Origin of the sequence: Streptomyces sp. NPDC096079, from assembly GCF_040303145.1 — a bacterium.
Taxonomy (GTDB): domain Bacteria; phylum Actinomycetota; class Actinomycetes; order Streptomycetales; family Streptomycetaceae; genus Streptomyces.
Genome location: NZ_JBEOST010000005.1, coordinates 341,904 through 397,913, shown reverse-complemented (window position 1 = coordinate 397,913; position 56,010 = coordinate 341,904). Strand labels below are relative to the sequence as shown.

Here is a 56,010-nt window from a genome sequence, read left to right as displayed (position 1 = left end):
CAGCCGACGACGCCGCCCGGGTCCACGGCCACGACGAGCAGCACCAGCGAGGCCACGAGCCCCGCCACGTACCAGCCCTTGCGCCGCCGGGGCCGCGCGGGCGGGTGCGCGCGCCAGGGCGCCGGCTCCTCGGGCCGGTCCCGCAGCCGGCCCGCGACCTCGCGGGCCCGCGCGGACGGCTCCTTCGGCGCGTCGGCCCCGCCCTCGCCCGCGGTCCTCAGGAACTCCGCCCACACCTCGTCCGGCGCGGACGAACCGTCCTTCTCCCCGCTCGTGCTCACGCCGGCTCCTCCCCCGTGTGTCCCGGCCCCTCCCCAGGACCTGCGCATGATCGTCGCACAGGCCTCGGACATGAAGGTTCGCTGAGAAACCGGCCACATCCGGAACGTCCCGCACCGGGCCGTTCGTCCCCAGAAGTGCGATGAACAAGACGATCAGGCACACGTCGGTCTTCGTCCTGGTCCTGGTGCTCGCCCTGCTCGGGCGGGCCACCTGGGTGCAGGCGTACGAAGGCAAGGCGCTCGCGGACGACTCGAAGAACCGGCGGAAGACCATCGCGCAGTACGCGCAGCCGCTCGGGAACATCGTCGTGGCCGGCTCGCCGGTCACCGGCTCGAAGAGGACGGAGGGATCGGACCTGGCGTACAAGCGCACCTACGAGGACGGCGAACTGTACGCGGCGGTCACCGGCTACAGCTCCCAGGCGTACGGCGCCACACAGCTGGAGGGCATCTACTCCGCTGTCCTCGACGGCACCGACGACCGGCTGAAGAACCCCCTGGACGCCGTCACCCGCGAGCAGCAGCAGCCGGGCACGGTCGTCACCACGATCGACCCGGCCGTGCAGAAGGCCGCCTACGAGGCCCTCGGGAGCAAGAAGGGAGCGGCCGTCGCCGTGGACCCGGCGACCGGCCGGATCCTCGCCATGGTCTCCACCCCGTCCTACGACCCGTCGAAGATCTCCGGGACGAACGACGGCGAGGCCTGGCAGCAGCTGACCGCCGACGAGGACAAGCCGCTGGTGAACCGCGCGCTCCGGCAGCCGCTCCCGCCCGGCTCCACCTTCAAGCTGGTCGTCGCGGCCGCCGCCCTGGAGGACGGCCTGTACGGCTCCGTGGACACGGCGACGAAGAGCCCCGACCCGTACACGCTGCCCGGCACCCGGACCGTGCTGAGGAACGAGAACTCCTCCGCGCCCTGCGAGAACGCCACGATCCGCACCGCGCTCCGCTACTCCTGCAACAACGTCTTCGCCAAGATGGCCGCCGACCTCGGGCAGGACAAGGTGAAGGCGATGGCGGAGAAGTTCGGCTTCAACGACGCCGAGCTGGACGTCCCGGTCCGCGCCTACGCGAGCGTGTACCCCTCCGGCATGGACGAGGCGCAGACCGCGCTCACCGGCATCGGCCAGTTCGACGTGACCGCCACGCCGCTCCAGATGGCGATGGTGTCGGCCGCGATCGCCAACGACGGACTGCTCGCCGCCCCGCACATGGTCTCGGACGTCGTCGACTCCGACGGCGACGCGCTCACCTCGTACGAGGACGGCGACACCGAGCGGATCGTCTCCTCCTCGACGGCCGCGCAGCTGCGGAGCGCGATGGTGACCGTCGTCGAGGAGGGCACCGGCACCAACGCGGCCGTGGACGGCGCCGAGGTCGGCGGCAAGACGGGCACCGCGCAGCACGGCGAGAACAACAGCAAGACGCCGTACGCCTGGTTCACCTCCTACGCCAAGGACCCCTCGACCGGGAAGCAGGTCGCCGTGGCGGTGATGATCGAGGACTCGGGCGCGGCCCGCTCCGAGGTCAGCGGCAACGGCCTGGCGGCCCCCGTGGCGCGGAAGATGATGGAGGCCGCGCTGAAGTGACGTGACGCGCGGGCCGATTGGCCGTCGTGACCCCTCGCACGATATGCAGGGGCACACCCGTGATCCGAACGCGTGCTCGCATCACGGGCGTGCCCCTGCTCCCGTCCCACGGAGGACCGTCGTGCGCCTGCCCCGTTCCCTGTCCGGCTGGACCATGGCGGTCTTCGGCGTGCTCGCCGCCGCCCTGGGCGTGGTGGGCCTGGTCGCCCCGGACGCCCTGCTCACCGTCATGGGCTTCGAGCCGGTGCCCGACGGCGGGCGCGCGGACGGGGACCACACCCTGGTCTTCCTGACGGCCTCCTCGATGGCCGCGCTCAACATGGGCGTCTACTACGTCCTGGCCGCCCTCGCCGACTGGAAGCCCTTCTTCCGCTGGACGGTCCCCTTCCGGCTGCTGACCTGCGCCGTCTTCACCCTGGCGGTCGTCACCGGCCGCGCCCCGGCCGGCTTCGTCGGCGTGGGCCTGTGGGAGGGGCTCGGCGCGGTGGTGACGGGGCTCGCGCTGCGGTACGAGAAGCGGGCGGGGACGACGGACCCCGAGCCGGCGGCCGCGACCTGAGGTTCTCCGTCCGTCTTCCCCGGGGCGTCCTGCCGATCACGCCGCGAGCCGGGCCCGACCGGCAGGGCGCGCCCTAGGGCATCCGACCGATCCGCGGTGACCACCTCAGACGACAGCCTTCGGCCATGCGTTGGTATCTGACAGGAATCGTCGTGTCCGGATTCGGCACGACGGCGATGTGGCTGGTCTCCGGCATCTGGGTCAAGTCCCTCACGGGTTCGGACAGCCTGGCGGCCCTGGCCGCCTTCGCCCTCTGGGCCCCCGTGCTCCTCGGGCCGCTGCTCGGCACGCTCGCCGACCGGGTGCGGCGCAGACCGCTGCTCGTCGTCCTGAACCTGGCGATGGCGGGCCTCCTGCCCCTGCTGCTGTGGGTGGGCTCGGCGGACCGGGTGTGGCTGCTCTTCGCGGTCCTCGTGCTGTACGGGGCGCAGGGCGCCGTCCACGAAGCGGCCGAGCAGGCCCTGGTGGCCTCCGTGGTCGACGAGGGGCGGCTCGGCACGTTCAACGGGCTGCGGATGACCGCGAACGAGTCGATGAAGCTGATCGCCCCGCTGGTCGCGGCGGGCCTCTTCGCCGCGTACGGCGGCGGGCCCGTCGCCCTCCTCGACGCGGCGAGCTTCGCCATCGCCGCGGCCGTGTTCGCCCTCATGCCGGTCCGGGAGGCACGCCCCGAGCGGCCGGAGGCGCGGAACTGGTGGCGGGAGACCGCCGAGGGCGTGCGGCTGCTGCGGGACTCGCGGGAGCTGCGGCCGCTGGTGGCGACCGGTGCGTTCACGATGCTGCTGGCCGGGGTGAACGGGGCCGCGATCTACGCCGTGGTCGACCGGGGGCTCGGGCACGGGCCCGAGTACGCCGGGGTCCTGTACGCGGTGCAGGGCGTGGGCTCGGTCCTCGCCGGCCTGCTCACCGGGCCGCTGCTCCGCCGGCTCCCGGAGCGCACCCTCGCCACCGCCGGTCTCGCCCTGTTCGCCCTCGCCATGGGCGTGCGCGGGGCGCTGCCGTACGACGCGACGGCGCTCGCGGCGAGCGCGGTCATCGGCCTGGGCATGCCCTGGGTCCTGGTCGCGGTGATGACGGCGGTCCAGCGCGAGACGCCGGCCTCGGCGGTCGGCCGGGTGGCGGCCACCGCGAACACGCTGGTCATGGCCCCGAACGCACTGGCCATCGCCGTCGGCGCGGGCCTGATCGCCGTGACCGACGTCCGTGTCCTGCTCCCGCTGCTGGCCATGGCGGGCCTCGTGTGGGCGGCCGTCCTCACGCCGCGGCGGCGCGCGGTGCCCGTGCGCACGGACTGACCCCGCGCGGGGGTGCTCACCACGAGGCCACAACGGGCGCCGGGGCGGCGGGGCGGGGAGCATGGAGACAGGCGCGTGGTCGGCGGGAGGAGGGCAGTGTGACGGCCGGTTCCTTCCCGGGGACGGGGACGGCGGGGCGCGTCGGCGTGCCCCTGGACGGCAAGGGCCTCCTGGACGTGCTCGGCGTCGCGGCCATCGTCATCGACGACCAGGGCCGCATCGTGCTGTGGAGCCCCCAGGCGGAGACCCTCCTGGGCTTCCGCGCCGACGAGGCCCTCGGCCGGTACATCGCCCGGCTGATCGTGGACGAGGAGCACCGGGAGGAGGCGGCGCGCCTCTTCGGCGAGGTGCTGCGCGGCGGCCCGACCTGGGCGGGCACCTTCCCCGTACGGCACAAGGACGGCTCGGTCCGGCGCGTGGAGTTCCGCAACATGCGGCTCACCGACGACCTGGGGGATCTGTACGCCCTGGGGATCGCCGCCGACGCCGCCGCCGTGGAGCGGGTCGAGACCGAGCTCGCGCTGTCCGACCGGCTGGTCTCCCAGTCGCCGATCGGCCTGGCGGTCCTCGACACCGAGCTGCGCTACGTCCTGGTGAACCCGGCGCTGGAACGGATCAACGGCATCCCGGCGGCGGAACACCTCGGCCGGCGGATCGGCGACATGCTCTCGCAGGTCGACGCCGAGGCCCTGGAGGAGGCGCTGCGCGCGGTGATGGCCACCGGGCGGCCGCTGCTGGACCATTCCGTGGCGGGCCGGACCCCGGCGGACCCGGAGCACGAGCACGCCTGGTCGCTCTCCTTCTACCGCCTGGAGGGAGCGGACGGCCGGGTCCAGGGCGTCGCGGCCTCGGTGATCGACGTGACCGAGCGGCACCGGGCGGACGCGGACGCGGACCGGTCCCGGCGGCGGCTGGCGCTGATCGCGGACGCCTCGGCCCGGGTCGGCACCACCCTGGAGGTGGAGCGGACGGCCGACGAGCTGGCCTCGGTGGTGGTGCCGGCGCTCGCGGACATCGCCGCGGTCGACGTCCTCGACTCCGTCCTCGCCCTGCGCAGGCCCGGCGCGCCCGAGGACGGTCCCGAGCTGTTCCGGGCGCTCGCGGTGAAGGCCGAGGGCCGCACGGCGGCCCTCCCGGCGGCGGACCCGCCGGGGGAGGTCGCGATGTACGGGGCGGACCGGCTCGTCACCCGGTGCGTGCACACGGGTCTGCCGGTCCTGGTGGAGCACGTGGGTCCCGGTGACCTGGCGCGGATCGCCCGGAACCCGGAGGCCGCCGAGCTGCTCGCGCGGGCGGGGGTCCACTCGTACCTGGCGGTGCCGCTGATCGCGCGCGGCGAGGTGCTGGGCGCGCTGGACCTCAAGCGGGACCGCAACGCGCTGCCGTTCGACGGCGACGACGTCCTGCTGGCGACGGAGCTGGCGGCCCGCGCGGCCGTCAGCATCGACAACGCGCGCTGGTACCAGAGCGTGCGGAACTCGGCGGTGACGCTCCAGCGGAGCCTGCTCCCGGGAGCTCCCCCGGACCGGGCGGGTCTGGAGGTCGCCGCCCGCTACCAGCCGGCGCACGCGTCGAGCGAGGTCGGCGGCGACTGGTACGACGTGATCGCGCTGCCCGACGACAAGACGGCGCTGGTCGTCGGGGACGTGATGGGCAGCGGGATCGACGCGGCGGCGACGATGGGCCGGCTGCGGACGGCGACCTGCGCGTTCGCGGACCTCGACCTGTCCCCGGCGCAGGTCCTGCGCCATCTGGACCGGATCACGGAGGGCCTGGAGCACTACATCGCGACCTGCCTCTTCGCCGTGCACGACCCGCTGCGGCAGCGGTGCCGGATCGCGAACGCGGGCCATCTGCCGCCGGTGCGGGTCCCGTCGGACGGGCCGGCCGAGCTGGTGCGGCTGTCCACCGGGGTGCCGCTGGGCGTCGGCGGCGGGACCTTCAGGACCGCCCGGGTGCCGTTCCACCCCGGTGACCTGCTGGTCCTCTACACGGACGGCCTGATCGAGACCCGGACGGAGCCCATCGACGACCGGCTCGCCCTCCTCGTACGGCTCCTCGACGAGCAGCGCGGGCCGCTGGAGGAGACCTGCGACCGGCTGCTCAGGGCCCTGCGCCGGCCGGGCGCTCCGGACGACGTGGCGCTCCTCATCGCACGGAGCACGGGATGACCCGGGACCGCGGGCAGGGCCGCGAGAAGGGGAAGGGCCGCGGCTCGGGGCTGCGGAGCGTCGCCGGGCAGGTGTTCGCGCTGGAGGCGCTGATCGCGCTCCTGGTGATCGCGGCGGCCGTGTTCGTGACGTTCCACCAGGCCCGCAGCGATACCGAGCGGGACGCCCGGGTCCGCTCGCTGGCCGTCGCGGAGGCCTTCGCGCACGCGCCGGGCATCGACTCCGCGCTGACCTCGGCCGATCCGACGGCGCAGCTCCAGGAACGGGCGGAGGCGACCCGGCGGGCCACGGGCGTGGACTTCATCGCGGTCCTGAGCCCGACCGGGGTGCGGTACACCGACTCGGACCCGGCGCTGATCGGCCAGCGGGCGACGGGTGACCTGTCGCAGGCGACACGGGACAAGGAGCCGTTCACGGAGCTGTTCCACGGCGCGCCGAACGACGCGGTGCGGGCCGTGGTCCCGGTCCTGGACGAGCGGGGCACGCTCGTCGGCCTGGTCAGCAGCGGCATCGAGGTGGAGAGCATCTCGCACGCGGTGCAGGGGCGGCTGCCGCTGCTCATCGGCGTCGCGGGCGGCGCCCTCGCGGCGGCCGTGGGCGGGGCGGCGCTGGTGAGCCGGCGGCTGCGGCGGCAGACGCACGGTCTGGGTCCCGCGGAGATGACCCGGATGAAGGAGCACCACGAGGCGGTGCTGCACGCGGTCCGGGAGGGCGTCCTGATCGTGGGCCCCGACCACCGGCTGCTGCTCGCCAACGACGAGGCGCGCCGCCTGCTGGGCCTGACGGCGGACGCGGAGCGGCGGCACGTCGCGGAGCTCGGCCTCGATCCGCGGACGGTGGAGCTCCTGGAGTCGGGCCGGGCGGCGACGGACGAGGTGCACCGGGCGGGCGACCGGCTGCTCGCGGTGAGCGTGCGGCCCACGCTCACGCGCGGCTCGGAGTCGGGGTGCGTGATGACGATGCGGGACACCACCGAGCTGGCCGCCGTGACCGGCCGGGCGGCGGTGGCCCGGGGCCGTCTGCAGCTGCTGTACGAGGCGGGGGTGCGGATCGGGACGACGCTTGAGGTGGTCAGGACGGCGGAGGAGCTGGCGGAGGTGGCGGTGCCCCGGTTCGCGGACTTCGCGACCGTGGAGCTCCTGGAGCCGGTGCTGCGCGGGGAGGAGCCCCCGGGCTCGTCGACGTCGACGGAGATGCGGCGGACGGCGCTGAGCGGGCTGCGGCCCGACCAGCCGCTCCAGCCGGTCGGGGACACCATCCACTTCGACGTGACCAGCACCCCGATGGCGACGGCCCTGCACGCGGGGCACGCGGTGGTGCAGGCGGAGCTGGCCTCGGCGGAGGGCTGGCGGGCGCAGGATCCGGAGGGGGCGGCGCAGGCCCTCGCGTACGGGATGCACTCGCTGCTCACGGTGCCGCTGCTGGCCCGCGGGGTGGTCCTCGGGATGGCCAACTTCTGGCGTGCGGACACCCCGGAACCGTTCGGGGACGAGGACCTGTCGTTCGCGGAGGAGCTGGCGGCGCGGGCGGCGGTCGCGATCGACAACGCGCGCCGGTTCACCCGGGAGCACGCGATGGCGGTGACGCTGCAGCGGAGCCTGCTGCCGCGGGTGCTGCCCGACCAGAGCGCGGTGGAGGTGTCGTACCGCTACCTCCCGGCGAAGGCCGGGGTGGGCGGCGACTGGTTCGACGTGATCCCGCTGCCGGGGGCGCGGGTGGCGCTGGTGGTGGGGGACGTGGTGGGACACGGGCTGCACGCGGCGGCGACGATGGGGCGGCTGCGGACGGCGGTGCACAACTTCTCGACCCTGGACGTGCCGCCGGACGAACTCCTCGGCCACCTCGACGAGCTGACGGGCCGGATCGAGGAGCGGGACGCGGAGGGCGCGGACGCGGCGGCGCCGCGGCGGGAGGAGGGCATCACCGGCGCGACCTGTCTTTACGCGATCTACGATCCGGCGTCCGGGCGGTGCCAGGTGGCGAGCGCGGGACATCCCGGTCCCGCGCTCGTGAGTCCGGACGGGCGGGTCGAGTTCCCCGAGCTGTCGCCGGGGCTTCCGCTGGGCCTGGGCCTGGGCGACGTGCCGTTCGAGTCGACGGAGCTGGTGCTGCCGGAGGGCAGCAAGCTGGTGCTGTTCACGGACGGGCTCCTGGAGGACCACGGACGGGACCTGGACACGGGGCTCGGGCTGCTGCGCTCGACGCTCTCCCGGCCGGACCGGAGTCCCGAGCAGACCTGTGCGGACGTGCTCGCGACGCTGCTGTCGCCGACGCCGCGCGACGACATCGCGCTGCTCGTGGCGCGGACCCGGCTGCTCGACCGGGACCGGATCGCCGAGTGGGAGGTGCCCCGGGATCCGTCGGCGGTGTCGCCGGTGCGGAACGCGGCGGCGGAGAAGCTCACGGAGTGGGGGCTGGACGGGCTCGCGTTCACGGCGGAGCTGATCCTCAGCGAGTTGATCACGAACGCGGTGCGGTACGGGGCGGACCCGGTGCGCGTACGGCTCCTGCACGACCGGACGCTGATCTGCGAGGTCTCGGACGGCAGCAGCACCTCACCGCACCTGCGGCACGCGGCGACGACGGACGAGGGCGGGCGAGGGCTGTACCTGGTCGCCCAGTACGCGGAGCGGTGGGGCACGCGGTACGCGCGGCGGGGCAAGACGATCTGGGCGGAACTGCGGGTGAGCGGGGACGGCTCCGAGCCGGTGGCGATGGTCGTCCCGGACCTGGACGCGCTGGAGGACCTGGCGTGGTGAGGGGGCCCCGGCTCGGCGGGACTCCCCGACCGTTTCTGGTATACCAAATGGAGTCCCGTTCTCATGACCCGAGGAGACCCCGTGCCCCGGCCGCCCCGCACCGCCACCCTGTTCCACGACGTCCGGCCCTTCGGCGGCCCGGCCCGTGACCTGGTCTCCGTGGACGGACTGCTCGTCGACGAGGTCCCCCGGGACGCCGTCGTCGAGCGGGTCGACGGCGGCGGCAGGATGGCGCTCCCGACCCTGGTCGACGCGCACATCCACCCCGACAAGACCTCCTGGGGCGAGCCCTGGCACAGCCGCCGCCCCGCGCACGGCATCGCCGAGTACGTCGCCGGCGACGTGGAACTGGCCCGCGCCCTGCCGACCCCGGTGGCCGAGCGGGCGCTGCGGCTGATGGCGCACGCCGCCGCGCAGGGCACCCGGGCGATGCGCGCCCACGCGGACGTGGCCCCCGCCTACGGGCTCTCCGGGATCGAGGGGGTCGCCGAGGCGGCCCGGAAGCTCGCCGGGATCGTCGACGTGGAGCTCGTCGCCTTCCCGCAGCACGGGGTGGTGCGGACGCCGGGCGTGGCCGGACTCCTCGCCGAGGCCGCCGCGAGCGGGCTCGTCACGCACATCGGCGGCATCGACCCGGCCGGTTTCGACGCGGACGGCGGGCACGACGGCGATCAGCTCGGCACGGTGTTCGCGCTGGCCGAGAAGCACGGGCTGGGTCTTGACATCCATCTGCACGACCGGGGCGAGCAGGGTCTCGCCCCGCTGCGGGACATCGCCGCCCGCACCCGGGCCCTCGGGCTCCAGGGCCGGGTGAGCGTGGCGCACGCCTTCGCGGTCGCCGGGCTGTCGGGCGCCGAGCTGGACGGCACGGCGGACCTGCTCGCGGAGGCGGGGGTGTCGCTCACCACGGTCGCGCTGTCCGTGACCACGATCCTGCCGTTCCGGCGGCTCGCCGAGCGCGGGGTGACGGTCGGCCTCGGTTCGGACGGGGTCCGGGACAGCTGGAGCCCGTTCGGGAACGCGGACATGCTGCACCGCGCCTGGCTCGCCGCCTGGGCCCTGGACGCGCGGCTCGACGAGGAGCTGGAGGGCTGCTTCCGGCTCGCCGCCGACGGGGGCGCCCGGCTCCTCGGCCTGCCGTCGGCGGAACTGCGTCCCGGCTCCCCCGCCGACTTCATGCTCGTCGACGGCGAGTGCCTGCCGCAGGCGGTGGTGGACCTGCCCCGCCGCGAGCTCGTGGTCCGCGCGGGCCGGGTGGTGGCGCGGGACGGCCGCCTGGTGTGAGGGCCGCACGGGGGCGGGGCGCCGTGCCCCGCCCCCGTGCGGGCCGGTCTCAGTCCCGCTCCACGTCCACCGTCGTGAGCGAGGCGTACCGCTCGGGGTCCCGGCGCCTGATCCGGCGGGCCACGAGCAGACCGGCCGCCAGGACCACGGGCAGCGGCACCAGGAGGGCCGTGTTCACGGCGCCGGTGCGGCCGGTGAGCAGGTCGAAGTGGACCACGGCGAGCACGGTGAGCAGGGCGAGGCCGGCGCAGGAGACCAGCGGCGCCCAGACCACCCGGGCGGCCGACAGGCCCATCCGGTCGCGCCGGAAGTAGGCCCACACGGCGAGGGCGGCGAGCGCCTGCATGCCCATGATGCCGAGGACGCCGACGCTGTTGGTCCACAGGAAGACCTCGCCGTACGGGTCGGCGGCGAGGAGCGCCCCGGCGGCGACGACGGCCAGGTTGAAGCCGGTCTGGGCGAGGACGGCGCCGCCGGGCGAGCCGTGCTTCCCGGAGACCGCGCCGAGGCGGCGGGGCAGCAGGCCCTCGCGGCCGAGGGCGTACAGGTAGCGGGCCCCGGCGTTGTGGAAGGCGAGGGTGGCGGCGAAGGCGCTGACGACGATGAGTCCGTGCATGGCGTCCGCCAGCCAGGGTCCCGCGTACAGCTCGGCGGCCCGGAAGGTGAGTTCGGGCCCGTCGGCGGCGCGGGCCAGCTCCACGGCCTCGTCGGTGCCGAAGGCGCCCATGATCAGCCAGCAGCCGAGGGAGTAGAAGACAGCGAGGAAGCCGATCGCGATGAAGGTGGCCCGGGGGACGGTCCTGCGCGGTTCGCGCACCTCCTCGGCGAAGATCGCGGTGGCTTCGAAGCCGGTGAAGGCGCCGATGACCAGGACGAACATGCCCGCGACGCCGCCTGCGGCGAGCGTGGAGGGGGCGAAGGAGGCGGTGTCGAGGGCGGCGGTGCCGCGCTCGCCGAGGATGCCGCCGTCCATGACGACGAGCGAGAGGACCTCCAGGACCAGGGCGATGCCGAGGACCTTGGCGCTGAGCGTGACCTTCAGCCAGCCGAGGACGCCGACGGCGAGGACGCAGAGCGCGGAGAGAGACCACCAGGGCAGGTCGGCGCCGGTGGCGTCGCGGATCGATCCGGCGGCGAAGTAGCCGAAGGCGGCGGCGACTCCGGGGGTGACGAGGTTGTAGGAGACGACGGCGACGTAGGCGGTGCCGACGCCGAGGGTGCGGCCGAGACCGCGGGCGACGTACGCGTAGAAGGCGCCGGCGTTGCGGACGTGCAGGCTCATCGCGGTGAACCCGGCGGCGAAGAGGGCGAGCAGGGCGCCGGAGACGAGGTAGGCGAGCGGGGCGCCGGATCCGCCGATGCCGATGGCGAAGGGGGCGACGCCGGCGAGGACGGTGAGCGGCGCGGCGGCGGCCACGACGAAGAAGACCAGGTCGAAGGTGCCGATGCGGCCGGCGGCGAGCTTCCCCGCCGCTTCCTCGGCCCGCGGAGCCGTACGGGAGGTGGTGTCGGTGGTCACGCGGTGCCTCCGGCGGACGAGGGGAGCGCGGACGCGGCGGGCGCGGACGAGGGGAGCGCGGACGGGAGGGGCGCCGGCGGGACGAGCGTCGGGTGGCCGTCGTCTCCGAAGGGGCCGACGACCCGTCCGGCGTGCAGGACGAGCAGCCGGCGGGGGTGGGCGGCGACGGCCTCGGGGACGGATCCCGCGGCGACCGCGACGAGGTCGGCGCGGGCGCCGGGGGCGATGCCGTAGTCGTCGAGGCCGAGCGCGGCGGCGGCCTCGCCGGTGACGAGGGAGGCGGCGAAGGACAGTTCGGGGTCGGTCATGAGCCCGGTCCTCAGGCCGATGATCGTGGCGCGTTCGAGCATGTCGGCGGTGCCGTAGGGCCACCACGTGTCACGGATGTTGTCGGAGCCGGCGAAGACCCGGACACCGTGTTCGCGCAGCCGGAGGACGGGCGGCACGGGTCCGCTCGGACCGTTGGTCATGATCGCGACCCCGGCGACGGCGAGGGCCTCGCAGGTGCGGTCGAGTTCGGCGTCGTCGACGTCGCCGAGGGCGTAGGCGTGGCTGACGGCGACCTTGCCGCCGAGGCCGAGGGCGGCGGTGCGGGCGGCGATGTCCCGCAGCTGGGCGGTGCCGGTCTCGCCGCCGTCGTGGAGGTGCAGGTCGATGCCCTTGCCGTGGCGCTCGGCGAGGCCGAAGACGGTGTCGAGCTGGCCGGCGGCGTCGCCGTCGAAGCCGACGGGGTCGAGGCCGCCGACGAGGTCGGCGCCGTCGGCGAGCGCGGCGTCGAGGAGCTCGGCGACGCCGGGCGCGGTGACGACCCCGGACTGGGGGAAGGCGACGAGCTGGATGCCGAGCCGGTCGCGGAACGCCTCGCGGACGCCGAGGAGGGCGTGCAGGTGGTCGAGGCCGGCGTCGGGGTCGACGTCGACGTGGGAGCGGACGTGCCCGGTGCCGAGGGACACCATCCGGCGGGCGAGGGCGGCGGCCCGCTCGGCCACGGGGACGTCCTCGGTGCGGCGGGAGGCGCGCTCGGCGGCGATCTGCTCGCGCAGGGTCCCGGTGGTCCGGTGCGGGCGCCAGGGGGCGCCGAGGAGGGTCTTGTCGAGGTGGGCGTGGCCGTCGACCAGGGCGGGCAGCAGCAGCGCGCCGCCGAGGCGGAGCGCGCCGGCCGGGGCGGGGCGGGCCGGGTCGTGCTCCTCGACGGCTCTCACCCGGCCGCCGTGGAGGTGGACGTCGGCGGTGCGGCCGTCGGGGAGGGTGGCTCCGAGGAGGGCGGTGGGCCCGGGCGGGGCGGACGCCTCGCTCATGGTGTCTCCTTGGCGAAATGTGGACGGGGGTGGCGGGGCGCGCGGAACGCCCCTGGTGACCGCGGTGTGGCGCCACGGTAATTGGTATACCGAATACCAGGCAATGCCTGGGAGGCCCTCAGTTCGGAACCCTCGCGAACAGGTCTGCGAAGATCGGGGAGCCACGCCGCCCACTCCCCCGCCGACTGGAGCCCGCCCGATGACGACCCCCCGCCCCGGCCGCAGCACCGCCATCGGGGACACCCACCCGTCCCTGCGCGAGCGGGTGTACGTGGAGCTGCGCGAGCGGATCATCGAGGGCGACTACCCGGCGGGGCTCCGGCTCGTGGAGCGGGAGATCGCCGACGAGCTGCGGGTCTCCCGGGTGCCGGTGCGGGAGGCGATGCAGCGCCTGGAGTCGGAGGGCTTCCTCTCGGTGCAGCCGCGCCGGGGGTCCGTGGTGGCGGAGTTCGGCCCCGAGGACGCCGCGTACCTCTTCGACGTACGGGAGAACCTGGAGGGCCTCGCCGCGCGGCTGGCGGCCCGGCACGCGGGCGCCGAGCGCCTGCGGGACCTGGAGAAGCTCCTCGCGCGGGCCCGGCGGGCGGCGGAGTCGGGCCGGCTGCGCGAGGCGGTCTCGCTCAACGCCGACTTCCACCGCCGGATCGTCGAGTTCTCCGGGAACCCGCTCCTGGTGGACCTGATGGCCCCGCTCGACTCCCGGCTGCGCCGGCTCTTCCGGCTCACCTCGGCCCAGTCGGACGGCGAGCCGATGTGCGGGGCGCACGAGCGGCTCTTCGAGGCGCTCCGGGACCGCGACGAGGACGCCGCGGAGGCCCTGGCCCGCGCCCATGTCGCCGACACCCGCGCGTCGACCCTGCGGCTGCTCGCGGAGCTTCCGGACACCCCCTAGGGGTGCGTCCGGCACCGGTTGGGGTGCCGGGAGGCGAAGGACACCCCGCAGGGGCCGTCCTGTCGACCGGGCCGGGGCTCAGCCGACCGCCCGCAGCTCCTTCCGTACGGCGTCCAGGTCGGCGTCCGAGGCCAGTCCCGCGTGGTACAGCCGCAGTTCGGTCGCGCCCTCCTCGCGTGCCTGCCCGGCGTCCCGGGCCAGCCGTCCGGGCGCGCCGCCCAGGCCCGTGACGATCGGGAGGTTGGCGGCGAGGACGGTCTCCGCGCGGGCGTGCGCCGCGAAGCCGGCGAGCTTCGGCGGCCGGGCGACGACGCCGTCCGCGAGGCCGAGGACGTGGGCCGGGTCCGTACCGGCGTCGGCGCCGCAGCGGTACGGGTCGGGGTCGGCGTGCAGCAGGACGCGGAAGCCCGGCGGGGCGGCGGCGCGCACGGCGGCGACGGCGGCATCCTGGAAGGCGCGGGCGGTCCGCGCGCGCCAGGCGAGGGCCGGGGTCTCCAGGGCGCCGAGCCCGCCCGCCGGTCCGGCGCCGTTCCACGCGGGCACGAGGGCGGCGCGCACGGCGGCGGCCAGCTCGTCGGGGTCGGCGCCCTCGTCCGCGTACCCCTGGCGGCAGGAGGGGCAGAAGCAGAGCGACATCAGGAGCTGCTCGCGCTCCCCCAGGGGGATGCCTGCGGTCTTGTCGTGGGCGTGCAGATGGGCGAGGCCGTACCAGCCGCAGGACTCCAGCTCCGTGCCGGCCGCGCCGGGCCGTACGGCGGCCTCGGCGGCGAGCCCGACGAGGAGGGCGCGGACCTCGGGGCGGGCGATGCAGGGCGCCCACGGATAGCGGTCGCCGTGGGCGTTGACGACGGAGGTCCCGGGGTGTTCGGCGCCGAGGCGGGAGTTGTGCGCGAGGACGACCCAGCTGTGCACGTCGAGGCCGGTGGCGGCGAGGGCCTCGGCGGCCCGTCCGTAGGCGTCGCCGGGGGCCCACTCCCCCGCCGGGTACGGGCGGAGCGCGCGGCCCGCCCAGCGGCCGGGGTCCGGCGGGTAGAGCACGGCGGCGTGCTCGGCGGTGACGATCCTGCGGACCGGGTGACGGGGGGTCAGGGCCCGGGTGGAGTGGTAGGCGGCGGCGAGGGTGACCTGTGTGAGGCCGAGTCCGGCGAGGAGCTCGGGGGCGGCGGGGTCGCCGTCGACGTCCCAGGGGTAGAGGAAGGCTCCGGTCCTCACGCCCCGGCCTCCTGGAGGCGGGCCCTGGCGTGCTCGACGAGCCGCATGAGCGCGTCGACGTGCGCGGCGGCGGGCTCGCTCAGCGGGGGCCGCACCTCGCCGACGTCCGGGCCGGTCCGGCGGACGGCCGCCTTGACGAGGGAGACGGCGTATCCCCGGCCCTGGGCGCGGAGTTCGACGAGCGGCCGGTAGAAGCCGTCGACGAGCAGGTCGACGGTGGCGTCGTCGCCGGTGGCCAGGGCGCGGTGGTAGGCGAGGGCGAGGTCGGGGGCGAAGCAGAAGACGGCGGAGGAGTAGAGGGTGACGCCGATGCCCCGGTAGGCGGCGCCGGTGAGTTCGGCGGTCGGCAGGCCGTTGAAGTAGAGCAGGTCGAGGCCCTCGGCGCGGACGGCGCTGACGATCCGCTGCATGAGGCCGAGGTCGCCGAGGCCGTCCTTGAGGCCGATGACGCCGTCGGTGCGGGCGAGGGCGACGGCGGTCTCGGGGGTGAGGACCGCGTTGTCCCGCTGGTAGACGATGACGTCGAGCGCGGTGGCGGCGGCGATGTCGGCGTAGTGGCGGAGCAGCCCGGCCTGGTCGGCGACGACGAGGTACGGGGGCATGGCGAGGAGCCCGTCGGCGCCGGCCTCCTCGGCGAGGCGCGCGTACCGGATCGCGAGGGCGGTGCCGTAGCCGGTGCCCGCGACGACGGGGACGCGGCCGGCAGTCTCCTCGACGGCGGCGGCGACGCAGTCCCGGAACTCCTCGGGGGTGAGGGCGTGGAACTCGCCGGTGCCGCAGCAGGCGAAGACGGCCCCGGCACCCGCCTCGACCCCGGCGCGGACGTGGGCGCGGAAGGCGCCGAGGTCGACGGAGCCGTCGGGCGCGAAGGCGGTGACGGGGAAGAACAGCAGGCCGTCGAGGCGGGCGGCGAGCGGGGCAGTGGTCACGGGTGCTCCCCAGGAGGTCCGTCGTGCACAGTCATGACTGTCATCCATATGCGTGAACGCTGACCTCACGCACGCTAGAGCAGCGCCGATCGGCCGGTCAAGGCGATTGCGCCGCTGCGTCAAGGATCTTGACGCTCCGTCGGGCGCCTCCCTAGCGTGTCCACGGTTGTGAATGTCACTCATGTCCATGCCACTCGACGGAGGAGACCCACCCCATGTCCGGACCCCGCACCGTCCTGCTCACCGGCGCCGCCGGAGGCGTCGGCACGCTCATGCGGGAGCTGCTGCCCGCGTACGGCTACGCGCTCCGCCTCCTGGACGCCGCTCCCGTGCCGGGGGCACCGGACGCGATCGTCGCCGACCTCGCCGACCGCGCGGCGCTGCGCGAGGCCGTCCGGGACGTCGACGCGATCGTGCACCTGGCGGGCATCTCCCTGGAGGCCGACTTCGACGCGATCCTGGCGGCCAACATCGCCGGCACCCAGCACCTCTACGAGGCCGCCCGCGAGGAGGGCGTCCGGCGCGTCGTCCTCGCCTCCAGCAACCACGCCGTCGGCTTCACCCGGCGCCCGCGCGACGGCGAGGCACCGATCCCGGTCGACACCCCGCACCGGCCCGACACCTTCTACGGCCTCTCCAAGTGCTTCGGCGAGGACCTGGCCCAGCTCTACTGGGACCTGCACGGCATCGAGACGGTCTCCCTGCGCATCGGCTCCTGCTTCCCGGAGCCCACCTCGGTGCGGATGCTCTCGCTGTGGCTCAGCCCCGCCGACTGCGCCCGCCTCCTGCACGCCGCACTCAGCGCCCGGGACGTGGCCCACACGGTCGCGTACGGCTCGTCCGCCAACACGCGCGCGTACTGGGACCTCTCCACGGCCAGGGCACTCGGCTACGCGCCGGAGGACGACTCGGAGACGTACGCGGAGAAGCTGATCGCCGAGAAGGGCCTGCCGCCGGAGGGCAGCCCGGACGACCTCTACCTGGGCGGCCACTTCTGCGTGGACCCGCCCCGATGGCCGCACTGAACGGGCCGCGACGGGCCCGGATACTCAGGACCCGGCCGGACTGATACGGGGGAGCCGGCCGGGGCCCGGGCCTCGGTGCGCCTCGGCGCACCAGACCAGCTCACCGTAGGCGCGGCCGAAGATCATCGCGAGCCGCGGAACGCGGCACCTGTCCGGATTGCGCGGTGGGTTGGCGCAAAGAAGCACACACCCGCCCCTGGACGCGCCCCCGCACCCCCGGCGAACCCTCCGGCGCCCCGCCCACGGCACCCTCAGCGGCCCGCCCTGAGCGTGCGGGACGGCGACTCGCCGAACCGCTCCCGGTAGCGGGCCGCGAACCGGCCCTGGTGGGCGAAGCCCCAGCGCCAGGCCACCTCGCTCACGCTCACCTCGTCCGGCGCGGCCGCCCGCAGCTCCTCGCGGACCCGGTCGAGCCGGACCTCCCGCACGTACGCCATCGGCGACATCCCCACGTACTCCCGGAAGGACTCCTGGAGCCGGCGCACGCTCACCCGGGCCAGGGCGGCGAGCTCGGTGGTCGTGAAGGGGTGCTCCGGGCGCTCCCGCACCGCGTCCATCACGCGCTTGACCGGCGCCGGGCGCCGCGCCTCCCCCGGATGCGCGAGCGCCTCGCGCCAGGGGTGCTCGGCGGCCAGCAGCAGCCCGTTGAGGAGCGCCTCCTGGAGGGGCCCGGCGACCAGCTCGTGCGTGGCGAGGCCCTCACCGGCGAGCGCCTCCGCGGCGACCTGGCGGGCGAAGCGCACCCAGCTCAGACCGGGGCCGCGCGTGATGTCCAGGTTCGGTGTGAAGACGAGCGGACCGCGCGGCGCGCGGCCCGTCAGCTGTTCCAGGCGGTCGCGCAGCGCGGCCGCGCCGACCTTCACGGAGAGCGTCCGGCAGTCCCCGGTCCAGCGGTCGAGGTAGGTGTCCCCCGCCGGGTCGAGGAGCAGCGCCTCGGCGGGGGTGGCGACGATCCGGGAGCCGCCGCCCTGCCGCATCTCCATGGTGCCGCTCAGCGGCGCGTTCAGGTGGTACGCGCCGAGCTCGCCGAAGCTCATCCGCACATCGGCGCCGCAGCTGAGGTCGCCGATGACCAGCGGCCCGAGCGCCACGGTGTCGAAGCGGGCCGCGAAGGGGCGCCGTTCCCGGTCGACGACGGCCATCCGGTTCGCGTAGTAGCGCGCGTCGAGCTCCTCGCGCGCCTCGTCCACGTCGCCGGTCCGGAACGAGCTCCCGCCCACAGCACCCGCGCCCCGCGCGGCCCCCACACTTCCCATGAACCGAAAGAATATTCATATGACGGATCTGACCGGGAACGGCAGGATGCGCGGCATGCCACGACCCCATGGATTCAGCTACGAGCAGCGCCGTGACGGCTCCGTCGTCCTCACCCACCAGGGCCGCGCCGCGGGCGTGCTGCGCGGCGCCCGCGCCGCGAAGTTCCTCGCCGAGGTGGAGGCGGGCGACGCCCAGCTGGTCATGGCCCGCTGGACGGGGGCGTACCGCTTCGGCAACGAACGCCAGGCCAGGAACCACCCGCGTAACCGGTCCGGCCGAACCGGGCGCGGGTAAGGGAACGGCAAAGGGACCCGGATCGTTAGCCCTGGCATGACCGCAATGACCCCCGGCTCGAACATCCCTCTCACCGCCGCGCGCGTGGCGGTGGACGTGGCCGCCCCCGTGCGGCTCGACGTCTCGGGCCTGCTGCTCGGCGCCAACGGCAAGGTGCGCTCGGACGACGACTTCATCTTCTACAACCAGCCCGCCGGGCCCGGCGTCACCTACCGCTCCGGCGGCGGGGCCGCGCCCGACGCGATCGTGGTGGACACCGGCGCCCTCCCCGCCGGCATCGAGCGGATCGTCGTCACCGCCAGCCCGGACGCCGCGGGCCAGACCTTCCAGGGCGTCGAGCCCACGGCCACCATCCGGAACGCGGACGACGGCTCCGTGATCGCCACGTTCACCCCGCCGCAGCTGGCCACGGAGACGGCGCTCGTGGTCGTCGAGATCTACCTGCGCAACGGCGCGTGGAAGGCCCGCGCGGTGGGCCAGGGATACGCGAACGGGCTCGCCGGCATCGCGACCGACTTCGGCGTCTCGGTGGACGACGAGCCGGCCGCCGCCCAGGCCCCGGCCCCCGCCGCTCCGGCCCCCGTCGCCCCGGCCCCGGCCCCGGCCGCCCCGCCGGTGCCGCCCGCGCCGCCCGCCGCCCCGGTGGACCCGCGCGTCGCGGCGCCGGTGCCCCCCGCCCCGGCCGCCGCACCCGTCTCCACCGGCAAGATCAACCTCGACAAGGGCCGGGTCAGCCTCCAGAAGAACCAGACGGTGTCCCTGGTCAAGGGCGGCCGTCCGCTGCTCTCCCAGGTCAGGATGGGCCTCGGCTGGGAGCCGGCCTACCGGGGCAAGGACATCGACCTGGACGCCTCCGTCATCGCGTACGGCCCCCAGCGCAACCACCTGGACAGCTGCTACTTCGGCAAGCTGACCATCCTGGGCGGATCGATCCAGCACTCCGGCGACAACCTCACCGGCGAGGGCGCGGGCGACGACGAGGTGATCACCGTCGACCTCGGCCGCCTCCCGGCCGACGCCACCGGTCTGGTCTTCACGGTCAACTCCTTCTCCGGCCAGAAGTTCACCGAGGTCGCCAAGGCCTACTGCCGGCTGATCGACGGGGCCACCGGCGAGGAGCTGGTCCGCTTCGACCTCACCACCGCCGAACCGCAGACCGGCGTGATGATGGCCAAGCTGATCAAGCAGTTCTCCGGCGAGTGGGAGATGACGGCCATGGGCGAGTTCGTGAAGTCGCGGACCGTCCGGGGCATGGTGAAGCCGGCCGCCCAGGCGCTCTGAGCGGCCGGGTCCCCGGTCAGAACAGCGCGCTGTAGGCGTTGAGGGCGGGCTGGCCGCCGAGGTGGGCGTAGAGCACGGTCGAGTCCCGGCCGATCTCCCCCCGGTCCACCAGGTCGACCAGGCCCGCCATCGACTTCCCCTCGTAGACGGGGTCGGTGACCATGCCCTCGGTGCGGGCGGCGAGCCGCATCGCGTCGAGGGTGGTCTCGTCGGGGACGCCGTACACCCCGGCGTGATAGCGCTCGTCCAGTTCGACGTCGGCCGCCGTCACCTCGCGCTCCACGCCGATGAGGGCGGCGGTGTCCCGGGCGATCCGGGTGATCTGCTCGTGCGTCGGCACCGGCTTCGCGGAGGCGTCGATCCCGATGATCCGGCGGGCCGGGCCGCCCTCCTCGGCGAGCGCGGCGAAGCCCGCGACCATCCCGGCCTGGGTGGAGCCGGTCACCGAGCAGACGACGACCGTGTCGAAGAAGACGCCGAGGGCGCGCTCCTGCTCGGCCACCTCGTACGCCCAGTTCGCGAAGCCGAGGCCGCCGAGACGGTGGTCGGAGGCGCCCGCCGGGATCGCGTACGGCTTCCCGCCGCCCTCCTCGACCTCCCGCAGGGCCTGCTCCCAGCTCTCCTTGAAGCCGATGCCGAAGCCGGCCTTCACCAGCCGCACGTCGGCGCCCGCGAGGCGGCTGATCAGGATGTTGCCGACCTTGTCGTAGACGGCGTCGGGCCAGTCGACCCAGCTCTCCTGGACGAGGACGCACTTCAGGCCGGCGCGGGCGGCGACCGCGGCGACCTGCCGGGTGTGGTTGGACTGGACCCCGCCGATGGAGACGAGGGTGTCGCAGCCCTCGGCGAGGGCGTCGGCGACCAGGTACTCCAGTTTGCGGGTCTTGTTCCCGCCGTACGCGACACCGGAGTTGCAGTCCTCGCGCTTGGCCCAGAGGGTGGCGCCGCCGAGGTGGTGGGTGAGCCGATCGAGCGGGTGGACCGGGGACGGCCCGAAGAGGAGCGGGTAGCGTTCGAAGTCAGTGATCGGCAAAGCGGCTCCCGGTGGGTGGCGGCTGGTCGGAGGTCCTGGACGCGCTACGGCCCTTCGGGAGGGTCCACGGGCCCGGGGATGCCGGTGACCTCGGCCACCTCGATGGCGTCGTCCGCGAGCTGTTCGAGCGCGGCCCAGATCTCCGTGGTGACCAGCACCGCCTCCTCCGCGTCCCCCGCCGCGCACGCCTCGATGAGCCGGGCGTGCAGTTCGGCCGAGCCGCAGCTTCCGGAGTCGCCGAAGAGACGCCGCTCGACGCGGCGGATGAGCGGGGTGTACCGCGCGATGGTGGCGGCGGCGGCGTGGTTGCCGCTGGCGACGACGAGGACCTGGTGCAGCTCGTCGTCGGCGGCCAGCGCGGCCTCCACGTCCGAGTCGCGCACGGCCGCGGCGAAGCGCTCGTTGGCCTCGCGCATGGTCCGGATGCCCTCGGGGCCGAGCAGCGGCACCCCGGTCCTGGCGGCGAGCTCGTGCATCACCCGGACCACCGAGGCGGCGTCCCGGACGACCCGGCTGACCGGCCGGGTGACCCGGGTGTAGCTCTGCGGCTTGGACTCGACGAGCCCCTCGTCGCCGAGCCGGGCCAGGGCCTCGCGCACGGGTGCGCGCGAGAGCCCGAGCCGTTCGGCCAGGTCGGCGTCCTTCAGCGAGGCGCCGGGCGCGAGCTCGCCGCGCACGATGGCCTCGCGCAGCGCCTCGTACGCCCGGTCACGCAGCAGGGTCCGGCCCACGGGCCGCAGTGCGTCCATGGACTGACATGTTAGATGTCAGTCCATGGACCTGACCAGAGATCAGTTTCGGCCTCGGCTGTCTCAACGGCGGGGCTGACGCCGCCAGGGACCGGTGATCGCGACCATGATGCCCGGGTCCTGGATGTTGGCGAACAGCGTGTCGCCGTCGGGCGAGAAGACGACGCCGGTGAACTCGCTGCCGTTGAGGTCGTTGCGGGCGATCGGGTACGTGCGGCCCGAGTCGGTCGCGCCGAAGAGGTGCTGGACGCCCTCGCCGTCCTCGGCGATGACGAGCCCGCCGTACGGGGAGACGGTGATGTTGTCGGGGCCGTCGAACGCGCCGTCCTCGTCCGGGTTGGCGTTCACGCCGAGGAGCACCTTGAGGGTGAGGGTGCGGCGCTTCGGGTCGTAGAACCAGACCTGGCCGTCGTGCGCGGCGCCGGGGCTCTCCTCGCGCGCGTAGGAGGAGACGACGTAGGCGCCGCCGTCGGCCCACCACATGCCCTCCAGCTTGCGGGCGCGGGTGACCTGCCCGGCCGCGAACTGCTTGCGGACGGGGGTGGTGCGGGCGTCACGGTCGGGGACGTCGACCCAGTCCACGCCGTAGACGGTGCCGATCCGGGTGGCGCGGGACAGGTCGTCCACGAAGCGGCCCGTGGAGTCGATGCACTTGAAGGCCTGGAGCACACCGGCGTCGTCGGCGAGCGTGCGGAGCTTCCCCCGGCCGTGCTCGAAGCCGTGCGGCGGCACCCAGCGGAAGAGCAACCCGTTGGGCCCGGAGGCGTCCTCGGTGAGGTAGGCGTGGCCGCGCTTGGGGTCGATGACGACGGCCTCGTGGGCGTACCGGCCGAAGGCCTTGACCGGCTTCGGGGCGAGGTTGGCGCGGCGGTCGCGCGGGTCGACCTCGAAGATGTAGCCGTGGTCCTTGGTCATGCCGTTCTTGCCGGCCAGGTCCTCGGTCTCCTCGCCGGTCAGCCAGGTGCCCCAGGCGGTGCGGCCGCCGGCGCAGTTGGTGGAGGTGCCGGCGATGCCGACCCACTCGGCGACCGTGCCGTCGCGGTGGACCTCGACGACGGTGCAGCCGCCGGCCGCGGCCGGGTCGTAGACGAGCCCCTCGGTGAGCGGGACCGGGTGGGGCCAGGAGGCGCGGGGGCCCTTGAGCTCGTGGTTGTTGACGAGGTACGTGGTGCCGCGCGGGCCGGCGAAGGCGGCGGTGCCGTCGTGGTTGGAGGGCGTGAACTCGCCGGACTCCAGGCGGGTCACGCCGCTGTGGGTGACGACGCGGTACGAGAAGCCCTCGGGGAGCGCGAGCATCCCGTCGGGGTCGGCGACCAGCGGGCCGTAGCCGAGCGCGTGGCCGTGGTGGTGACCGTGGCCGTGCCCGGCTCCGTACGCCTCCGGCTCGTCGGAGGCGAGCGCCTCGGGCGCGGTGGCGAGAGCCCCGACGGCACCGGTGAGGGCGAGGCCCGCACCGGCGGCGGCGGAGTGCTTGGTGAACTCTCTGCGGTTGAGCGGCATGGTGGTGGGGTCTCCCTGTGGTGGCCTGTATCGCGCGCCACCCTCCCGTGCCTCCGCGAACAGCGCCTGAACGCCGGGGGAACACCGCCGGGCCTCCCGCCCGCGGCCCGACGGCCCCGGCGCCCGTCGGATGCGACAGGCCCGTCGGGCTCGACGGCGCCGTCAGACTCGACACCCCCCGTCAGGCTCGACGGCCCCGTCAGGCCCGACGCCCCCGTCAGGCCCCCGGCGCCCCCGTGCGGGAGCGGGCCTTGAAGGCGGCCTTGCGGGCGTCCTTCGCCGCCGTCTTGTCCCGGTGCAGCCGGCCCATCGCCTCCAGGACCTCGGCGGTCGCGGGGTGCTCCACCCGCCAGGCCGCCTCGAAGAAGCCGCTGTGGCGGCCGGTCAGACCCTCGATCAGCTCCTGGACCTCCTCCAGGTCGCCGTCCGAGTCGAGCTGGGCCGCGATCGTGTCGATCGCCAGCCAGAAGATCATCGACTCCGGCGGCGCGGGCACGTCCGCCGCGCCGCGCTCCGCGAGCCAGACCCGGGCGAGGCCGCCGAGCTCCGCGTCGTCGAGGACCTCGCGGACGGCGGGCTCCGCCTCCGCGCCCACCAGGGACAGCGTCTGCTGGCAGTGCAGGCGCCGCAGCGGGGAGCCCGCGTCCACGCCCCGGGCGGCGTGCAGCAGCTCGCGGGCCGCGCCGAGCGGGTCACGGCCGGCCAGCCAGGCGGCGGTCTCCTCACGGGCCGCGACCTCCGGGTAGCCGGCGATCCCGTCGAGGAGCACGTCGGCGCCCTTGTCCGTCAGGTCGCCGACGGCGGGCGCGTCCAGGCCGGCCTCCAGCATCCGGGCGCGGACGCCGTAGAGCCCGAGCGGGGTGAGCCGCACCATGCCGTAGCGGCTGACGTCCTCGTCGTCGACGGGCGGCGCGGGCTCCTCGCCCTCCTCGGCCATCAGGGCCTCGTCGACGGGCTGGTACTCGACGAGCCCGATCGGTTCGAGCAGCCGGAACTGGTCGTCGAGCCGCATCATCGCGTCCGAGACCTGCTCCAGGACGTCGTCGGTGGGCTCGCCCATGTCGTCGGGGACGACCATCGAGGCGGCGAGCGCGGGCAGCGGCACGGGGCCCTCACCGGCGCCGCCCTCGCTGACGGTCAGCAGGTAGAGGTTGCCGAGGACGCCCTCAAGGAACTCGGTCTCCGCCTCGGGGTCCCAGTCGAGCGCCTCGATGTCGATCTCGCCGTCCTCGCCGACGACCGCGTCCAGGTCGTCGAGGACGGGGGCGACGGCGTCGGCGAAGACGGCGTCGAATCCGTCCAGCCAGAGGCCGAGGACGTCCTGCGGGGAACCGCCCGTGACCAGTGCGAGGTTCTCGCCGGGACCGGCCCGGCCGGGGACGTCGGCGTCCGCGCGCTCCTCGCCGTCCTCGACCTCGACGAGACCGGTGTCGACGGCGAGCCGCCAGGCGTCGCCGGCCCAGGTCTCGCCGTCCTCGTCGTCGGCGAGGCCCAGGAGCTCGGCGGCCGCCGGGAGTTGCTCGTCGACGAGCTCGCCGCCGGCGTCGACCCGGGTGTCGGGTCCGGCCCAGCGGGCGAGCCGGACCGCCTGGGCGAGGAGGGGGGCGGCCAGGGCGTCCCGCGCCAGCTCCGCGTCCGCACGCAGCCGAACGGGGGGAAGGTTGGGGTGCTCCGCTGACATCTGGGGGATCTCCTCGACACGTGCGTGGGTGAAGTCGAAAGGGCTCGACGAGCGGTCCTTCAGGGTAGACGCATCCGGGGCCCCGTCCGTCGGTTCACGGAGCCGTCAGCCTTCGTACACCCGTCGACTCTTGACAAGTCCACCGCTCTCACAAGAGATTGACGCGCGTAGATTCATCTGCCGTTCCTCCAAGCACCCTCCGGAGCCTCTGATGTCTTCGTCCATACCGAGATTCGCGGCCGTCTCCGCCGTCGTCGCCTCCGCCCTCGCCGCCGGCCTGCTCGCGGGCTCGTCGAGCGCCGTCGCGGAGGACGCCGCCGGCGTCCGCATCCACGACATCCAGGGCACGACGCGCGTCTCCCCCCTCGTCGGCAAGCAGGTCGCCGGCGTCACGGGCATCGTCACCGGCGTCCGCACCTACGGCTCGCGCGGCTTCTGGATCCAGGACCCGGAGGCGGACGACAACCCGGCCACCAGCGAAGGCGTCTTCGTCTTCACCAGCTCGGTCCCGACCGTCGCCGTCGGCGACGCGGTCAGCCTGAGCGGCACGGTCACCGAGTACGTCCCCGGCGGCCTGACCTCCGGCAACCAGTCGCTGACCCAGATCTCGAAGCCCGTGATCACCGTGCTCTCCCAGGGCAACCCGGTCCCGGCCCCGGTGACGATCTCGTCCTGGTCGGTGCCCGAGGAGTACACCCCCGAGGGCGACCCGGCCGCGGGCGGCTCGATCAACGGCCTGACCCTGGACCCCGAGACGTACGCCCTGGACTACTACGAGTCCCTGGAGGGCACCAACGTCCGGATCGGCTCGTCGCGGGTGGTCGGTGCCACCGACCCGTACGCGGAGCTGTGGGTGACGGTGAAGCCGTGGGAGAACCGCAACCTGCGCGGCGGCACGGTCTACGGCTCGTACGAGTCCCAGAACACCGGCCGGCTCCAGATCCAGTCGCTGACCCCGCTGGCCCAGCAGCCGTTCCCCAAGGCGAACGTGGGCGACCGGCTGACCGGCACCACCGAGGGCCCGCTCGACTTCAACCAGTTCGGCGGCTACACGCTGACCGCCCGCACCCTCGGCACGGTCGTCGACAACGGCCTGGAGCGCGAGACCACGGACAGGCAGCACAAGAACGAGCTGGCCGTGGCGACGTACAACGTCGAGAACCTCGACCCGACCGACCCGCAGGAGAAGTTCGACGCGCTCGCGAAGGCGGTCGTCGACAACCTCGCGTCGCCCGACATCGTCGCCCTGGAGGAGATCCAGGACAACAACGGCGCCAAGAACGACGGCACGGTCGCCGCCGACGTGACGGTGAAGAAGTTCACGGACGCGATCGTGGCGGCCGGCGGCCCGGCGTACGAGTGGCGCTCGATCGACCCGGAGAACGGCAAGGACGGCGGCGAGCCCGGCGGCAACATCCGTCAGGTCTTCCTCTTCAACCCCGAGCGGGTCTCCTTCACGGACCGCGCGGGCGGCGACGCGACCACCGCCACCGCCGTGACGGGCTCGAAGGGCCGGGCCGCGCTGACCCTGTCCCCCGGCCGCGTCGACCCGGCGAACGCCGCCTGGGAGGCCAGCCGCAAGCCGCTCGCGGGCGAGTTCGTCTTCCGCGGCCGCACGGTCTTCGTGATCGCCAACCACTTCGGCTCCAAGGGCGGCGACGAGTCCATCGTCTCGCACCACCAGCCCCCGACCCGCTCCTCCGAGGCGAAGCGGCTCCTCCAGGCGCAGGCCGTCAACGCCTTCGTGAAGGACATCACCGCGATCGACAAGCAGGCCGACGTGCTGGTGGTCGGCGACATCAACGACTTCGAGTTCTCCGGGACGACGAAGGCGCTGACCGACGGCGGCGCGCTGTACCCGGCCGTGAAGTCGCTGCCGCGCAGCGAGCGCTACTCGTACGTCTACCAGGGCAACACCCAGGTCCTCGACCAGATCCTGACCAGCCCCGGCGTCCACCACTTCGAGTACGACAGCGTCCACATCAACGCGGAGTTCGCCGACCAGGACAGCGACCACGACCCGCAGGTCCTGCGTTTCCGCCCCTGACGGTCCGCCCGGTCACACGCCCGCGCTCAGGCTGAGCGCGGGCGTGTACCGCCGTACCCGGCCACCCACGAGCCGCGGGTCGTGCTGCACCCGCTCCCAGGCCTCGCTCAGCGGGGCGTCGTCGGTCAGCCAGTCCTCGTGGGCCCGCTCGGACTCCCACTCGGCGTAGTTCAGGACCCTGGTCCCGTCGGTGGACAGATGGAACTGTCCGCTGATCCCGCCGGTCGCCGGCCGGGTCACCGCGTCCTCGTCCAGGGCGGCGAACACGTGGTCCACCCACTCCTCCCGGACTCCCGCGCCGGCACCCCCGCCCTCGCCGCCGAAGTCCGCCTCGACGATGACGACGACCCCGGGCAGCTCCCCCGTGCTCGTCGTGCCGCGGCCGGTGGAGCGGTGGACCGGCCCGTAGCGGCGCAGCTCCACCCGCTCGATGTCCGGCACGGCGGCGTCGATCTCGGCGTTCCGGTCGTCGCGGTAGGTGCGGACGAAGTCCTCGTAGGCCTTCTCTTCGGTCCACTGCGAGTAGTGCAGCAGGGTGTCCCCGTCGGTCCCGGCGAGGACGCTGTACGAGAGCAGGCCGAGGTCCGGCCACGCGCGGCTCTCCCAGGCCGTCCGGATGGCGTCGACGGCGGCGCGCTGGCGTTCGGGGGTGCCGACCCGCCACGTGCTGACGAGGACGGCACCGACTCCGGGGCGGTGCAGGTCGGGTCGGGCATCGGGGTGTGCGACGGCGTTCATGGGGGTGTCTCCTCCCGCTCGGTCCTGATGACCCGACCCTCCCCCCTCAACCTTGGTTGAGGTCAAGGGCCTTCGGCGTGGGAGAATCCGGCCGTGATCCTTCGCCCCGCCACCCGCGCCGAACTGCCCGCCGTCCTCGCCCTGCTCGCCGACGAGGACCGGGTCGTGGACCCCGCCTCGGTCCCCGTCACCGAGGCGTACGAGCGCGCCTTCGCGGACATCGAGGGCGATCCGCGCAACGAGATGCTGGTCCTGGTGGACGGCGGCCTCGTCCTGGGCTGCCTCCAGGCCACGTACATCCCGGGGCTCGGCAAGGGCGGTGCCGAGCGGGCCCTGATCGAGGCGGTGCGGATCAGGGCCGACCGGCGCGGCGGCGGGCTCGGCCGGGAGCTGATGGAGCGGGCCGTGGCCCGGGCGAGGGGACGCGGCTGCGCGCTCGTCCAGCTGACGAGCGACAAGCGGCGGACGGAGGCCCACCGCTTCTACGCCTCGCTGGGCTTCGCGGGCAGCCACGACGGCTTCAAGATGACCCTCTAGGGGGTGTCCCGGGCGAGCCCGCCCCGGGACACCCGGTCCCGGGCGAGCCCGGCCCGATCGGCAGGACAGGCCCTAGCCGAGCAGGTGCCCGCCTCCGTCGACGAGGAGGATCTCGCCGGTGATGTACGAGGCGTGGGCCAGGTCGAAGACGGCTCCGGCGATGTCCTCGGGGCGGCCGACGCGGCGCAGCGGGACGACGCCGGCCACGTGCTCCTTGGCGGCGTCGGCGCCCTCCACCCCGTCGAACCAGGGGGTGTCGACGAGACCGGGCGCGACCGCGTTGACGCGGACGTCCGGGCCGAGGGTCTTGGCGAGGAGCTTCGTCATGTGGTTGACGGCGGCCTTGGACACGGCGTACGGGATGGAGCTGCCGCCCGGCCGGACACCGGCCTGGGAGGAGACGGTGACGATGTTCCCCCGGGTCTTCCGCAGGTGCGGGACGGCGGCGGTGACGGTCTGCCAGACCCCGATGACGTTGACGTCGTAGAGGTGGCGCCAGACCTCGGGCGAGGCGGCTTCGAGGTCGTCGTGCGGGATGAACCGGGTGGTGCCCGCGCAGTTGACGAGGAGGTCGAGCCGGCCGTACGCCTCGACCGCGGCGGCGACGAGCCCGGTGGCCTGCGCCTCGTCGGAGACGTCGGCCCGGACGTAGACGGCGTCCGGGAGTTCGGCGGCGAGGGCCTCGCCCGCCTCGACGGACCGGGCGGAGTTGACGACGACCCGGTAGCCGGCGCCGGCGAGCCGTCGGGCGACGGCGGCTCCGATGCCGGAGGACGAACCGGTGACGAGTGCGACGCGCTGTTCGCTCATGCTGTGCTGTTCTCCATGTCCTCCTGTCGCGCCCGGCCGATCATGCCAGAAGGCGATCGTTCACAGAATCTGAATTCTCGAACCAAGCAGATCTAAGTGGACCTTCACGGTCAAGCGCGCACAGACTGCTCGGATGAACACTGAACGCCCCTTCGGGCGCGCCCTCTGCGCGATGGTCACCCCGTTCGACGCCGCCGGCGGCCTCGACCTCGACGCTTCGCGCGAGCTCGCCGCGCGGCTCGTCGCGGAGGGCTGCGACGGTCTGGTCCTCAACGGCACGACGGGCGAGTCCCCGACCACCACGGACGCCGAGAAGGCCGAGCTGATCCACGCGGTCCGGGACGCCGTCGGACCCGGGCCCGCGGTCGTCGCGGGCGTCGGCACGGCCGACACCCGGCACACCGTCGCCCTCGCCCGGCAGGCCGAGGAGGCGGGCGCGGACGGGCTGCTCGTCGTCACCCCGTACTACAGCCGTCCCCCGCAGGAGGCCGTCGAGGCGCACTTCCTGAAGGTCGCGGACGCGAGCGGTCTACCGGTGATGGTCTACGACATCCCCGGGCGCACCGGCACCCGGGTGGAGCCCGCGACGATGCGGCGGCTCGCCCGGCACCCGCGGATCGTGGCCGTGAAGGACTGCTCGTACGACCTGCTCGGCTCGGCGCGGCTGATCGCGGAGACGGGGCTCGCCTACTACTCGGGCTGCGAGGAGCTGAACCTGCCGCTGTACGCGGTGGGCGGCGCGGGCTACGTCAGTACGGTGGCGAACGTCGCCCCGCGTCAGCTGCGCGCGGTCCTGGACGCCTTCGACGCGGGCGACACCGCGGGCGCGGCCCGGCTCAACGCCCGGACGCTGCCGCTGGCCGAGCTGATGATGGCCTCGGGCCTGCCGGGCACGGTGACCGTGAAGGCGCTGCTCGGCGGTCCGGTGCGGGAACCGCTGCAGCCCGCCGGCCGGGAGGCGGTCGACGGGCTGCGGGCGGCGCACGAGGCGCTGGTCCAGGCGGAGTCGCCCGCCTTGTCCGCGTACGGTGACCCCGCGCTCTGCTGACGCGGGGTCACCGGTTCAGTTGTGGCTGTGCAGGATGTCGTTCAGGCCGCCCCAGACCGCGTTGTTCGGGCGGGCCTCGACGGCTCCGGTGACCGAGTTGCGGCGGAAGAGGATGTTCGAGGCGCCGGAGAGCTCGCGGGCCTTCACGACCTGGCCGTCGGGCATGGTGACCCGGGTGCCGGCGGTGACGTACAGACCGGCCTCGACGACGCACTCGTCGCCCAGGGCGATGCCGACGCCGGCCTCGGCGCCGATCAGGCAGCGCTCGCCGATCGCGATGACGACGTTGCCGCCGCCGGAGAGGGTGCCCATGGTGGAGGCGCCGCCGCCGATGTCGGAGCCGTTGCCGACGACGACGCCGGCGGAGATGCGGCCCTCGACCATCGAGGTGCCGAGGGTGCCGGCGTTGAAGTTGACGAAGCCCTCGTGCATGACGGTGGTGCCGGCGGCGAGGTGGGCGCCGAGGCGGACGCGGTCGGCGTCGGCGATCCGGACGCCGGCGGGCACGACGTAGTCGGTCATGCGGGGGAACTTGTCGATGGAGGTCACCTGGAGGTGCAGGCCCTCCGCGCGGGCGTTGAGCCGGACCTTCTCGATGTCGTCGACGGCGACCGGGCCGAGCGAGGTCCAGGCGACGTTGGCGAGCAGCCCGAAGACGCCGTCCAGGCTCTGGCCGTGCGGCGCGACCAGCCGGTGGCTGAGCAGGTGGAGGCGGAGGTAGGCGTCGTGGGCGTCGATCGGCTTCTCGTCGAGCGAGGCGATGACGGTGCGGACGGCGACCACCTCGACGCCCCGGCGGGCGTCGACGCCGAGGGCCTTGGCGGCGCCCTCGCCGAGGGCGTTGACGGCCTCGTCGGGGCCGAGGCGCTCGGTGCCGGCCGGGCCGGCCGCGTCGGTCAGCTCGGGGGCGGGGAACCAGGTGTCGAGAACGGTGCCGTCGCCGGCGATGGTGGCGAGGCCGGCGGCGACGGCGCCGGTGGTGCGAGGAGCAGTGGTCATGACGGAAAACCTAACCGGCGGGCCCCCGCCCGGGCCAACCGGTCTCAGGTGTCGGTCGGGTCCGTCGGCGGTTCCGACGAGGCCGTGAGCGGCGGGTTCGGTCCTTCGTTCAGGACCCGCGCGAGGATCACCCGCGCGTGGTCCTCGTCGTAGTCGCCGTCGGTGAGCAGGACCTGGAGGCAGATGCCGTCCATGACGGCGACCAGCGCCCGGGCGGCGGCGGGGTCGGCGCGAGGAGCCAGGGCGGTGACGACGGACTCGGTCCACTCGGCGGCGACCGGGCGCAGGGCCGGGCGTCGCAGGGCGGTGAGGTAGAGCTCGTACTCCAGCTCCACGCGTGCGCGGTCGCCGCCGAGCCACTCGCCCAGGAGCCGGGCGAGCGCGGTGGCGAGGGGGGTGTCCGGGTCGGTGAGGGCGGGGTGCTCGTGGAGCAGCCGCCCGAAGCCCTCGTTGGCCTTGCGGAGCACGGCGACGAGGAGTTCGTCGAGGGACGCGAAGTGGTACGTGGTGGAGCCGAGGGGCACGTCGGCCTCGGCGGCCACCGTGCGGTGGCTGAGGCCGCCGATCCCGGAGCGCCCGACGACGGCGAGGGCGGCGTCGACGATCCGCTCGCGCCGCTCGGGGTCGTACCGCCGGGCCCTGGCCATCAGTGGGCGCCGCCGAGGTTGAGGACGGCGACCCCGGCGATGATGAGGACGATGCCGGCGATCTTGGCGGCGTTCAGGCTCTCGCCGAGGAAGAGGAAGCCGATGACGGCGACGGCGGCGGTGCCGACCCCGGACCAGATGGCGTAGGCGGTGCCGACCTGGAGCGTCTTGAGCGCCTGGGCGAGGAGCGCGAAGGCCACGAGGTAGCCGGCGCCGGTGACGAGGGAGGGCCAGAGCCGGGTGAAGCCCTCGCTGTACTTCATCGAGGTGGTGGCGAGTATCTCCGCCGCGATGGCGCCCGCAAGGAGTCCGTAACCCATGCGTACGAGCGTACACAGCTTTGCGTACGGGCGTACACAACGGCTGCCGCTACGGTGTCCCGCATGACGTATCCCCCCGGTCCACCAGGACCGCCCTACGGCTACGGCTATCCGCCGCCGCCCCCGCCGCCGAAGCCCGGTGTGATACCCCTGGCGCCGCTCGGCTTCAGCACGGTCCTGACCGGCGCCTTCAGCACGTTCGGCCGCTACTGGAAGCAGCTGCTCGGGGTCGCGGGAGCCGTCTACGGCGCGGCGCTCCTGATCGTCGGCGCGGCGGTCGGCATCGGATACGCGGCCGTCGGCGACGCCTTCTCCGCCGTGTTCGACCTGCCGGCGGGCCAGGAGCCCCGGTGGGAGGACGTCCGGCCGCTGCTCGTCGCGTTCGTCTGCGTCTGGATCGTCGCCATGCTCGCGGTCCTCTGCGCCAACACCGTCGTCGCGGCGGCCTGCCCCGCCGTGGTCCAGGAGGCGGTCCTCGGCCGTCCCACCACCTTCGGCACGGTCTGGCGCCGGGCCTGGTCCCGGACACCGGCCGTCTTCGGCACCGTGCTGCTGACCTCGGTGGCGCTGCTGCTCCCGGCCGCGCTGTTCCTGGTGGCCTTCGTCGCCCTGACCGTGGCGCTGCTCGCCATGGAGACCGGCCCGCTGATCGCGCCGTTCCTGGCGCTCGTCGGCGCGACGGTCACCCTGCCGCTCGCCCTGTGGATCTGGGTGAAGTTCAGCCTGGCCCCGGCGGCGGCCGTGATCGAGGGCCAGGGCGCCCTCGGCTCGATGCGCCGCTCCTCGTCCCTGGTCCGGGGCTCCTGGTGGCGGATGTTCGGCTGCCTGCTCGCCGCGGGCGTGATGGCCTCCGTGGTGAGCTGGCTGATCCAGCAGGTCTTCTCCCTGCTGCTCTCGGCGCCGCTGGCCGCCACGGACTTCTCCGGCGACGATCCCAACGCCCTGCTCGCGTCCTTCCTGGTCCTCTTCGCCTTCCTCGCCGTGAGCCAGCTGATCAGCCAGGGAGTCGTCTCCGTCTTCCCGCCCCTGATCACCGCCCTGCTCTACGTCGACCAGCGCCTCCGCAAGGAGAACCTGGCCCCGGAACTCGCCCGCGCGGCGGGACTCCTCTAGAGACGCCGAACGGCCGCGCCCCGAAGGGCGCGGCCGTTCTCACGTACTCCCGCGATCAGACGTTGAAGCCGAGCGCGCGCAGCTGCTCGCGGCCGTCGTCCGTGATCTTGTCCGGGCCCCACGGGGGCATCCAGACCCAGTTGATCTTCAGCTCGTTGACGATGCCGTCCGTCGCCGACTTCGCCTGGTCCTCGATCACGTCCGTCAGCGGACAGGCCGCCGACGTCAGGGTCATGTCCAGCGTCGCGACGTTCGAGTCGTCGATGTGGATGCCGTAGATCAGGCCCAGGTTGACGACGTCGATGCCCAGCTCGGGGTCGACGACGTCGTACAGCGCCTCACGGACTTCTTCCTCAGAGGCCGGCTTCATCGTGGCCTCGGCGTTCTCGGTCATGCCGACTTCCTCTCCGCGTCGCCCAGCGCCTGGGCGGTCGCGTCCTTCCACGCCATCCAGCTGAGCAGGGCGCACTTCACACGGGCCGGGTACTTGGAGACCCCGGCGAACGCGACCGCGTCCTCCAGGACCTCCTCCATCGCGTCGTCCGGCTCGATCTGGCCCTTGGACTGCATCAGCTCCAGGAAGGTGCCCTGGATCTTCTGCGCCTCCGCCAGCTCCTTGCCGACGAGCAGCTCGTTGAGGACGGACGCCGAGGCCTGGCTGATGGAGCAGCCCTGGCCCTCGTACGACACGTCCTCGATGCGCGAGCCGTCGTACTTCACACGGAGCGTGATCTCGTCGCCACACGTCGGGTTGACGTGGTGCACCTCGGCGTCGCCGTCCCGAAGACCGCGCCCGTGCGGGTGCTTGTAGTGGTCCAGGATGACGTCCTGGTACATCGAATCCAGCTTCACGAGCCGTTCCCCTAGCCGAAGAAGTTACGGACGTGCTCCAGCCCCTCGACCAGGGCGTCGACCTCGGCCGGAGTGGAGTACAGATAGAACGACGCCCGCGTGGTCGCGGGAATTCCGTACCGCAGGCAGACCGGCCGCGCGCAGTGGTGGCCGACCCGGACCGCGATGCCCTGCTCGTCGAGGACCTGGCCCACGTCGTGCGGGTGGATGTCGCCCAGCGTGAAGGAGATCGCCGCGCCGCGGTCCTCGGCCGTGGTGGGGCCGATGATCCGCAGGTCCGGAACCTCCTGGAGGCGCCGGACGGCGTACTCGGTGATCGCGTGCTCGTGGCGCGCGATGTTCTCCATGCCGATCGCCGACAGGTAGTCCACGGCCGCGCCGAGGCCGACGGCCTGGGCGATCGGGGGCGTACCCGCCTCGAACTTGTGCGGGGCCGGCGCGTACGTCGAGGAGTGCATCGAGACGGTCTCGATCATCTCGCCGCCGCCGAGGAAGGGCGGGAGGTCCTCCAGGAGCTCCTGCCGTCCCCACAGCACGCCGATGCCGGTCGGGCCGCACATCTTGTGGCCGGTGAAGGCCACGAAGTCGGCCTGGAGCGCCTGCACGTCCAGGACCATGTGCGGGGCCGCCTGGGAGGCGTCGATGCAGACGAGCGCACCGACCTCCTGGGCGCGGCGGATGATCGTCTCCACCGGGTTGACCGTGCCGAGCAGGTTCGAGACCAGCGTGAACGAGACGATCTTGGTCTTCTCGGTGATGACCTCCTCGATGTTCGAGAGGTCGAGACGGCCGTCGTCGGTGAGGCCGAACCACTTCAGCTTCGCGCCCGTGCGCTGCGAGAGCAGCTGCCACGGCACGATGTTGGAGTGGTGCTCCATCTCCGTGATGGCGATCTCGGTCTCGTGGTCCACGCGGTAGGGCTCGTCGGCCCAGCCCAGCATGTTGGCCACGAGGTTGAGCGACTCGGAGGCGTTCTTGGTGAAGATCACCTCGTCGCGGCTCGGCGCGTTGATGAAGGCCGCGACCTTGTCACGGGCGCCTTCGTACAGCGCCGTCGCCTCCTCGGCGACCGTGTAGACGCCGCGGTGGACGTTGGCGTTGTGACGCTCGTAGTACTGGTTGAGCGCGTCGAGGACCTGCCGCGGCTTCTGCGAGGTCGCCGCGGAGTCGAGGTACACGATCTTCTTGCCGTCGTGGACCACGCGATCCAGGAGCGGGAAGTCCTTGCGGATCGCCTCGGTGTCGAGGAGGCCGGAGAGCCCCTGATGGGCAGAAGTCACGCGGATGCGCCACCCTTCACGTACTTGTCGTAGCCCTCGTTCTCCAGCTGGTCGGCAAGCTCGGCGCCGCCGGACTCGGCGATGCGGCCGTTCGCGAAGACGTGCACGAAGTCGGGCTTGATGTAGCGCAGGATGCGCGTGTAGTGGGTGATCAGCAGGGTGCCGACCTCACCGGTCTCGCGGACGCGGTTGACGCCCTCGGAGACGATGCGCAGGGCGTCGACGTCGAGGCCGGAGTCGGTCTCGTCGAGGATCGCGATCTTCGGCTTGAGGAGCTCCAGCTGGAGGATCTCGTGGCGCTTCTTCTCACCGCCGGAGAAGCCCTCGTTGACGTTGCGCTCGGCGAAGGCCGGGTCCATCTGGAGCTGCTCCATCGCGGACTTGACCTCCTTCACCCAGGTGCGCAGCTTGGGCGCCTCGCCGCGGACGGCGGTGGCGGAGGTGCGCAGGAAGTTGGAGACCGAGACGCCGGGGACCTCGACCGGGTACTGCATGGCGAGGAAGACGCCGGCACGGGCGCGCTCGTCGACCGACATCTCCAGGACGTCCTCACCGTCGAGGGTGACGGTGCCGCCGGTGACCGTGTACTTCGGGTGCCCGGCGAGGGAGTACGCCAGGGTCGACTTGCCGGAGCCGTTGGGGCCCATGACGGCGTGGGTCTCGCCCTGCTTGATCGTCAGGTCGACGCCCTTGAGGATCTCGCGGGGACCGTTCTCCGCCTCGACGGAGACGTGCAGGTCGTGGATTTCAAGCGTAGCCATGGGTGACTCAGGACTCCTGGGTGACGGAGACGAGCACATCGTCCCCTTCGATCTTGACGGGGTATACGGGGACGGGGCGCGTCGCGGGAAGGCCGGAGGGCTTGCCGGTGCGCAGGTCGAAGCTGGAGCCGTGCAGCCAGCACTCGATCGCGCAGTCCTCGACCTCGCCCTCCGAGAGGGAGACGTTCGCGTGCGAGCAGATGTCGTTGATCGCGAACACCTCGCCCTCGATGCTGACGACCGACACCGGCGTGCCGTCGACCTCGACCCGCTTCGGGGTGTCGGCCTCCAGCTCGCTCAGTGCGCAGACTCGGACGAAGGCCATCAGACGGAGGCCTCCAGCTCGGCCTCGATCTTGGCGAGGAGCCGCTCCTGGACGTCCGGCAGACCGATCTGCTGGACGAGCTCCGCGAAGAAGCCGCGGACGACGAGGCGGCGGGCCTCGGCCTCCGGGATGCCGCGGGCCATCAGGTAGAAGAGCTGCTCGTCGTCGAAGCGGCCGGTGGCCGAGGCGTGACCGGCGCCGGCGATCTCGCCGGTCTCGATCTCCAGGTTCGGCACGGAGTCGACCCGGGCACCGTCCGTGAGGACCAGGTTCCGGTTGAGCTCGTACGTGTCGGTGCCCTCGGCGGCGGCCTGGATGAGCACGTCGCCGATCCAGACGGCGTGCGCGTCCTGGCCCTGCAGCGCGCCCTTGTAGGCCACGTTCGACTTGCAGTGCGGGGTGTTGTGGTCGACCAGGAGGCGGTGCTCCTGGTGCTGCCCGGCGTCGGTGAAGTACAGGCCGAAGAGCTCGGCCTCGCCGCCGGGGGCGGCGTACTGCACGCGCGGGTGGATCCGGACGACGTCGCCGCCGAAGGTGACCACGACCGACTTGAAGGAGGCGTCACGGCCGACCAGCGCGTTGTGCTGGGCGACGTGGACGGCCTTCTCGTCCCAGTCCTGGACGGAGACGACGGTGAGCTTGGCGCCGTCGCCGAGGACGTAGTCCACGTTGGCGGCGAGCACGGCGTCACCGGTGTGGTCGATGACCACGACGGCCTCGGCGAAGGCGCCGAGCTCGATCACCTGGTGGCCGAAGGCGACGCCGCCCTGGCCGTGCACGGAGATGCGGATCGGCTCGGTGAGCACGGCCTCCTTGGCGACGGTGACGACCGCGGCCTTCTCGAAGGAGGAGTACGCCTGGGCGGCGACGCGGTCGACGGGCGTACCGGCCTTGCCGAGGCGCTCGTCGTCACGGCCGACGGTCTCCACGGTGACGCCCTCGGGGGCCTCGACCTCGACCTTGACGCCCTCGCCGGAGGCGACGGCGGTGCCGTCGTGGAGGCCGCGCAGGCGCGCCAGCGGGGTGAACCGCCATTCCTCCTCGCGGCCGTGCGGGACCGGGAAGTCCGCGACGTCGAAGGACGGGGGCGCGCTCATGCGCGTGGCGACGGTGGACTCGGCGGCCACCGCGATCGAGCCGGCGGTGGTGGAGCCCGCCGGGATGTTCTGAGCCTCAGCCATGGCTGTCGTCTTGCTCTCTTCCTGCGTACGTAAAGAAAACTGGTCGCTGCGGGGCGGTGCGGGGCCTTAGCCGACCGCACCCTCCATCTGCAGCTCGATCAGCCGGTTGAGCTCCAGGGCGTACTCCATCGGGAGCTCCTTGGCGATGGGCTCGACGAAGCCGCGGACGATCATCGCCATGGCCTCGAACTCGGTGAGGCCGCGGCTCATCAGGTAGAAGAGCTGGTCCTCGGAGACCTTGGAGACGGTGGCCTCGTGGCCCATCGAGACGTCGTCCTCGCGCACGTCCACGTAGGGGTACGTGTCGGAGCGGGAGATCGTGTCGACGAGCAGGGCGTCGCAGAGCACGTTGGACTTGGCGCCCGGGGCACCCTCGCCGATCTCGATGAGGCCGCGGTAGGAGGTGCGGCCGCCGCCTCGCGCCACCGACTTGGAGACGATGTTGGAGGAGGTGTTCGGGGCCATGTGGACCATCTTGGCGCCGGCGTCCTGGTGCTGGCCCTCACCCGCGAAGGCGATGGACAGGGTCTCGCCCTTGGCGTGCTCGCCCATGAGGTAGACGGCCGGGTACTTCATGGTGACCTTGGAGCCGATGTTGCCGTCGACCCACTCCATGGTGGCGCCCTCGTAGGCGACGGCGCGCTTGGTCACCAGGTTGTAGACGTTGTTCGACCAGTTCTGGATGGTCGTGTAGCGGCAGCGGCCGCCCTTCTTCACGATGATCTCGACGACCGCGGAGTGCAGGGAGTCCGAGGAGTAGATCGGGGCGGTGCAGCCCTCGACGTAGTGGACGTAGGCGTCCTCGTCGACGATGATCAGCGTCCGCTCGAACTGGCCCATGTTCTCCGTGTTGATGCGGAAGTAGGCCTGGAGCGGGATCTCGACGTGCACGCCCTTCGGCACGTAGATGAACGAGCCGCCGGACCAGACGGCCGTGTTCAGGGAGGCGAACTTGTTGTCGCCGACCGGGATGACGGTGCCGAAGTACTCCCGGAAGAGCTCCTCGTGCTCCTTCAGCGCGGTGTCGGTGTCGACGAAGATGACGCCCTGCTCCTCCAGGTCCTCACGGATCTGGTGGTAGACGACCTCGGACTCGTACTGGGCGGCGACACCGGCGACGAGGCGCTGCTTCTCCGCCTCCGGGATGCCGAGCTTGTCGTACGTGTTCTTGATGTCCTCCGGCAGGTCCTCCCAGGACTCGGCCTGCTTCTCGGTGGACCGCACGAAGTACTTGATGTTGTCGAAGTCGATGCCGGAGAGGTCGGAGCCCCAGGTCGGCATGGGCTTCTTGTCGAAGAGGCGCAGACCCTTGAGACGCAGCTTGAGCATCCACTCGGGCTCGCTCTTCTTCGAGGAGATGTCGCGGACGACGTCCTCGTTCAGTCCGCGCTTGGCCTCGGCGCCGGCCGCGTCGGAGTCGGCCCAGCCGTACTCGTACCGACCCAGGCCCTCGAGCTCGGGGTGGCTGATCTCGGTGGTCATGCGGGGTTCCTCCCGGCCGTGCTTGCGGATGCTGATTCGGTGGTCTGTGGGGCGCCGTGCGGGATGAACGTGGTGCAGACGCCGTCACCATGCGCGATGGTGGCCAGACGCTGGACGTGCGTTCCCAAGAGGCGGGAGAAGAATTCCGTCTCCGCCTCGCACAGCTGTGGGTACTGCTCGGCGACGTGGGCTACCGGGCAGTGGTGCTGGCAGAGCTGCTCGCCGACCGGCGCGTTCCGCGCAGTGGCAGCGTACCCGTCCGCCGTGAGGGCCTTGGCCAGCGCCTCGGTCCGCTGGGCGGGCTCGGCCGACTCGACGGCCTCGCGGTACGCCCCGGCCTGGGCCTCGATCCGGTCGCGGGCGAAGGCGGCGACGGCCGCCTCCCCTCCGGCGTTGCGCTCGATCCAGCGGAGCGCCTCGACGGCGAGGGAGTCGTACGACTGGTCGAAAGCGTCCCGGCCGCAGTCGGTGAGCGCGAACACCTTCGCGGGGCGGCCGCGGGCCCGGGTCCCGTAGACGCGCTTCTCGCGGGCTTCGACGACGTTCTCGGCGACCAGCGAGTCGAGGTGACGGCGGACGGCGGCCTGGGTGAGGCGGAGCCGTTCGGCCAGGTCGGCGACGGTCGAGGGACCGTGGTCCAGGATCGACCGCGCGACCCGGTTGCGCGTGGAACGCTCTCGGGTCGCGAGTTCCTCCACCGGAGCCGCGCCAACGTTTTTCACAACGCCATTGTTGCGTAATTAATCGGGAGGTGACAAGCGGCGCCGGGACCGGTCACGGTGCCGTGCATCACTCAGGTAAGGCTTACCTGACCTGCGGAAACGATCATTGGTGGGATGAATCCGGCGCCCCGCGCGCCGAGGCCCCCGACGGGCTCTCTAGACTTCCGGGCATGTCAATCGAGTCCGTCGGCAGCGTCGTCCAGGTACGCGGCCTGCTCAAGCGGTACGGAAACAAGACCGCCGTCGACGGCCTCGACCTCGACGTCCGCGCGGGCACCGTCACCGCCGTCCTCGGTCCCAACGGGGCCGGCAAGACCACCACCATCGAGACCTGCGAGGGCTACCGCAGGCCCGACGCCGGCACCGTCCGCGTCCTCGGCCTCGACCCGGTCGCCGACGCCGCCGCCCTGCGCCCCAGGATCGGCGTGATGCTCCAGTCCGGCGGCGTCTACTCCGGCGCCCGCGCCGACGAGATGCTCCGCCACATGGCGAAGCTGCACGCCCACCCGCTGGACGTCGACGCGCTGATCGAGCGGCTCGGCCTCGGCTCCTGCGGCCGCACCACCTACCGGCGGCTCTCCGGCGGCCAGCAGCAGCGCCTCGCGCTCGCCATGGCCGTCGTCGGCCGCCCCGAGCTCGTCTTCCTCGACGAGCCCACCGCCGGACTCGACCCGCAGGCCCGCCGCGCCACCTGGGACCTCGTGCGGGAGCTGCGCGCCGACGGCGTGAGCGTCGTCCTCACCACCCACTTCATGCAGGAGGCCGAGGAGCTCGCCGACGACGTCGCCATCGTCGACGCGGGCCGGGTCGCCGCGCAGGGCAGCCCCGAGGAGCTGTGCCGCGGCGGCGCCGAGAACACCCTGCGCTTCACCGGCCGCCCCGGCCTCGACCTGGGCTCCCTGCTCAAGGCGCTGCCGGACGGCTCGGCCGCCGCGGAACCGCTCCCCGGCACGTACCGCATCACCGGCACCGTCGACCCCCAGCTGCTCGCCACGGTCACCACCTGGTGCGCCCAGCACGGCGTCATGCCCGACGGCATCTCCGTCGAACGCCACACCCTCGAAGACGTCTTCCTCGAACTGACCGGCAAGGAGCTGCGCGGATGAGCACCGGTACGTACGCGCCGAAGCCGGGGGCCGCCCCCGTCGGGCGGATGATCGCCGCGCAGACCGCCCTGGAGACCAGGATGCTGCTGCGCAACGGCGAGCAGCTGCTCCTGACGGTGATCATCCCCTCGCTGATCCTGGTGCTGTTCTCCACCGTGGACATCGTCGACACCGGCACGGACGAGGCCGTCGACTTCCTGGCCCCCGGCGTCCTCGCGCTCGCCGTGCTGTCCACCGCCTTCACCGGCCAGGCCATCGCGACCGGCTTCGAGCGGCGGTACGGGGTGCTCAAGCGCCTGGGCGCCTCACCGCTCCCCCGCTGGGCGCTCATGACCGCCAAGACGCTCGCCGTCCTGGTCACCGAGGTCCTCCAGGTGGCGCTCCTGACCGCGATCGCCCTGGCCCTCGGCTGGTCCCCGCAGGGCGACCCGCTGTCCGTCCTGGTGCTCCTGGTCCTCGGCACGGCCGCCTTCTCCGGGCTCGGCCTGCTGATGGCCGGCACCCTGAAGGCCGAGGCCACCCTGGCCGCCGCGAACCTGGTCTTCCTGCTGCTCCTGGTGGGCGGCGGGGTCATCGTCCCGCTGGAGCGGTTCGGCGCCGCCGGCGACGTGCTCGCGCTGCTCCCGATCGCGGCGCTCTCCGACGGCCTGCGCGACGTGCTCGCGGGCGGGGCCTCGATGCCGTGGGGCGACGCGCTGATCCTGGCCGTCTGGGCGGTCCTGGGGCTCGGCGCGGCGGCCCGGTTCTTCCGCTGGGAGTAACCGTAAGGTTCCGTTCCGCCATATACGCCCCCCTCGTGAAAGCGCGCACAAGCGCCGTCCTACGATAGGGCCCGTGCAGACCCCCCTCGCCTCCATCGCCCAGCGCTGGACCCCGTCCCCCCGGACGCTCCGGCGCGCCGCGCTCGCCGCCGTCGTGATGAGCGTGCTCATCATCGTCACGGGCGGCGCGGTCCGGCTGACCGGCTCCGGTCTCGGCTGCGACACCTGGCCGAAGTGCACGGACGACAGCCTCATCGTGACGCCCGAGCAGGGCTACCGGGGCGTGATCGAGTTCGGCAACCGGATGCTGACGTACGTCCTGTCGGCCGCGGTCGGCTGGGCGATCGTCGCCGCCCGCTCCACCAAGCCCTGGCGGCGCGGACTCACCCGCCTCGGCTGGGCCCAGTTCTGGATCGTGATGAGCAACGCCGTCATCGGCGGCATCACGGTGTGGATGGGCCTCAACCCGTGGACGGTCGCCGGACACTTCCTCGCCGCGAACTCCCTGCTCACGGTCGCCGTCATCACCTGGCACCGTACCGGGGAGGGCGACACCGCCCCCCGTCCGCGCGTCCCCCGCCCGGTCCGGAAGCTGTCCTGGGCGATCACGGTCGCCTCCGCCCTGCTGATCGTGCTCGGCACGACGGTGACGGGCGCCGGCAAGCACGCCGGCGACAGCAGCGACGTCCCGCGCATGCCGTGGGACTGGACGAACGCCGCGCACATCCACGCGATCGCCGCCTGGGTCGTCTGCGCCCTCGCGCTCGCCATGTGGCTGGTCCTGCGTGTCGTGGACGCCCCGGACGACACCAGGGCCCGCGCCCGCGACCTGCTGATCGTGCTCCTCGCGCAGGGGGCGATCGGTTACGTGCAGTACTTCACCGGGGTCCCCGAGCTCCTGGTCGCCGCCCACATGCTCGGTTCCTCGCTGATGTGGATCGCGGTCCTGCGCCTCGCCCTGAGCCTGCGCGAGCGCCCGGTCGCCGCCCCGGAGATCCCGGCCCAGACCGACCCCGAGCTCGCGACCGCCTGAACCGCCACGACCGGGTCCACGGCCGTCCGGAACCGCCGGCCCCCCTCGCGGGGAGCCGGCGGTTCCGTCTATGCGGACAGCGGCGCGCGCAGCAGCGCCTCGGGCAGATATCCGGAGCGGACGCCCGGCTCCCAGCCGTGCGCGAGATGCGCGAGGGCGGCCAGCGCGACGGCGCCCACCGGCAGCAGGGTCCTCGGCGCGGGATCGGCTCCGACGCTCGCGCGGTGCTCCTCCAGCCGCTCCGCGAGCGCCTGCTCGAAGGCCTCGCGGTCGTCGTCGAGCAGCACGCGCAGCAGCCGCTGGTCGGGGCCGAGCGCTCCGGCCCCGTCGAGCGCCCGGGCCGCGTCCGCGCGCTCCTCCGCGTCGGGCCGGCGCACCGGGACGGGCCCGGACACGGCGCCGGGGTACGGCCCGCTCGCGACGGTCAGGTACGCGCACAGCGCGTCCATCTCGGCGAGGTCCGCGGGCTCCGACACCGAGTCGAACCGCGAGTAGGGGACCCCGGAGCGGATCGCGGGGGCGTAGTCCTCCCGGAGCAGCGGGCCGATCACCCGGCGCCGCTCCCGGATCAGCCCGCTGATCAGGCACAGCCCGAACGCCTCGGTCCACGTCCGGGCGGTGGGCACCCGGTGCCCCCGGTCCCGGCCCTCGTCGAAGAGCTGGTCGTCGCTGGAGAGCGTCTCGTCGGCGACGGGCAGCGGGACGTCCCAGTCGCCGTCGGGGAAGCACCCGATGCCCAGCACACCGAGGGCGCACTCGGCGGCGGTGAGCAGGGCCGCCCGCGAGGAGTCCGCGACGAGCGCGGGGTCCTCCTCCAGGGTGCGGGCCCCGACGTGGTCGAGGAGCTCGTCGCGCAGCTCTCCGAGCCGCGACAGCGACATGCCGCCGTACCTGAGGTCGTGCCAGCGGTCGAAGGCCAGCCGCCGGGCATCCTCCAGTGCCCTCGCGATCCTCGTCCCGTCGATCTCGTGCCGTGCCGCTTCGCGCATGCGTCGCTCCCCCTGCTCCGTTCGATCTTGCCCGGGAACGCTACCAACCGGGACCGACAGCCCGTGCCGCCCGGCTCACCCCAGCCGGTACACCCGTCGCGCGTTCCCCGCCGCGATCATCGCCGCCACCCGCTGCGCGTCCGTACGGGACCAGGCGCCGTCCATGACCCACTCGCCCAGCACCCGGGTGAGCGCCGCGCGGAACGAGCCGGCCGCGACCACGTGGAGCTCGGGCAGGCCCCGGGCGCCGCTGGAGAACAGCAGCTTGCCGAACGGCGCGCGCTCCAGGACCTCGGCGAGGACGGCCGCCGCCCGGGCCCCCGTGTGGGCGAGCACGGGGCCGAGGTCGGCGTACACGTGCGGGTGAAGTCCGGTGAGGTGCGCGGCGGCGCGGTGGTACGGGTAGCGGTGCAGCAGCACCAGGTCGGTGCCGAGCCCCGCGGTGGCGGCGGCGAAGCCGTTCAGGGCGGCCGGGTCCCCCGTGTGCAGCTGGAGGGGGCGCCCGGCCGTCACCGCGATCCACAGCAGGTGGCGGAGCAGGACGGGGTCGGTGAGCCGGCCGCCGGCCGGGCGGCCGGCCAGCCAGCGCCCGGCGGCTCCTCGTACCTCTCCGGGGCCGGGCGGCTCGGGCGCACGCGCGGAGGCGAAGGCGGAGGAGGCGAAGGCCACGGCGCCGGCGGCCGCGCCGTGGACGGCCTCGGCGAGGTCGGCGAGGAGGGCCTCGACGGTTCCGGAGGTGTCGGCCACCTGTTCGGCGAGGGATTCGAGGCGGACGATCTCGTGGACCTCGGCGGCGCCCGCGGCGCCGAGCTCGGCGGGGGGCGTGAGGTCGCCGGGGTGGCCGGTGTCGACCAGATAGGTGGAGATCCCGGAGGCCCGGAGCAGCCGGCGGCCGGCCTCGGCGGCGCCGAGCTCCCGGCGGCGGGCGAGGTACCGGGCGGGCGGGCAGTGCGGCTCCAGACCGAGGAGCGGCGGGCACCAGCGGCGGACCGCGAAGCCGGTCTGGGTGTCGAAGAAGGTGGTGCCGGCGGCGGGGCGTGCGGCGCTCCCGTCCGGCCGGCTGCCCAGCTGGGCGCCGAGGTGGGCCTCGAAGGTGCCGAGGCCGAGCTCCGTGCGGAGCACCCCGTGGCAGTACTGGTCCACCAGGTTCGGCGTGTCGATCATCTCGGGGGGCTCCCTGTGTGGACGTGTCTCCACACGTCCTAACGGGTGAGCCCCGCGCGAGGTTGTTGCCTCAGCTGTGCGAGGCGCCGCCGATCTGGATGCCGGCCATCCGGGACCACTCGTACGGACCGGTTTCGACCTTGGCGGCGAACTCGCCGTCGAACTCCTCGTGGAGGGTCAGACCGGCCTTCTCGGCGGCCTGCTGCGCGACCGCGTGGCTCGGCGCGACGAGGTCGCCCCAGCCGCCGTCCGTGCCGACCAGGACGATCCGGGTGCCCGCCTGGCCGATGTGCGCGAGGTGGCCCTCGGAGCCGCCGTGCGCCTTGGAGAAGGCCTGGATCTCCTTGGCGAGCCTGGCGGCCTTGCGCTCTTCCTTCTTCGTTTCTGCCATGACACGGATGCTACCGAGGGGTAGATCCGGTGGCGACGGCCGGGCCGTGTGGGCTGTCCCACGTGGCCCGGCCGTCGGCCGTACACGATCAGATGAGCGGTTGTCTCAGCGCAGGAAGGGGTCCACCGCGACCGCCACGAAGAGCAGCGACACATAGGTGATGGACCAGTGGAAGAGGCGCATCTCCTTGAGCTTGGCGCCGGTGACCTCCGCCTTGGCGCGGTTGAGGAGCGCGTGCGCCTCCCAGAGCCACCAGCCGCCGGTGAGCAGGGCCACGGCGGTGTAGAACCAGCCGGTGTAGCCCAGCGGGGTGAGCAGCAGGGAGACGGCGACCATCACCCAGCTGTAGACGACGATCTGCTTGGCCACGACCTTGTTGGAGGCGAGCACCGGCAGCATGGGCACGCCCGCGCGGGCGTAGTCGTCCTTCACCTTCATCGACAGCGGCCAGTAGTGCGGCGGCGTCCAGAAGAAGATGACGAGGAAGAGGATGACCGCGGCCCACGACATCGAGTCGGTCACGGCCGACCAGCCGATGAGCACCGGAAGGCAGCCGGCGATGCCGCCCCACACGATGTTCTGCGCGGTGCGCCGCTTCAGGATCATCGTGTAGACCACGACGTAGAAGAGGAGCGCGCCGAGCGAGAGGGCGGCGGACAGCCAGTTGACGAGCAGGCCGAACCAGAGCGTGGAGATCACCGCGAGGCTGAGTCCGAAGACCAGTCCCTCGCGCGGCGTGAGCACGCCGGTGACGAGCGGGCGCTGCGAGGTGCGCTCCATCAGCGCGTCGATGTCCCGGTCGATGTACATGTTCAGCGCGTTCGCGCCGCCCGCGGAGAGGTAGCCGCCGAAGCAGGTGGCGAGCACCAGCCACAGGTCGGGCACGCCCTGCTCGGCGAGGAACATCACCGGAACGGTCGTGATGAGCAGCAGCTCGATGATCCGCGGCTTGGTCAGCGCCACGAATGCCTTGACGCGGGCCCCGAACGGCCGATGGCCCCCCGGGCTGGGAGTCAAGACGACCCCTGCGGGTCGGGACTCGACGGCCGTCACGCACACCCCTGACAGAGAAATTCCCAGCAAGCTCCCCGGGTGAAGACGGGGTAAAGCTTGCGCGTACCACGCCACTGTAGACGTTGCCCAGACGCCGATCTTCGCGGGGGTGGGGTCGTGTTGGTGCGGTACGTCCCAAGGGGTGGACACGGTTCGCGGGCGGCCGTGGGCGTGGCTCGGGAGGCGAACTCCCACGACCACCGGCACTCTTGCTGTGTCCTTTCATTTCTCCGCTCATTTGAGGGGCATGGACACGAAAAGAGGGGCGTTCCGCGGGGGTAGGCTCGACAACGCCGGTACACCCTCAGTCACCGGCTTCAGACATGTGGAGAGGAGCCCTGACCCAGGGTGAGCACTAAGCCGACCACCACAGACCTCGAGTGGACCGAGTTGGACCAGCGGGCTGTCGACACCGCCCGCATCCTGGCCGCGGACGCCGTACAGAAGGTCGGCAACGGCCATCCCGGTACGGCGATGAGCCTGGCGCCCGCCGCGTACACCCTCTTCCAGAAGGTGATGCGGCACGACCCGGCGGACCCCGAGTGGGTCGGGCGCGACCGGTTCGTCCTCTCCGCGGGACACTCGTCCCTGACCCTCTACACCCAGCTGTACCTGGGTGGCTTCGGGCTTGAGCTGGACGACCTGAAGGCCTTCCGCACCTGGGGTTCGAAGACCCCCGGCCACCCGGAGTACGGTCACACCGCCGCCGTCGAGACCACCACGGGCCCGCTGGGCCAGGGTGTCGCCAACGCCGTGGGCATGGCGATGGCCGCCCGCTACGAGCGCGGCCTGTTCGACCCGGAGGCCGCGGACGGCACCTCGCCGTTCGACCACCGGATCTACGTGATCGCCGGTGACGGCTGCCTGCAGGAGGGCATCTCCGCGGAGGCGTCCTCGCTCGCCGGCCACCAGAAGCTCGGCAACCTGATCCTGCTGTGGGACGACAACCACATCTCGATCGAGGGCGACACCGAGACGGCCGTGTCCGAGGACACGATGAAGCGGTACGAGGCCTACGGCTGGCACGTCCAGCGCGTGGAGCCGCAGGCGAACGGCGACCTGGACCCGGCCGCGCTGTACGCGGCGGTCAGGGCCGCCGAGGCGGAGACCGAGCGTCCCTCGTTCATCGCGATGCGCTCGATCATCGCCTGGCCCGCCCCGAACGCGCAGAACACCGAGGCCGCGCACGGCTCGGCGCTCGGCGACGAGGAGATCGCGGCCACCAAGCGCGTCCTGGGCTTCGACCCGGAGCAGACCTTCGAGGTCACCGACGAGGTCATCGCGCACACCCGTTCGCTGGGCGACCGCGGCCGCGAGGCCCGCGCCGCCTGGGAGAAGTCGCTCGCCGAGTGGCGCACGGCCAACCCGGAGCGCGCCGCCGAGTTCGACCGCATCCAGGCGAACGAGCTGCCGGCCGGCTGGGCCGAGAAGCTCCCGGTCTTCGAGCCGGGCAAGGGTGTCGCCACCCGTGCCGCCTCGGGCCAGGTCCTCAAGGCGCTCGGCGCGGTCATCCCGGAGCTGTGGGGCGGCTCGGCCGACCTCGCCGGCTCCAACAACACGACGATCGACAAGGACTCGTCGTTCCTGCCCGAGGGCAACCCGCTGCCGGAGGCCGACAAGTACGGCCGCACGATCCACTTCGGCATCCGCGAGCACTCCATGGCCGCGGAGATGAACGGCATCGCGCTGCACGGCAACACGCGCGTCTACGGCGGCACCTTCCTGGTGTTCTCCGACTACATGCGCAACGCGGTGCGCCTGTCCGCGCTGATGCACCTGCCCGTGACGTACGTCTGGACCCACGACTCGATCGGTCTGGGCGAGGACGGCCCGACGCACCAGCCGGTGGAGCACCTGGCCTCGCTGCGCGCGATCCCGGGTCTGAACGTGGTCCGTCCGGCCGACGCCAACGAGACGGCGATCGCCTGGCGCGAGATCATGCAGCGCCACACCAAGGTGTTCGGCAAGGGGGCCCCGCACGGCCTCGCGCTGACCCGCCAGGGCGTGCCGACGTACGCGCCGAACGAGGACACCGTCAAGGGCGGGTACGTGCTCTTCGACGCCGAGGGCGGCTCGCCCGAGGTCGTGCTGATCGCCACGGGTTCCGAGGTGCACCTGGCCGTCGAGGCCCGCGAGCAGCTCCAGGCCGCCGGCGTCCCGACCCGTGTGGTCTCGATGCCGTGCGTGGAGTGGTTCGAGGAGCAGGACCAGGCGTACAAGGACTCGGTCCTGCCGCCGTCGGTGAAGGCCCGGGTCGCGGTCGAGGCCGGTATCGGTCTCACCTGGCACAAGTACGTCGGTGACGCCGGCCGGATCGTCTCCCTTGAGCACTTCGGTGCCTCGGCGGACGCGAAGGTCCTCTTCCGTGAGTTCGGCTTCACGCCGGAGGCGATCGTCGCCGCCGCGCGGGAATCCGTGGCCGCCGCCGCGCGCTGACGTCCATACGTACGACTTAATGGAGATGCAATTCTCATGACAGACGCTCTCAAGCGCCTCTCCGACGAAGGCGTCGCGATCTGGCTGGACGACCTCTCGCGCAAGCGGATCACGTCCGGCAACCTGGCCGAGCTCATCGACCAGAGCCACGTGGTCGGTGTGACCACGAACCCGTCGATCTTCCAGAAGGCCATCTCCTCGGGTGACGGCTACGAGCAGCAGCTCGTCGACCTCGCCGCCCGCAAGGTGACCGTCGACGAGGCCATCCGCATGATCACGACGGCGGACGTCCGTGACGCCGCCGACATCCTGCGGCCGGTCTTCGACGCGACGGACGGCCAGGACGGCCGGGTCTCCATCGAGGTCGACCCGCGTCTCGCGCACGAGACGGCCGCGACCATCGCCGAGGCCAAGCAGCTGGCCTGGCTGGTGGACCGCCCCAACACCCTGATCAAGATCCCGGCGACCAAGGCGGGCCTGCCGGCGATCACCGAGGTCATCGGCCTGGGCATCAGCGTCAACGTCACGCTGATCTTCTCGCTGGAGCGCTACCGCGCCGTGATGGACGCCTACCTGGCGGGCCTGGAGAAGGCCCGCGAGCGCGGCCTGGACCTCTCCAAGATCCACTCGGTGGCCTCCTTCTTCGTCTCCCGCGTGGACACGGAGATCGACAAGCGCCTGGACGGCATCGGCACCGACGAGGCCAAGGCGCTCAAGGGCAAGGCCGCCCTGGCCAACGCCCGTCTGGCCTACGAGGCGTTCGAGGAGGTCTTCTCCTCGGACCGCTGGGCCGCCCTCGACAAGGCGCAGGCCAACAAGCAGCGTCCGCTGTGGGCCTCGACCGGCGTCAAGGACCCGGCGTACAAGGACACGCTGTACGTCGTGGACCTGGTCGCCCCCGGCACGGTCAACACCATGCCGGAGGCCACCCTGGAGGCCACCGCCGACCACGGCGAGGTCACCGGCGACACCATCCGCGGCACCTACGACCAGTCGCGGGCCGAGCTGGCCGCCGTCGAGAAGCTGGGCATCAGCTACGACGACGTCGTGCAGCTCCTGGAGGACGAGGGCGTCGAGAAGTTCGAGGCGTCCTGGAACGACCTGCTCAAGTCCACCGAGGCGGAGCTGGCGCGCCGCGGATCTTCGGAGGCGTAACCACTTTGAGCGCAGTCCACGGAGCCAACCCGCTCCGTGACGCCGCAGACCGACGGCTCCCGCGCATCGCGGGGCCGTCGGGCCTGGTGATCTTCGGCGTCACGGGCGATTTGTCCCGTAAGAAGCTGATGCCTGCCGTCTACGACCTGGCCAACCGCGGCCTGCTGCCGCCGGGCTTCTCGCTCGTCGGCTTCGCCCGCCGCGAGTGGGCGGACGAGGACTTCGCCCAGGAGGTCTACGAGGCCGTCAAGCAGCACGCGCGCACCCCCTTCCGCGAGGAGGTGTGGCAGCAGCTGATCCAGGGCATGCGGTTCGTCCAGGGCGACTTCGACGACGACACGGCCTTCGAGCAGCTCAAGACCACGATCGAGGAGCTCGACAAGGCACAGGGAACGGGCGGCAACTTCGCCTTCTACCTCTCCGTGCCGCCGAAGTTCTTCCCGCTGGTCGTCCAGCAGCTCAAGAAGCACGGTCTCGCCGACCAGAAGGACGGCTCCTGGCGCCGCGCGGTCATCGAGAAGCCCTTCGGCCACGACCTGGTCTCCGCCAAGGAGCTCAACGAGGTCGTCCACGAGGTCTTCCCGCCCGACGCGGTCTTCCGGATCGACCACTACCTCGGCAAGGAGACCGTCCAGAACATCCTGGCGCTCCGCTTCGCCAACACCCTCTTCGAGCCGATCTGGAACCGGTCGTACGTCGACCACGTGCAGATCACCATGGCCGAGGACATCGGCATCGGCGGCCGCGCCGGCTACTACGACGGCATCGGCGCCGCCCGTGACGTCATCCAGAACCACCTGCTCCAGCTGCTCGCGCTGACCGCGATGGAGGAGCCCGCCTCCTTCGACGCCGACGCGCTGGCCGCCGAGAAGACCAAGGTCCTCGGCGCCGTGAAGCTGCCCAGGGACCTGGGCAAGTCCACGGTCCGCGGCCAGTACGCGGCCGGGTGGCAGGGCGGCGCGAAGGCCGTCGGCTACCTCCAGGAAGACGGCATCGACCCCCAGTCGAAGACCGACACCTACGCGGCCGTCAAGCTGGAGATCGACAACCGCCGCTGGGCGGGCGTCCCGTTCTACCTGCGGACCGGCAAGCGCCTGGGCCGCCGCGTCACCGAGATCGCGGTCGTCTTCCAGCGCGCCCCGCACTCCCCCTTCGACCACACCGCGACCGAGGAACTCGGCCGCAACGCCATCGTGATCCGGGTCCAGCCGGACGAGGGCGTGACGGTGCGGTTCGGCTCCAAGGTGCCCGGCACCCAGATGGAGATCCGGGACGTGTCCATGGACTTCGCGTACGGCGAGTCCTTCACGGAGTCCAGCCCCGAGGCGTACGAGCGGCTCATCCTCGACGTCCTGCTCGGCGACTCGAACCTCTTCCCGCGCGTCGAGGAGGTCGAGCTGTCCTGGAAGATCCTCGACCCGATCGAGCAGTTCTGGGACAAGCACGGCAAGCCCGCGCAGTACCAGTCCGGGACCTGGGGTCCGGTCGAGGCGGACGAGATGCTCGCACGAGACGGCAGGAGCTGGCGCCGGCCATGAAGACCGACCTGACGGACACCACGTCCTCCAAGATCAACAAGGCGCTGGTGCTCGGGCGGCGGGCGATCGGCACCCCGGCCGTCGGCATGGTGCTCACCCTCGTGATCGTCACCGACGAGGAGAACGCCTACGACGCGCTGAAGGCGGCCAACGAGGCGTCCCGCGAGCACCCCTCGCGGACCCTCGTCGTCATCAAGAGGGTCTCCCGCTCCCCGCGGGACCGCGCCAAGGCGCGGCTCGACGCCGAGGTCCGCCTCGGCGCCGACGCGAGCACCGGCGAGACGGTGGTGCTCCGGCTGTACGGCGAGGTCGTCGACCACGCCCAGTCGGTGGTGCTGCCGCTGCTCCTCCCGGACGCCCCCGTCGTCGTCTGGTGGCCGGTGAACGCGCCGTCCGACCCGGCGAACGACCCGCTGGGCGCCCTCGCCCAGCGCCGGGTGACCGACACGTACGCCGCCGAGCAGCCCATCCAGGAGCTGACCGCGCGCGCGGACGCGTACACCCCGGGCGACACGGACCTCTCGTGGACCCGGATCACGCCGTGGCGTTCGATGCTGGCCGCCGCGCTCGACCAGGTCGTGTGCGAGGTGACCTCCGCCGAGGTGGAGGGCGAGGAGTTCAACCCCAGCGTCGAGCTGCTCGCGATGTGGCTCGCGGACCGGCTGAAGGTGCCCGTGCGGCGCTCGAAGTCGGCGGGTCCCGGTCTCACCTCCGTACGGATGGAGACCAGCTCGGGACCGATCGTCCTCGACCGGCCGGACGGCTCGCTCGCGACGCTCTCCATCCAGGGGCAGCCGAACCGCGCGGTGGCCCTCAAGCGCCGCGACACCGCCGAGCTGATCGCGGAGGAGCTGCGCCGGCTCGACCCGGACGACACCTACGCGACGGCGCTGCGGTTCGGCGTGGAGCGGCTCGACGAGGAGGCGGCGACCACCGCCCCCGAGACCGTCGTCGACACGGTGGTGGAGACCGAGGTGGAGACCGTCGTGGAGACGGCCCCCGCCGCCAAGCCCGCCGCGAAGAAGGCCCCGGCCAAGAAGGCGGGCGCCAAGTGAGCACCCCCCAGCTGGTCGTCCACCGCGACAAGGAGCTGATGGCCGAGGCCGCCGCGGCCCGGCTCATCACCCGGATCGTGGACGCCCAGGCCGCCCGTGGCTCCGCCTCGGTCGTGCTGACCGGCGGCCGCAACGGCAACGGCCTGCTCGCGGCGCTCGGTTCGGCGCCCGCACGGGACGCGGTCGACTGGTCGCGGCTCGACCTGTGGTGGGGTGACGAGCGGTACCTGCCCGAGGGCGACCCCGAGCGGAACGTCACGCAGGCCCGTGCGGCGCTGCTCGACCGGGTGCCGCTCGACCCGGCGCGGGTGCACGCCATGCCGGCCTCGGACGGTCCGTACGGCTCCGACGTCGACGCCGCCGCGGCCGCGTACGCGGCGGAGCTGGCCGCCGCCGCGGGTCCCGGTGACCACGGCGGGGTGCCGACCTTCGACGTGCTGATGCTGGGCGTCGGCCCGGACACGCACGTGGCCTCGCTCTTCCCCGAGCTGCCGGCCGTCCGGGAGACCGAGCGGACGGTGGTCGGGGTGCACGGCGCGCCGAAGCCGCCGCCGGTCCGCGTCTCGCTGACGCTCCCGGCGATCCGGGCGGCCAAGGAGGTCTGGCTGCTCGCGGCCGGCGAGGACAAGGCGAAGGCGGCGGCGATCGCGCTGTCGGGCGCGGGCGAGGTGCAGGCCCCGGCGGCCGGTGCCCGCGGCCGCGCGCGGACGCTGTGGCTGCTGGACGCCGCAGCGGCGTCGGAGCTGCCGCGGAGCCTGTATCCGCCGGCCTCGGCCTGATCGACCTGTACGGAGGCCCGGTTCACCGCTCGGTGGGCCGGGCCTCCGGCGTGTGCGCGGGCTGCTGTACCCGGGTGTCCGCGGAGGTGTCCGCGGGTGTGTCAGCGGGTTCCAGGAAGGGCGCGAGGAGCCCGGGCACGGCCTCGGCGGCGAACACGAGGCCCTGGCTCTCCCCCGTGTCGTACACGTCGTAGCCGCCCGCCCCCGCCGCCGTGGTGGCGGTGACGGTCAGGACCCCGGCGCGGCGCTGGAAGAACGACTGCCTGACGGTCCAGCCGATGACCCCGGAGCGCTGGAGGGCGACGGTCGTCCGGCGGACGGTGCCCGAACGGGTCACCAGATAGGCGCCGCTGACGCCGTGTCCGAGTCCGCGGTACGCGTCGAGCGCGAGGAGCACCGCGACGGGGGTGAGGACGAGGGCGCAGCCGGCCGCCACGTACAGCAGGACCGGCGTGAGGAACAGGCCCAGGAGGGCCAGGACGGCAGCGGGCCCGAGGGCGCCCCACAGGGCCCGGCGCAGCCGACGGGCGCGGGCGGCCCGGGGATGGGCGGCGAGCGGCGCCCCGGTCGGCGGCTCCGGCTCGCGCAGGACCTGGGCGGCGACCCGGTCGGCACGCTCCCGGGGGACGGCCGGCAGCAGGTTCTTCAGGTCGCCGTGCTTGTCGTCGTCGTCCTGGGCGAGGCCGGTGGCGACGGCGTCGACGCGGGCGGCGCCGAACAGCCGCACCCCGAGCGGCTCGACGAGTTCGATGCCGCGCAGACGGCGCTCCTCCAGGGTGACCGAGCGGGCGGTGAACAGACCGCGGCGGACGCGCAGGGTGCCGCCGGGCTCGCGCTCCAGGCGGTAGTTCCACCACGTCTCGACCCAGACGCCGAGGGCGCCCACGGCGCCGACGGCGGTGGCGAGCAGGAGCAGGTCGAGGACGATCCAGGTCGGGGAGACGTCCCGGAAGCGGTCCTCGGTCCAGTCGATGACCTTGCCCCGGGCTCCGAACCACTCACTGACCTGGAGCACGGCGCCGGCCGCGGCGCCGCCGAGGGCGGGGGCGAGGAAGGAGACGGGGGCGTAGCGGATCCAGCGCGGGTCGAGGACGGCCAGGAGGCTGTCGTCGCCGGGCTCCTCGGGGGTCTCGGCGCGGATGAGGAGCTCCTGGCGGAGCCGTTCGCCCTCGGCTCGGGTGACCAGTTCGAGTGCGAGGGTGGACTCTCCGCCGGTGTGTTCACCGGTGCCGATGCGGACCTTGACGAGGCCGAGGACGCGCTGGAGCGGGTTGGCGGTGAGGTCGACGCTGCGGATCCGCTCGCGGGCCAGGGAGCGGCGCTTGAGCAGCAGGAGCCCGGTGTGGAGGCCGACCTGCTCGGGGTCGACGCGGTAGCGGGTGCGGCGCAGCCGGACCCAGTCGGCGGCGGTGCCGGCGAGGACGAGCAGCACGGCACCGGCGAGGACCCAGGCGACGGCCTGCCAGAGGGGCCGGTCTCCGGAGAGGGCGGCCGTGGCGGGGAGCGCGGCGCCGGCGGCCACCCCGCAGAGGACGGCGGCGTCGGCGACCAGGGTGCGCGGGTCGAGCCGCCGCCATTCCTCCTCGCTCATGTGGCGTCCCCCGGTGTGGCGCGGGTGATGAGGGTGAGCCGCTCGGCGAGCTCGGCGGCCCGTTCGTGGTCGAGCCCCTCGATGCGGATCGCGCCCTTGGAGGAGGCGGTGGTGACGGTGACGGTGGCGAGCCGGAAGGCCTGCTCCAGCGGGCCGCGCACGGTGTCGACGGTCTGGATCCGGGACATCGGGGCGATCCGCCACTCCTGCCGGAGGGCGCCGGTGCGCACGTAGACGGCGTCGTCGGTGACCTCCCAGCGGTGCACCCGGAACCACCAGGAGGGGAAGAACGCGGTGCAGGCGAGGCCCAGGGCCGCCACGGCCCCGGCCGCGACCAGCAGCCAGGACCGGGCGGGTCCGATCAGTGCGCCGAGCACCCCCAGGACCACGACCGGGACCGCGGTGGTCACGAGCAGCTGGACCCGCCACCAGGTGACGGCCCGCTCGTCGACGGCGTTCCTGGGCGGCCGCAGCCGCACCGCGTTCTCCCCCGTCACGGGTCTACCGTCCGCGCAGCGAGCGGTAGACCGAGACGAGCGCGGCGGTGGAGCTGTCGAGCTGCTCGGCTCCCTCGCCCTCGGTCAGGACCGGCTCGATCCTCTTGGCGAGGACCTTGCCGAGCTCGACGCCCCACTGGTCGAAGGAGTCGATGTTCCAGATGGCGCCCTGGACGAAGACCTTGTGCTCGTAGAGCGCGATCAGCTGGCCGAGGACGGACGGGGTGAGCGCGTCGGCGAGGATCGTGGTGGTCGGGTGGTTGCCCTGGAAGGTCTTGTGCGGGACGAGCTCCTCGGCGACGCCCTCGGCGCGCACCTCGTCGGGCGTCTTGCCGAAGGCGAGCGCCTGGGTCTGGGCGAAGAAGTTGGCCATGAGCAGGTCGTGCTGGGCGACGAGGCCGGGCAGCAGGTCGTCGACGGGCCGGGCGAAGCCGATGAAGTCCGCCGGGATGACCTTGGTGCCCTGGTGGATCAACTGGTAGTAGGCGTGCTGCCCGTTGGTGCCGGGGGTGCCCCAGACGACGGGACCGGTCTGCCAGTCGACGCGGTTGCCCTGGCGGTCCACGGACTTGCCGTTGGACTCCATGTCGAGCTGCTGGAGGTAGGCGGTGAACTTGGACAGGTAGTGCGAGTACGGCAGGACCGCGTGCGACTGGGCGTCGAAGAAGGCGCCGTACCAGACGCCGAGGAGACCGAGGAGGAGCGGGGCGTTCTCCTCGGGCGGGGCGGTGCGGAAGTGCTCGTCGACGAGGTGGAAGCCGTCGAGCATCTCGCGGAAGCGCTCGGGGCCGATGGCGACCATCAGGGAGAGGCCGATGGCGGAGTCGTAGGAGTAGCGGCCGCCGACCCAGTCCCAGAACTCGAACATGTTGGCGGTGTCGATGCCGAACTCCTCGACCTTCTCGGCGTTGGTCGAGAGGGCCACGAAGTGCCGGGCGACGGCCTCCTGGCCGGCCCCCAGCTCGGTGAGGAGCCAGTCGCGGGCGGAGGTG

The 56,010-nt window shown here is 73.0% G+C and carries 52 protein-coding genes (2 of these 52 running past the window's edge); 22 read left to right on the top strand and 30 right to left on the bottom strand.

Annotated features, from left to right (window positions below):
* On the bottom strand, window positions 1-281 hold the 5' portion of the coding sequence (locus tag ABTY59_RS14170; RefSeq protein ID WP_352019182.1) for a serine/threonine-protein kinase. Its footprint begins 805 nt before the window's first position; only the first 281 of its 1,086 coding nucleotides appear in the window; it begins with the start codon at window positions 279-281; its stop codon lies beyond the left edge, outside the window.
* 140 nt (window positions 282-421) lie between these two features.
* Here ABTY59_RS14170 and ABTY59_RS14165 point away from each other — a divergent pair, with 140 nt between their 5' ends.
* From ABTY59_RS14165 to ABTY59_RS14140, 6 genes are all read left to right on the top strand, one after another.
* Complete coding sequence (locus ABTY59_RS14165) at window positions 422-1,870, top strand: peptidoglycan D,D-transpeptidase FtsI family protein (protein WP_352019181.1); 1,449 nt, start codon at window positions 422-424, stop codon at window positions 1,868-1,870.
* A gap of 154 nt (window positions 1,871-2,024) precedes the next feature.
* On the top strand, window positions 2,025-2,429 hold the full coding sequence (locus ABTY59_RS14160) for a hypothetical protein (protein ID WP_352019223.1): 405 nt from the start codon (window positions 2,025-2,027) through the stop codon (window positions 2,427-2,429).
* A gap of 125 nt (window positions 2,430-2,554) precedes the next feature.
* A complete protein-coding gene (locus ABTY59_RS14155) occupies window positions 2,555-3,724 on the top strand; it encodes an MFS transporter (protein ID WP_352019180.1) in 1,170 nt (389 codons plus the stop codon).
* Between the two features lie 98 nt (window positions 3,725-3,822).
* Window positions 3,823-5,895: a SpoIIE family protein phosphatase gene (locus ABTY59_RS14150; protein ID WP_502995364.1), complete on the top strand. Its 2,073-nt coding sequence runs from the start codon at window positions 3,823-3,825 to the stop codon at window positions 5,893-5,895.
* A complete protein-coding gene (locus ABTY59_RS14145) occupies window positions 5,892-8,654 on the top strand; it encodes a SpoIIE family protein phosphatase (RefSeq protein WP_352019179.1) in 2,763 nt (920 codons plus the stop codon). Before ABTY59_RS14150 ends, ABTY59_RS14145 begins: the two co-directional genes overlap by 4 nt.
* Window positions 8,655-8,717: 63 nt before the next feature.
* A complete protein-coding gene (locus ABTY59_RS14140) occupies window positions 8,718-9,938 on the top strand; it encodes an amidohydrolase (protein ID WP_352019178.1) in 1,221 nt (406 codons plus the stop codon).
* Between the two features lie 49 nt (window positions 9,939-9,987).
* On the opposite strand, the gene ABTY59_RS14135 is transcribed toward ABTY59_RS14140, so the two are convergent.
* Entirely contained in the window at window positions 9,988-11,457 is a 1,470-nt protein-coding gene (locus tag ABTY59_RS14135; RefSeq protein ID WP_352019177.1) for an APC family permease, read from the bottom strand.
* Complete coding sequence (locus tag ABTY59_RS14130; RefSeq protein ID WP_352019176.1) at window positions 11,454-12,755, bottom strand: amidohydrolase family protein; 1,302 nt, start codon at window positions 12,753-12,755, stop codon at window positions 11,454-11,456. The genes ABTY59_RS14135 and ABTY59_RS14130 overlap by 4 nt, the downstream gene beginning before the upstream one ends.
* A gap of 199 nt (window positions 12,756-12,954) precedes the next feature.
* Here ABTY59_RS14130 and ABTY59_RS14125 point away from each other — a divergent pair, with 199 nt between their 5' ends.
* A complete protein-coding gene (locus ABTY59_RS14125) occupies window positions 12,955-13,647 on the top strand; it encodes a GntR family transcriptional regulator (RefSeq protein ID WP_352019175.1) in 693 nt (230 codons plus the stop codon).
* 78 nt (window positions 13,648-13,725) lie between these two features.
* On the opposite strand, the gene ABTY59_RS14120 is transcribed toward ABTY59_RS14125, so the two are convergent.
* Window positions 13,726-14,859: a hypothetical protein gene (locus ABTY59_RS14120; RefSeq protein WP_352019174.1), complete on the bottom strand. Its 1,134-nt coding sequence runs from the start codon at window positions 14,857-14,859 to the stop codon at window positions 13,726-13,728.
* A complete protein-coding gene (locus ABTY59_RS14115) occupies window positions 14,856-15,788 on the bottom strand; it encodes a 5-dehydro-4-deoxyglucarate dehydratase (RefSeq protein ID WP_352019173.1) in 933 nt (310 codons plus the stop codon). The genes ABTY59_RS14120 and ABTY59_RS14115 overlap by 4 nt, the downstream gene beginning before the upstream one ends.
* Before the next feature lie 215 nt (window positions 15,789-16,003).
* Here ABTY59_RS14115 and ABTY59_RS14110 point away from each other — a divergent pair, with 215 nt between their 5' ends.
* Complete coding sequence (locus ABTY59_RS14110) at window positions 16,004-16,813, top strand: NAD-dependent epimerase/dehydratase family protein (RefSeq protein WP_352019172.1); 810 nt, start codon at window positions 16,004-16,006, stop codon at window positions 16,811-16,813.
* 251 nt (window positions 16,814-17,064) lie between these two features.
* Here the strand turns inward: ABTY59_RS14110 and ABTY59_RS14105 are convergent, their stop codons facing one another.
* Window positions 17,065-18,069 carry an AraC family transcriptional regulator gene (locus ABTY59_RS14105; RefSeq protein WP_352019171.1) on the bottom strand — a complete coding sequence of 335 codons (1,005 nt, stop codon included), beginning with the start codon at window positions 18,067-18,069 and terminating at the stop codon, window positions 17,065-17,067.
* 55 nt (window positions 18,070-18,124) lie between these two features.
* On the opposite strand from ABTY59_RS14105, the gene ABTY59_RS14100 reads away from it, so the two are divergent.
* Together ABTY59_RS14100 and ABTY59_RS14095 are read left to right on the top strand one after the other, a co-directional pair.
* On the top strand, window positions 18,125-18,364 hold the full coding sequence (locus ABTY59_RS14100; protein ID WP_352019170.1) for a hypothetical protein: 240 nt from the start codon (window positions 18,125-18,127) through the stop codon (window positions 18,362-18,364).
* Window positions 18,365-18,400: 36 nt separating this feature from the next.
* Window positions 18,401-19,645: a TerD family protein gene (locus ABTY59_RS14095; RefSeq protein ID WP_352019169.1), complete on the top strand. Its 1,245-nt coding sequence runs from the start codon at window positions 18,401-18,403 to the stop codon at window positions 19,643-19,645.
* A gap of 16 nt (window positions 19,646-19,661) precedes the next feature.
* On the opposite strand, the gene ABTY59_RS14090 is transcribed toward ABTY59_RS14095, so the two are convergent.
* The 4 genes from ABTY59_RS14090 to ABTY59_RS14075 all read right to left on the bottom strand — a co-directional run bounded on the left by ABTY59_RS14090 (window position 19,662) and on the right by ABTY59_RS14075 (window position 24,608).
* Complete coding sequence (locus ABTY59_RS14090) at window positions 19,662-20,678, bottom strand: 1-aminocyclopropane-1-carboxylate deaminase (protein ID WP_352019168.1); 1,017 nt, start codon at window positions 20,676-20,678, stop codon at window positions 19,662-19,664.
* Between the two features lie 44 nt (window positions 20,679-20,722).
* Entirely contained in the window at window positions 20,723-21,427 is a 705-nt protein-coding gene (locus ABTY59_RS14085) for a GntR family transcriptional regulator (RefSeq protein ID WP_352019167.1), read from the bottom strand.
* A gap of 63 nt (window positions 21,428-21,490) precedes the next feature.
* Window positions 21,491-22,927 carry an alkaline phosphatase PhoX gene (locus tag ABTY59_RS14080; RefSeq protein ID WP_352019166.1) on the bottom strand — a complete coding sequence of 479 codons (1,437 nt, stop codon included), beginning with the start codon at window positions 22,925-22,927 and terminating at the stop codon, window positions 21,491-21,493.
* A gap of 217 nt (window positions 22,928-23,144) precedes the next feature.
* Window positions 23,145-24,608, bottom strand: coding sequence for a hypothetical protein (locus ABTY59_RS14075; protein ID WP_352019165.1), 1,464 nt, complete (start codon window positions 24,606-24,608; stop codon window positions 23,145-23,147).
* A gap of 211 nt (window positions 24,609-24,819) precedes the next feature.
* Between ABTY59_RS14075 and ABTY59_RS14070 the strand changes: the two genes are divergently transcribed.
* Entirely contained in the window at window positions 24,820-26,655 is a 1,836-nt protein-coding gene (locus ABTY59_RS14070) for a DUF8508 domain-containing protein (RefSeq protein WP_352019164.1), read from the top strand.
* A gap of 12 nt (window positions 26,656-26,667) precedes the next feature.
* Here the strand turns inward: ABTY59_RS14070 and ABTY59_RS14065 are convergent, their stop codons facing one another.
* A complete protein-coding gene (locus ABTY59_RS14065; protein ID WP_352019163.1) occupies window positions 26,668-27,393 on the bottom strand; it encodes an antibiotic biosynthesis monooxygenase in 726 nt (241 codons plus the stop codon).
* A gap of 93 nt (window positions 27,394-27,486) precedes the next feature.
* On the opposite strand from ABTY59_RS14065, the gene ABTY59_RS14060 reads away from it, so the two are divergent.
* Window positions 27,487-27,930, top strand: coding sequence for a GNAT family N-acetyltransferase (locus tag ABTY59_RS14060; RefSeq protein WP_352019162.1), 444 nt, complete (start codon window positions 27,487-27,489; stop codon window positions 27,928-27,930).
* 72 nt (window positions 27,931-28,002) lie between these two features.
* On the opposite strand, the gene ABTY59_RS14055 is transcribed toward ABTY59_RS14060, so the two are convergent.
* Entirely contained in the window at window positions 28,003-28,740 is a 738-nt protein-coding gene (locus ABTY59_RS14055) for an SDR family NAD(P)-dependent oxidoreductase (RefSeq protein WP_352019161.1), read from the bottom strand.
* A gap of 133 nt (window positions 28,741-28,873) precedes the next feature.
* Here ABTY59_RS14055 and dapA point away from each other — a divergent pair, with 133 nt between their 5' ends.
* On the top strand, window positions 28,874-29,788 hold the full coding sequence (gene dapA, locus ABTY59_RS14050; RefSeq protein WP_352019160.1) for a 4-hydroxy-tetrahydrodipicolinate synthase: 915 nt from the start codon (window positions 28,874-28,876) through the stop codon (window positions 29,786-29,788).
* Between the two features lie 15 nt (window positions 29,789-29,803).
* Here dapA and dapD read toward each other — a convergent pair whose 3' ends face one another.
* From dapD to ABTY59_RS14035, 3 genes are read right to left on the bottom strand one after another with little or no spacing between them, the layout of a single operon-like run.
* Window positions 29,804-30,787, bottom strand: a complete 984-nt coding sequence (gene dapD, locus ABTY59_RS14045; RefSeq protein ID WP_352019159.1) for a 2,3,4,5-tetrahydropyridine-2,6-dicarboxylate N-succinyltransferase — start codon at window positions 30,785-30,787, stop codon at window positions 29,804-29,806.
* A 44-nt stretch (window positions 30,788-30,831) separates the two neighbouring features.
* A complete protein-coding gene (locus ABTY59_RS14040; RefSeq protein ID WP_352019158.1) occupies window positions 30,832-31,434 on the bottom strand; it encodes a TetR/AcrR family transcriptional regulator in 603 nt (200 codons plus the stop codon).
* A complete protein-coding gene (locus ABTY59_RS14035) occupies window positions 31,434-31,754 on the bottom strand; it encodes a DMT family transporter (protein WP_352019157.1) in 321 nt (106 codons plus the stop codon). The genes ABTY59_RS14040 and ABTY59_RS14035 overlap by 1 nt, the downstream gene beginning before the upstream one ends.
* Before the next feature lie 63 nt (window positions 31,755-31,817).
* Between ABTY59_RS14035 and ABTY59_RS14030 the strand changes: the two genes are divergently transcribed.
* A complete protein-coding gene (locus ABTY59_RS14030; RefSeq protein ID WP_352019156.1) occupies window positions 31,818-32,867 on the top strand; it encodes a DUF7847 domain-containing protein in 1,050 nt (349 codons plus the stop codon).
* Between the two features lie 55 nt (window positions 32,868-32,922).
* Here the strand turns inward: ABTY59_RS14030 and ABTY59_RS14025 are convergent, their stop codons facing one another.
* The 8 genes from ABTY59_RS14025 to ABTY59_RS13990 all read right to left on the bottom strand — a co-directional run bounded on the left by ABTY59_RS14025 (window position 32,923) and on the right by ABTY59_RS13990 (window position 39,470).
* On the bottom strand, window positions 32,923-33,261 hold the full coding sequence (locus ABTY59_RS14025; RefSeq protein WP_017238620.1) for a metal-sulfur cluster assembly factor: 339 nt from the start codon (window positions 33,259-33,261) through the stop codon (window positions 32,923-32,925).
* Window positions 33,258-33,719 carry a Fe-S cluster assembly sulfur transfer protein SufU gene (gene sufU, locus ABTY59_RS14020; RefSeq protein ID WP_041128635.1) on the bottom strand — a complete coding sequence of 154 codons (462 nt, stop codon included), beginning with the start codon at window positions 33,717-33,719 and terminating at the stop codon, window positions 33,258-33,260. Before sufU ends, ABTY59_RS14025 begins: the two co-directional genes overlap by 4 nt.
* 11 nt (window positions 33,720-33,730) lie before the next feature.
* Window positions 33,731-34,999: a cysteine desulfurase gene (locus tag ABTY59_RS14015; RefSeq protein ID WP_351186788.1), complete on the bottom strand. Its 1,269-nt coding sequence runs from the start codon at window positions 34,997-34,999 to the stop codon at window positions 33,731-33,733.
* The gene (gene sufC / locus ABTY59_RS14010) at window positions 34,996-35,760 is read right to left on the bottom strand and encodes a Fe-S cluster assembly ATPase SufC (RefSeq protein WP_017238623.1); all 765 of its coding nucleotides are present in this window, start codon (window positions 35,758-35,760) and stop codon (window positions 34,996-34,998) included. The genes ABTY59_RS14015 and sufC overlap by 4 nt, the downstream gene beginning before the upstream one ends.
* A gap of 7 nt (window positions 35,761-35,767) precedes the next feature.
* Window positions 35,768-36,085 (bottom strand): bifunctional 3-phenylpropionate/cinnamic acid dioxygenase ferredoxin subunit, encoded by a 318-nt coding sequence (locus tag ABTY59_RS14005; RefSeq protein ID WP_352019155.1) that lies wholly within the window; start codon window positions 36,083-36,085, stop codon window positions 35,768-35,770.
* Window positions 36,085-37,266, bottom strand: coding sequence for a Fe-S cluster assembly protein SufD (gene sufD / locus ABTY59_RS14000; protein WP_352019154.1), 1,182 nt, complete (start codon window positions 37,264-37,266; stop codon window positions 36,085-36,087). The genes ABTY59_RS14005 and sufD overlap by 1 nt, the downstream gene beginning before the upstream one ends.
* Window positions 37,267-37,332: 66 nt before the next feature.
* Window positions 37,333-38,748 (bottom strand): Fe-S cluster assembly protein SufB, encoded by a 1,416-nt coding sequence (gene sufB / locus ABTY59_RS13995; RefSeq protein WP_352019153.1) that lies wholly within the window; start codon window positions 38,746-38,748, stop codon window positions 37,333-37,335.
* Window positions 38,745-39,470 carry a helix-turn-helix transcriptional regulator gene (locus ABTY59_RS13990; protein ID WP_352019152.1) on the bottom strand — a complete coding sequence of 242 codons (726 nt, stop codon included), beginning with the start codon at window positions 39,468-39,470 and terminating at the stop codon, window positions 38,745-38,747. The genes sufB and ABTY59_RS13990 overlap by 4 nt, the downstream gene beginning before the upstream one ends.
* A gap of 170 nt (window positions 39,471-39,640) precedes the next feature.
* Between ABTY59_RS13990 and ABTY59_RS13985 the strand changes: the two genes are divergently transcribed.
* The 3 genes from ABTY59_RS13985 (at window position 39,641) to ABTY59_RS13975 (ending at window position 42,370) form a co-directional block, all read left to right on the top strand.
* A complete protein-coding gene (locus ABTY59_RS13985) occupies window positions 39,641-40,576 on the top strand; it encodes an ABC transporter ATP-binding protein (protein WP_352019151.1) in 936 nt (311 codons plus the stop codon).
* Window positions 40,573-41,337, top strand: coding sequence for an ABC transporter permease (locus tag ABTY59_RS13980; protein ID WP_352019150.1), 765 nt, complete (start codon window positions 40,573-40,575; stop codon window positions 41,335-41,337). The genes ABTY59_RS13985 and ABTY59_RS13980 overlap by 4 nt, the downstream gene beginning before the upstream one ends.
* Window positions 41,338-41,401: 64 nt before the next feature.
* Window positions 41,402-42,370: a COX15/CtaA family protein gene (locus tag ABTY59_RS13975; protein WP_352019221.1), complete on the top strand. Its 969-nt coding sequence runs from the start codon at window positions 41,402-41,404 to the stop codon at window positions 42,368-42,370.
* Between the two features lie 68 nt (window positions 42,371-42,438).
* Here the strand turns inward: ABTY59_RS13975 and ABTY59_RS13970 are convergent, their stop codons facing one another.
* The 4 genes from ABTY59_RS13970 to ABTY59_RS13955 form a co-directional block, all read right to left on the bottom strand.
* Entirely contained in the window at window positions 42,439-43,359 is a 921-nt protein-coding gene (locus tag ABTY59_RS13970; protein ID WP_352019149.1) for an immunity 49 family protein, read from the bottom strand.
* Window positions 43,360-43,434: 75 nt separating this feature from the next.
* Window positions 43,435-44,523, bottom strand: a complete 1,089-nt coding sequence (locus ABTY59_RS13965; RefSeq protein WP_352019148.1) for an amidohydrolase family protein — start codon at window positions 44,521-44,523, stop codon at window positions 43,435-43,437.
* 70 nt (window positions 44,524-44,593) lie between these two features.
* Entirely contained in the window at window positions 44,594-44,914 is a 321-nt protein-coding gene (locus ABTY59_RS13960; RefSeq protein ID WP_352019147.1) for a hypothetical protein, read from the bottom strand.
* Between the two features lie 105 nt (window positions 44,915-45,019).
* Window positions 45,020-45,967 carry a heme o synthase gene (locus ABTY59_RS13955; protein WP_352019146.1) on the bottom strand — a complete coding sequence of 316 codons (948 nt, stop codon included), beginning with the start codon at window positions 45,965-45,967 and terminating at the stop codon, window positions 45,020-45,022.
* 348 nt (window positions 45,968-46,315) lie between these two features.
* Between ABTY59_RS13955 and tkt the strand changes: the two genes are divergently transcribed.
* Genes tkt through pgl form a run of 5 tightly spaced genes read left to right on the top strand, consistent with a single transcriptional unit; the run spans window position 46,316 to window position 52,930 of the window.
* Window positions 46,316-48,403, top strand: a complete 2,088-nt coding sequence (gene tkt / locus ABTY59_RS13950; protein ID WP_352019145.1) for a transketolase — start codon at window positions 46,316-46,318, stop codon at window positions 48,401-48,403.
* Window positions 48,404-48,439: 36 nt separating this feature from the next.
* A complete protein-coding gene (tal, locus tag ABTY59_RS13945) occupies window positions 48,440-49,558 on the top strand; it encodes a transaldolase (protein ID WP_352019144.1) in 1,119 nt (372 codons plus the stop codon).
* Window positions 49,559-49,563: 5 nt separating this feature from the next.
* Window positions 49,564-51,096: a glucose-6-phosphate dehydrogenase gene (gene zwf / locus ABTY59_RS13940; RefSeq protein WP_352019143.1), complete on the top strand. Its 1,533-nt coding sequence runs from the start codon at window positions 49,564-49,566 to the stop codon at window positions 51,094-51,096.
* Window positions 51,093-52,151, top strand: coding sequence for a glucose-6-phosphate dehydrogenase assembly protein OpcA (opcA, locus tag ABTY59_RS13935; RefSeq protein ID WP_352019142.1), 1,059 nt, complete (start codon window positions 51,093-51,095; stop codon window positions 52,149-52,151). Before zwf ends, opcA begins: the two co-directional genes overlap by 4 nt.
* The gene (gene pgl / locus ABTY59_RS13930; protein ID WP_352019141.1) at window positions 52,148-52,930 is read left to right on the top strand and encodes a 6-phosphogluconolactonase; all 783 of its coding nucleotides are present in this window, start codon (window positions 52,148-52,150) and stop codon (window positions 52,928-52,930) included. Before opcA ends, pgl begins: the two co-directional genes overlap by 4 nt.
* Before the next feature lie 22 nt (window positions 52,931-52,952).
* Here pgl and ABTY59_RS13925 read toward each other — a convergent pair whose 3' ends face one another.
* The 3 genes in view from ABTY59_RS13925 to pgi are tightly spaced (at most 4 nt apart) and all read right to left on the bottom strand, a layout consistent with a single transcriptional unit that may run on beyond the window.
* Window positions 52,953-54,521: a PH domain-containing protein gene (locus ABTY59_RS13925; protein ID WP_352019140.1), complete on the bottom strand. Its 1,569-nt coding sequence runs from the start codon at window positions 54,519-54,521 to the stop codon at window positions 52,953-52,955.
* The gene (locus tag ABTY59_RS13920) at window positions 54,518-55,018 is read right to left on the bottom strand and encodes a PH domain-containing protein (RefSeq protein WP_352019139.1); all 501 of its coding nucleotides are present in this window, start codon (window positions 55,016-55,018) and stop codon (window positions 54,518-54,520) included. The genes ABTY59_RS13925 and ABTY59_RS13920 overlap by 4 nt, the downstream gene beginning before the upstream one ends.
* 4 nt (window positions 55,019-55,022) lie before the next feature.
* Window positions 55,023-56,010, bottom strand: the 3' portion of a protein-coding gene (gene pgi / locus ABTY59_RS13915) for a glucose-6-phosphate isomerase (RefSeq protein ID WP_403535134.1). 674 nt of this gene lie beyond the right edge of the window; 988 of the gene's 1,662 nt are visible here — the last part of the coding sequence; its start codon lies beyond the right edge, outside the window — the gene reads right to left on this strand; its stop codon occupies window positions 55,023-55,025.

Excerpts from the sequence above, each read along its gene's own strand:
- ABTY59_RS14040 (WP_352019158.1), bottom strand. The coding sequence starts at position 31,434 with ATGGCCAGGGCCCGGCGGTACGACCCCGAGCGGCGCGAGCGGATCGTC.
- sufB (WP_352019153.1), bottom strand. The coding sequence starts at position 38,748 with ATGACCACCGAGATCAGCCACCCCGAGCTCGAGGGCCTGGGTCGGTAC.
- sufD (WP_352019154.1), bottom strand. The coding sequence starts at position 37,266 with ATGGCTGAGGCTCAGAACATCCCGGCGGGCTCCACCACCGCCGGCTCG.
- ABTY59_RS14025 (WP_017238620.1), bottom strand. The coding sequence starts at position 33,261 with ATGACCGAGAACGCCGAGGCCACGATGAAGCCGGCCTCTGAGGAAGAA.
- ABTY59_RS14085 (WP_352019167.1), bottom strand. The coding sequence starts at position 21,427 with ATGGACGCACTGCGGCCCGTGGGCCGGACCCTGCTGCGTGACCGGGCG.
- ABTY59_RS14155 (WP_352019180.1), top strand. The coding sequence starts at position 2,555 with ATGCGTTGGTATCTGACAGGAATCGTCGTGTCCGGATTCGGCACGACG.
- ABTY59_RS14080 (WP_352019166.1), bottom strand. The coding sequence starts at position 22,927 with ATGCCGCTCAACCGCAGAGAGTTCACCAAGCACTCCGCCGCCGCCGGT.
- ABTY59_RS14035 (WP_352019157.1), bottom strand. The coding sequence starts at position 31,754 with ATGGGTTACGGACTCCTTGCGGGCGCCATCGCGGCGGAGATACTCGCC.
- ABTY59_RS14130 (WP_352019176.1), bottom strand. The coding sequence starts at position 12,755 with ATGAGCGAGGCGTCCGCCCCGCCCGGGCCCACCGCCCTCCTCGGAGCC.
- ABTY59_RS14145 (WP_352019179.1), top strand. The coding sequence starts at position 5,892 with ATGACCCGGGACCGCGGGCAGGGCCGCGAGAAGGGGAAGGGCCGCGGC.
- ABTY59_RS14055 (WP_352019161.1), bottom strand. The coding sequence starts at position 28,740 with ATGAGCGAACAGCGCGTCGCACTCGTCACCGGTTCGTCCTCCGGCATC.
- ABTY59_RS14165 (WP_352019181.1), top strand. The coding sequence starts at position 422 with ATGAACAAGACGATCAGGCACACGTCGGTCTTCGTCCTGGTCCTGGTG.
- ABTY59_RS14140 (WP_352019178.1), top strand. The coding sequence starts at position 8,718 with ATGACCCGAGGAGACCCCGTGCCCCGGCCGCCCCGCACCGCCACCCTG.
- tal (WP_352019144.1), top strand. The coding sequence starts at position 48,440 with ATGACAGACGCTCTCAAGCGCCTCTCCGACGAAGGCGTCGCGATCTGG.
- ABTY59_RS14160 (WP_352019223.1), top strand. The coding sequence starts at position 2,025 with ATGGCGGTCTTCGGCGTGCTCGCCGCCGCCCTGGGCGTGGTGGGCCTG.
- ABTY59_RS13925 (WP_352019140.1), bottom strand. The coding sequence starts at position 54,521 with ATGAGCGAGGAGGAATGGCGGCGGCTCGACCCGCGCACCCTGGTCGCC.
- ABTY59_RS14100 (WP_352019170.1), top strand. The coding sequence starts at position 18,125 with ATGCCACGACCCCATGGATTCAGCTACGAGCAGCGCCGTGACGGCTCC.
- opcA (WP_352019142.1), top strand. The coding sequence starts at position 51,093 with ATGAAGACCGACCTGACGGACACCACGTCCTCCAAGATCAACAAGGCG.
- ABTY59_RS13960 (WP_352019147.1), bottom strand. The coding sequence starts at position 44,914 with ATGGCAGAAACGAAGAAGGAAGAGCGCAAGGCCGCCAGGCTCGCCAAG.
- ABTY59_RS14105 (WP_352019171.1), bottom strand. The coding sequence starts at position 18,069 with ATGGGAAGTGTGGGGGCCGCGCGGGGCGCGGGTGCTGTGGGCGGGAGC.
- ABTY59_RS14030 (WP_352019156.1), top strand. The coding sequence starts at position 31,818 with ATGACGTATCCCCCCGGTCCACCAGGACCGCCCTACGGCTACGGCTAT.
- ABTY59_RS14110 (WP_352019172.1), top strand. The coding sequence starts at position 16,004 with ATGTCCGGACCCCGCACCGTCCTGCTCACCGGCGCCGCCGGAGGCGTC.
- sufC (WP_017238623.1), bottom strand. The coding sequence starts at position 35,760 with ATGGCTACGCTTGAAATCCACGACCTGCACGTCTCCGTCGAGGCGGAG.
- dapA (WP_352019160.1), top strand. The coding sequence starts at position 28,874 with ATGAACACTGAACGCCCCTTCGGGCGCGCCCTCTGCGCGATGGTCACC.
- ABTY59_RS14075 (WP_352019165.1), bottom strand. The coding sequence starts at position 24,608 with ATGTCAGCGGAGCACCCCAACCTTCCCCCCGTTCGGCTGCGTGCGGAC.
- ABTY59_RS14070 (WP_352019164.1), top strand. The coding sequence starts at position 24,820 with ATGTCTTCGTCCATACCGAGATTCGCGGCCGTCTCCGCCGTCGTCGCC.
- dapD (WP_352019159.1), bottom strand. The coding sequence starts at position 30,787 with ATGACCACTGCTCCTCGCACCACCGGCGCCGTCGCCGCCGGCCTCGCC.
- ABTY59_RS14005 (WP_352019155.1), bottom strand. The coding sequence starts at position 36,085 with ATGGCCTTCGTCCGAGTCTGCGCACTGAGCGAGCTGGAGGCCGACACC.
- ABTY59_RS14125 (WP_352019175.1), top strand. The coding sequence starts at position 12,955 with ATGACGACCCCCCGCCCCGGCCGCAGCACCGCCATCGGGGACACCCAC.
- ABTY59_RS13970 (WP_352019149.1), bottom strand. The coding sequence starts at position 43,359 with ATGCGCGAAGCGGCACGGCACGAGATCGACGGGACGAGGATCGCGAGG.
- ABTY59_RS14065 (WP_352019163.1), bottom strand. The coding sequence starts at position 27,393 with ATGAACGCCGTCGCACACCCCGATGCCCGACCCGACCTGCACCGCCCC.
- ABTY59_RS13985 (WP_352019151.1), top strand. The coding sequence starts at position 39,641 with ATGTCAATCGAGTCCGTCGGCAGCGTCGTCCAGGTACGCGGCCTGCTC.
- ABTY59_RS13980 (WP_352019150.1), top strand. The coding sequence starts at position 40,573 with ATGAGCACCGGTACGTACGCGCCGAAGCCGGGGGCCGCCCCCGTCGGG.
- ABTY59_RS14095 (WP_352019169.1), top strand. The coding sequence starts at position 18,401 with ATGACCGCAATGACCCCCGGCTCGAACATCCCTCTCACCGCCGCGCGC.
- ABTY59_RS13965 (WP_352019148.1), bottom strand. The coding sequence starts at position 44,523 with ATGATCGACACGCCGAACCTGGTGGACCAGTACTGCCACGGGGTGCTC.